We start from the raw sequence: 57,091 nt of genomic DNA, 5'->3' as shown, positions 1-57,091 counted from the left end.
TGGCGGACGAGGCAATCATGGTTCGCCAGCAGGCCACCATTTTTCTCGCCGGCCCGCCGCTGGTGAAGGCCGCCACCGGGGAAGTGGTCAGCGCCGAAGACCTGGGCGGTGCCGATGTGCACTGCAAGATCTCTGGCGTGGCCGACCATTACGCCGATAACGACGAACATGCCCTGGCCCTGGCCCGCCGCAGCGTGGCCAACCTGAACTGGCGCAAACTCGGCGACGTGCAGCAGCGCCAGCCCATTGCCCCGCTGTATGCGGCGCACGAGCTGTACGGCGTGGTGTCGGCAGACCCCAAGCAGCCTTTCGATGTCCGGGAAGTGATTGCGCGCCTGGTGGACGGTTCGGTGTTCGATGAGTTCAAGGCGCTGTTCGGCACCACGCTGGTCTGCGGGTTTTCTCACTTGCACGGCTATCCGGTGGCCATCCTGGCGAACAACGGGATCCTGTTCGCCGAGGCCGCGCAGAAAGGCGCGCACTTCATCGAACTGGCCTGCCAGCGCGGCATTCCCCTGTTGTTCCTGCAGAACATCACCGGTTTCATGGTCGGCCAGAAATACGAAGCCGGCGGCATTGCCAAGCACGGCGCGAAACTGGTCACGGCCGTCGCCTGCGCCCAGGTGCCGAAGTTTACCGTGATCATCGGCGGCAGCTTCGGCGCGGGCAACTACGGCATGTGCGGCCGCGCGTACGACCCGCGGTTCCTGTGGATGTGGCCGAATGCGCGGATCGGCGTGATGGGTGCCGAACAGGCGGCTGGCGTGCTGGTGCAGGTCAAGCGCGAACAGGCCGAGCGCAGTGGCCACCCGTTCAGCACCGCACAGGAAGCCGAGATCAAGCAACCGATCCTCGACCAGTACGAAGAGCAGGGCCATCCCTACTATTCCAGCGCACGGCTGTGGGATGACGGCGTCATCGACCCGGCCCAGACCCGCGATGTGCTGGGGCTGGCCTTGTCGGCCTCACTCAACGCGCCCATTGAATCGAGCCGCTTCGGCGTGTTCCGGATGTAACGGGGAATGCCCATGGATAACTTCAACACCCTCGAATTGCTCAGCGACCCACGTGGCTTCGCCACCTTGTGGCTCAGCCGTGAGTCGAAGAACAACGCGTTCAATGCCCAGATGATCCGTGAACTGATCCTCGCCCTGGATCAGGTCGGCAGCGATCCGAACCTGCGCTTCCTGCTGATCCGTGGCCGCGGCAAGCATTTCAGCGCCGGCGCCGACCTGGCCTGGATGCAGCAATCGGCCGAACTCGATTACCACACCAACCTCGACGACGCCCGGGAACTGGCGGAGCTGATGTACAACCTCGCCAAGCTGAAGATCCCCACGCTGGCCGTCGTGCAGGGCGCCGCCTTTGGCGGTGCGCTGGGCCTGATCAGCGCCTGCGACATGGCCATTGGTGCCGACGAGGCGCAGTTCTGCCTGTCGGAAGTGCGCATAGGCCTGGCACCGGCGGTCATCAGCCCGTTCGTCGTCCAGGCCATCGGCGAACGGGCCGCCCGGCGCTACGCGTTGACCGCGGAACGTTTCGGCGGACAGCGTGCGAGGGAGATCGGTTTGCTGTCGGAAAGTTACCCGGCCGAGGCGTTGGATCATCACCTCGAACAATGGATCGACAACCTGCTGCTCAACAGCCCGGCGGCCATGCGCGCCAGCAAGGACTTGCTGCGTGAGGTCGGCCACGGTGCCCTGACCCCGGCGCTGCGACGCTACACCGAAAACGCCATCGCCCGCATCCGTGTCAGCCCCGAGGGCCAGGAGGGCCTACGCGCCTTTCTGCAAAAGCGCGCGCCAAACTGGCAAGCCGAGTCGAATAACAAGGAGCCGCGTCGATGAGCGCCCCCGCCCTCACCACATTGTTGGTGGCCAACCGTGGCGAAATCGCCTGCCGCGTGATGCGCACCGCCAAGGCCATGGGCCTGACCACCGTGGCCGTGCACAGCGCCACCGATCGCGATGCCCGTCATAGCCGCGAAGCCGACATCCGTGTCGACCTGGGCGGCAGCAAGGCCGCCGACAGTTACTTGCAGATCGACAAACTGATCGCCGCGGCCCAGGCCAGTGGTGCCCAGGCGATCCACCCCGGCTATGGCTTCCTGTCCGAAAACGCCGGGTTCGCCCGGGCGATCGAAAACGCCGGGCTGATCTTCCTCGGCCCACCGGCCTCGGCCATCGATGCCATGGGCAGCAAGTCCGCGGCCAAAGCCCTGATGGAAACCGCCGGCGTGCCCTTGGTGCCGGGTTACCACGGCGAAGCCCAAGACCTGGAAACCTTCCGCGACGCCGCCGAACGCATCGGCTATCCGGTGCTGCTCAAGGCCACGGCCGGTGGTGGCGGCAAGGGCATGAAGGTCGTCGAGGATGTCAGCCAGTTGGCCGAAGCCCTGGCCTCGGCCCAGCGAGAGGCGCAATCTTCATTTGGCGACTCGCGCATGCTGGTGGAAAAGTACCTGCTCAAGCCACGCCATGTGGAAATCCAGGTCTTTGCCGACCGCCACGGCCATTGCCTGTACCTCAATGAACGCGACTGCTCGATCCAGCGTCGCCATCAGAAAGTGGTGGAAGAAGCCCCCGCCCCTGGCCTGACCCCGACCTTGCGCCGGGCGATGGGGGAAGCGGCCGTGCGCGCGGCCCAGGCGATCGGCTACGTCGGCGCCGGCACGGTGGAGTTCCTGCTGGATTCGCGGGGCGAGTTTTTCTTCATGGAAATGAACACCCGGTTGCAAGTCGAGCATCCGGTCACCGAAGCGATCACCGGGTTGGACCTGGTGGCCTGGCAGATCCGCGTCGCCCAAGGCGAGCCGTTGCCGATCACCCAGGACCAGGTGCCGTTGCTGGGCCACGCCATCGAAGTGCGCCTGTACGCCGAAGACCCGACCAACGATTTCCTCCCGGCCACCGGGCGCCTGGCGTTGTATCGCGAATCGGCCGACGGGCCGGGTCGGCGGGTCGACAGCGGCGTGGCGCAAGGCGATGAGATCTCGCCGTTCTACGACCCGATGCTCGGCAAGCTGATCGCCTGGGGCGAAGATCGCGAGCAGGCACGATTGCGGCTGTTGAGCATGCTCGATGAGTTTGCCATCGGCGGGCTGAAGACCAACATCGGCTTTCTGCGCCGCATCGTGGCCCACCCGGCCTTCGCGGCAGCCGAACTGGACACCGGATTTATCCCACGCCACCAGACGCAATTGCTGCCAGAACCCGGCGAGCTGGATGACGACTTCTGGTTCGCAGCGGCCCAGGCATTTGCCCTGGGCCTGACACCGCAGGTGCGTGGCGACGACGTGCATTCGCCTTGGGCCCACACCAGCGGTTTGCGCCTGGGATTGCCTGGGGAAACCAGCCTGCACTTGAGCTGCGAAGGACAAGACCGTGCGATCACGCTGGCCCCTGATGCCTCCGGCGTCGAGTTAGTCGACGAGCGATTGACCCTCGAGCACAACGGTCTGCGTCGCAGCCACCGTGCCATTCGCCAGGGCGACAGCGTGTATCTGCAATGGCAAGGCGACCTGCATCGGATCGACCGGTACGACCCGCTGGCCGCCGCCGAAGCCAGCCACAGCCATCAGGGGGGCCTGACGGCGCCCATGAACGGCAGCATCGTGCGGGTGTTGGTGAGCGTGGGCCAAGCGGTGGAGGCCGGGGCCCAGTTGGTGGTGCTCGAAGCGATGAAGATGGAGCACAGCATTCGTGCCCCCCAGGCCGGCGTGATCAAGGCGTTGTATTGCCAGGAAGGCGAAATGGTCAGCGAAGGCAGCGCCCTGGTGGCGTTCGAAGAGTAGTCATCGGCCCGCTTGCAGGGCCGATGCGCTCAGAAGCGGATGGTGGCCTGCACCACCACGCCGATCATGCGGCATTGCTCGGTGTACAGGCTTTTCGGGTAAGTCGGATTGAGCGGGACCAGGTAACGCTGGCCGCTCTCCTCGATCAGTTTGCGAAAGGTCGCGTCGCTGCTGCCAGGCAAATAGGCCACCACCAGCTTGCCGGGCACCGCTTCGATCGCCGGGTCCACCAGGATCGACATGCCCTCGGGAATGCTCAGGCCGCTTGGGGCGGTCATGGCATCGCCCACCACCACCAGCCAGAATGCTTCGCCCTGGGCGTGGTAATCCGTCAGCTCATAGCGGACCTCGCCCTCGCGCACATGGCCGACCTGGTGCCATTCACTGACCGGGTAACGGAAGTACGGGTTGTACTTCTGCGCCAGCGCCAGGCCCTCCTCCGTGGAGGTGTCCGGTTCGCGAATCACCATCGCCACTTCGAGGAATTCCAGCCCCAGCTCCTGCAGGACCCGATTCATGTCGTCGACACTGGGTTGCCGGCGCTTGGTCAACCAATGGCCGACGCCGCCCTGGGACATTCCCAACCGTTCTGCCAGCACCACTTGCGTGATGTGCAGCTCCTTCATCTTGGCCTTGACCAACTCTATCCATTTATCCATGTGCGGCACGATACGTGGCTGGCTCCGACCATCAAAACACAAAATGTAGTATTTAAATTATCGTCACAATTACGATGGGTACTATTCTGGATTCAGGATTTTCAGCCCCCACACGGAGAACCGCGAGACCATGGACACTTCCAACAAGGAACAGCCCAACACCCCGTACGACAGCTTATTCACGTCATTGCAGGACTGCCCGGCGGCGCAACGCGCGCTCGATTACTACTTGAAACCGGGTGTGTCGAATGCCCCGGCAGAACATCGCTTCTTCGACGTCAACCACAACATCGGCGCGGAGGAAGCCCTGGTCCACGCGTGCGACCTGCTGCGCTGCGCGGCGGCCACGGCCCACGAATCCGCCAACCGATTGGACGGATCCAGCCGCGACCTGGCCTTCTCGGTAGTGCACATGATTGATCTGGTCAAGGTGATGCTCGACCGATCCCTGGATGGCTACCCGACTCGTCAGGCGTAGCAAGGGAAGGTTGGCGCGGAGCGCGGACAACAGGAAAATTTTTCCAATCGATGCGATAAAACCATTTGACTTGCAAATGATAATGATTATTATTGCATCAACTGGTCGCGAGATCAGTCGATAGTCCAGAAGACCTTGGTCGGACTTCTGGAATATCTCCTCATCAGGCTAATCACGGTTTTTGACCCGGCTTTTTGCCGGGTCTTTTTTTTTGCCGATTTTCGGCTTATGGCTTCAGGCTAATGAAGTCTTTGGGTGTCGCTGAATCTGTTGGCGGCGATGATAGCAAATGAACATCTATTTTCAAGCATCCCCGTCCGCGCAAGCCGAAACGATCGATTGCCAGCACTTGAGAATCAATTGCGGACTCTCTAAGCTGACTCGGCGTCCAGGGAGGACGCCCCCGCTCTTTGCTTGATGTAAATCGTCCTGACTTTCCCTTCCCAGCGTGTAAAGTAACGGCCATAAAATCCTGTTCAGGAATCGTGACCGTGGCTAAATCTTCCTTCGATATCAGCGCCAACTTTGACAGCGGCAACATTGAAGTCGTCGACATCAGCAACCCGTTGCAGTCGCTGCTCAAGATCCGGCCCGATACCCGCAGCCCGCATTTGCAGTGGTTCCACTTCAAGGCCAGCGGCCTGCATGTCGGCCAGGAATATTCCTTCCGCCTGCTCAATGCCAGCCAATCGTCGTACAACAAGGCGTGGACCGGCTACCAGACCGTCGCGTCCTACGACCACGTCAATTGGTTCCGCATTCCGACCCAGTTCGAGGGTGACGCCCTGCGCTTTCACCTGGAAGCCGAACAGCCCCACGCTTGGTTCGCCTACTTCGAACCCTACAGCCGTGGTCGTCACGACTGGCTGATCGAACAGGCACTGCACAAGGCCGGCACCGAGCTGCTGGCCGTGGGCAAGAGCGTCGAAGGCCGTGACATCCAGCTGCTGCGCAAGGGCAATGGCAGCGACGGTCGGCGCAAGATCTGGATCATCGCCCAGCAGCACCCCGGAGAACACATGGCCGAGTGGTTCATGGAAGGCGTGATCGAGCGTCTCCAGCACACGGATGATGCGCAACTGAACCGGCTGCTGGACAAGGCCGACCTGTACCTGGTGCCCAACATGAACCCGGACGGCGCATTCCATGGGCACCTGCGCACCAACGCCAATGGCCAGGACCTCAACCGCGCTTGGCAGAACGCCAGCCCGGAAATCAGCCCCGAGGTGTTTTTCGTACAGCAGCAGATGGAAAAGTACGGCGTCGACCTGTTCCTGGACGTGCATGGCGACGAGGAAATCCCCCACGTCTTCACCGCCGCCTGCGAGGGCAACCCCGGCTATACCCCACGTATCGCCCACCTCGAAGAACGCTTTCGCAGCCACCTCAAACACCAGACCAAAGACTTCCAGACCACCCACGGCTACGTTCGCGACGAACCGGGCCAGGCCAACATGACACTGGCCTGCAACGCGGTCGGGCAGAAATACGACTGCCTGTCACTGACCCTGGAAATGCCGTTCAAGGACCACAACGATCACCCGAACCCGCTCACCGGCTGGTCCGGCAAACGCTCGATGCAGTTGGGCAAGGACGTATTGAGCACCCTGGGCGATTTGGTCGACGAGTTGCGCTGATCCTGCGACGGCCCCCATGATCGGTGGCGAGGGCAACGAAGCCCCTCGCCACCGGTGTATCAACCCTTGCCGCGCAACATACTGTCCAACACCTCGTCCCGACGCACCCAGGCGTGAAACAACGCCGCCGCCAGATGCAGCAGCACCGTCAGGAACAACAGGTAAGCCAGGTAGCCATGGGCCTTGCGCAACAGGGCGAAGGTCTGCGCATGCGCGGGCAGGATCGACGGCAGTTGCAGCCAATGGCCGAGCATCACCGGGTCACCCGCCGCTGAAATCATGCCCCAGCCCAACAGCGGCAGGACCAGTATCAAGGCGTACAACAGCACATGCGAAGCCTTGGCCGCCAGCACCTGCCAACCCGGCAGATCGGCCGGCAGCGGTGGTTGCCGAGTGCTGAAGCGCACCACCAGGCGCACGATCACCAGCAGCAGAATCGCGATGCCCAAGGGTTTGTGCAGTTGCAGTAACCATTCATGGCGTTCGGACACCGAGGCGACCATGCCGGCGCCGATGAACAACATGGCGATGATCATCAGCGCCATCAGCCAGTGCAGCAGTCGGGCCAGCGGAGCAAAGTGACGAGGGGCGCTCATGGGCGGGCCTCCTGGGTGGCGGGCAGTTGGCTCACTTCGCTGGTGCGCCGCAGGTAGGAAGTGGCATACGCAGCGGAGCGCGCCGCCAACAGTGGATCATCGGACCCTTCGATGCCGGCCGGCAGGATCAGCGGGTCATAGTTGATATCGCGGCACTCGCCCTGGTCCTGCGCCTGGGAGCGCTCCAGCACCAGCGTACCGGCATTGATCACCTTGCGCTCCGTCGGCCAGGGCTTGCTGGCATCGTTCACCGGGTCGCCCGGTTCGGCCAGGGTAATCCTCAACTGCCAACGCAGTGGCCCGGCCGCGAGCCGCTTCACCAGATCCTGCTCAAGGAAGTCGGCCCCCTGGGGCAGCGTCGCATCCGCGGCGTCCTGGCTCTGCGGTACCACGCCCCAGCGTACCGCCTGGCGCTGGCCGGCGGGGGTGACCAGGTAAAAGGCATTGATGCCGTTAAAGGTCTCGGTGGCATAACTGGCCGATGGTTTGGCGGTCTTGATCCATTGCAGGAACGGCGTGGCCTCCGGGTGCGCGGCAAAGAACGCCGGCGCCGCGGCAGGGTTCGGTTTTCCCGTGGCCGGATCCGGCGATTGAGCCTGCTGCAACTGGTAGAACGCATCGGGCGTGCCCACCGGGAACACCGGCATGCTGTTCATGCCGGTGCGCCATTGCTGGCCGTTTTCCTGGGTGAACCGCAGCGCCAGGCTACGAATCGGGACACTCGCGTCCGGTGCATACGGGTTGCCGCTGGGCAAGGCGAAACGCCCGACCACTGGCGTGCGCGCCTGCGTGAAGACCTGGGCGCTGGAATAGGCCGCGGCCTCGCCACTGCTTTCAAAATAGCCCGCCACGCAGACACCTTTCGAATGATTGCGGCGAAAGCCCGGATGCACGCCGTTGTTTTTTTCCAGCACGTTGACCAAGGCATTGGGCGTCAGGCGCTGTGGGTCGAGGGTGCCGTTGACGTAGGCAAAAGCCCCGGCCAGCGCCGCGACAATCACGCCAATGCCGGCCAGGCGCAGGGTCAGGCCGGCGGCACTCAGCGGCGGCCTGCTCGATGAGGAGGAAGGGTCAACCATGACGAAGCTCCAAGGCTCAAGGCCGTTTGAGGAAATGGACCCGTCAGACGAAGGGCCAGCAGGTTTATTCCCACGCCTCGTATTTATTTTTCCCGCGCTGGAATAATCTCGTTCGTCGGTCGTCTTTCCAGTCCCGGCGCAGTGACTGCCCCAGAAGCGACACTCCCATGAACGAACTCGATGAACAGTTGCGCGAACTCATCCCCAGGCTCCGGCGCTTTGCCGTGTCGCTGACGCGCAACCCGAGCAACGCCGACGACCTAGTGCAGGCATGCCTGGAACGGGCGTTGTCAAAATGGGGCGACAAGCGTCGGGAAGGCGACCTGCGGGCCTGGCTGTTTTCGATTCTTTACCGGCAGTTTCTCGATGCCCATCGCCGTTCCCGACGGTATGCACGCATGCTCGAATTTTTCACCGGCCGCGACGAGGCCCACCCTTCGGCCGAACGCAGCGTGATCGCGCAGGCGTCCCTGCAGGCCTTCGATCAACTGACGACCGAACAGCGTGCACTGTTGCTGTGGGTCTCGGTGGAAGGCCTGAGCTATCAGCAAGTCGCCGACATCCTCGGCGTGCCGACCGGCACGGTGATGTCCCGGCTGTCCCGCGCTCGCCAAGCCCTGCGCCAACTCAGCGATGGCGAAATCACCCGCCCTGCCCTGCGGATACTCAAATGATCAGCATGCCCCCCAACGACAACGACCTGAACGCCTTCGTCGATCGCCAACTGAGCGAAGCCGACCGACGCCTGGTGGAAACCTACCTTGCCCATCATCCCGACGTCGCCGCCCGGGTCCGGGCCTGGCAACAGGACGCGCAACACCTGCGCACGGCCCTCGGCGGCACGCTGCAACAACCGGCCAATCCAGCCCTCGACCCGGCGATGATTCGCCGGCGCCTCAATCACCGGTTCCGGCGTCACCTGGCCAGCGCGGCGGTATTGCTGTTGGCCGTCAGCGTCGGCGGATTCAGCGGCTGGCAGGCGCGAGAAATGACCCTGCTCAGAAGTGCCGCGCCCATGGCCGACGCCTTGCAGGCGTACCGCTTGTTTGCCCAGCAAGGCGTTTTACCGGCCGACTACCAGACGGGCGATGAGCACAGCATGCAAGCCTGGCTCGACCGCTACTTCACCCAGGCCAACCGCCTGCCGGACCTGTCGAACGCCGGCTTCAAGCCAGTCAGCGGCCGCCTGCTCAGCACCGAACAAGGCGCCGCGGCCATGGTGGTCTACCAGGACCCGACCGGGGAAAAGATCAGCTTCTATGTGCGGCCACCGGGTCCGAAGAATTTCCTGCTACCACGCGGCAGCCGTCGCGACGGCGAACTGCAGGCCGAGTACTGGTCCGGGCCAGGGTACAACTACGCGATGGTCATTCCCAGCGATACGCCGACAACGCAGCGCCTCAAACAGACCCTGAACTTCTGATCACGACGGGGAAGTCCTGAACCACTGATGCCATCGCCCTCCTCTGTGGAAGCGGGCCTGCTCGCGAAGGCAGTGTGTCAGGCAACCTCATTGTGTTGCGGCCATCGCCTTCGCGAGCAAGCTCGCTCCCACAAGGGCCCCGGGCGGCCTCAACCCTGTCCAAACACCTGCGAAGGCCGGCGCAGCAGCGGGTCGAACGGGTTGATCCGCGGCCCGATCGACGCCGCCTCGCGCTTGAGCATTTCCACCACCGTCGGCAGGCGATCAGGGCCCAGGCGGTCGCTGATCGTCGCCACACTCAAGGCCGCCACGGCCCGGCCATCGCGGTCCAGGATCGGCACCGCCACGCCGGCCATGCCCTGCAGCACGCCGGTGTTGCGCCCCGCGTAACCCTGGGCGCGCACGTTCTCCACTTCCGAACGCAGGAAGACTTCGTCGTACAGGTGGAAATCCTTGAGCCGCGGCAGGTTGTAATGAATCACCGTGTCGCGCTCTTCCTCCGGCAGGAACGCCAGGATCGCCAGGCTGCCCTGACCCACGCCGAGCGCCACCCGGCCGCCGATGTCGCCGGTAAACGTGCGGATCGGGAACGGCCCTTCACTGCGGTCCAGGCAGATGGCATCGAACCCGCAGCGGGCCAGCAGGAACAATGAATCGCCCAGGGACGCCGACAGCCGCAGCATGGCCGGCCGCACCAGTTCGCGCAGATTGCCGGTGTTGCCTGCGCGGGCGGCCAGGGCGAAGAAGTCCAGGCTCAGCCGGTAGCGCTTGGTGCGCGCGTCCTGCTCGACCATGCCCTCGTCCATCAGGCTGCGCAACAAGCGATGGGTCGTCGGCTGGGACAACCCGATGCGCTGGGCCAGTTGGGTCACCCGCTCTCCACCCTCGACGGTGTCGCCCAGGCTGCGCAACACGGCAAACAGCCGGGACACAGCGCCTACGCCTACTTCGCTCTTTTCATTATTCCGATCAGTGGAATTATTCATCCAATATCCGCACAAGAAATTTACTCAACGAATGAAACTGAAAATAGTCATCGTCTCAGTGAAATAGATCATTGAGCCCATCCTATTCTTCGTCCTACTCTGCGTCCATACAGGGGCGATTCGAACAACAGCGGCAGCCGACCCACGTCGAGCGCCAACGCACCCGCAGCACCTTTTCGTATCTGCCCATACAAAAAAGCGCGCCTTACGGCGACGCATAACAATTCCAGGTGGAGCGCAGCGATGGCTTTCGTGCAACTTGAAGGACTTGGCAAACGTTACGGCGACATCGACGCCGTGGTCGCCACCGACCTCTCGGTGGACAAAGGTGAATTCGTCTCCCTGCTCGGCCCCTCCGGCTGCGGCAAGACCACCACGTTGCAAATGATCGCCGGCTTCGTCGAAGTCAGCAGCGGGCGCATCCTGCTGGACGGCCGCGATATCACCCATGCCAAGCCCGCCAGTCGTGGCCTGGGGGTGGTGTTCCAGAGTTATGCGCTGTTCCCCCACATGACCGTCAGGGATAACGTCGCCTTCGGCCTGCGCATGCGCAAGGTGCCCCAGGCGGACCTGCAACAACGAGTCGCGCGAGTACTGAAACTGGTGCGCCTGGACCCACACGCCGACCGTTATCCCCGGGAATTGTCAGGCGGCCAGCGCCAACGCGTCGCCCTGGCCCGGGCGCTGGTGATCGAACCCCCGGTGCTGCTGCTCGACGAACCGCTGTCCAACCTCGACGCCAACCTGCGCGAGGAAATGCAATACGAGATCCGCCGCATCCAGCGCGAAGTCGGAATCACCACGTTGATGGTGACCCACGACCAATCCGAAGCCTTGTCCATCAGTGACCGCGTCGTGGTGATGCAGGCCGGGCGCATCACCCAGGTCGACGTGCCCTACACCCTCTACGAACACCCGCGCACCGAATTCATTTCAGGCTTCGTCGGCAAAGCCAACCTGCTGCCCGGCGAGCGCGACAGCAACGGCGTCGTCCAGGCCTCGCTCCACGGCCAGGGCGACCTGACGCTGAGCCTGCGCCCGGAAAAAATCGACCTCTGCCCCGCCGGCTCCGGCCGACTGCAAGGCACCCTGGCCAGTCGCTTTTTTCTTGGCAGCCAATGGCTGTACGGCGTCTCGACCAGCCTCGGCGAACTGTGCGTGGTGCGGCGCAACGACGGCGGCGCACCACTGGCCGAAGGCACGCCGGTGGGCCTGGACTGGGACCCGGCGTTGCTGCGGGTACTGAGCCACGACGAGGTGCCGGCGTGAAGTGGATCGCGGCCATGCGCCGCGCACGCAACGGCTACCTGATGTCTGCGCCCGCCCTGGCCTTGTACCTGGGCTTGCTGGTCGTCCCGCTGGGCCTGACGCTGGTGCTGTCGTTCAATATCTTCGACTACGGCTCGGGTATCGACAGCAACGCCTACACCGTCGACCACTATGCCAGCCTGCTCGGTGACCCGTACTTCTACGAGATCTTTTTGCGCACCTTGTGGATCAGTGCACTGACCACTCTCCTGTGCGTGCTCATCGGCGTGCCCGAAGCCTACGTGCTCAGTCGCATGGGCGCGCCGTGGCGCTCGATCTTCCTGATCCTGATCCTCACACCGTTGCTGATATCGGTGGTGGTCCGCGCCTTCGGCTGGAGCCTGCTGCTCGGTGCCGACGGCCTCGTCAATCAGACCCTGCAGGCCTTCGGTGGCTCACCGATGAAGCTGCTCTACACGCCGTTTGCCGTGGTCATCGCCCTGGTCCACGTGATGCTGCCGTTCATGATCATCCCGGTCTGGACCTCGCTGCAGAAACTCGATCCCGCCGCCGAACAGGCCGCGCTGTCGCTGGGGGCAAGCCAGTTCACGGTGATCCGCCAGGTGGTGCTGCCACAGATCATGCCCGGCGTGCTGTCGGGCACGCTGATCGTGTTCGGCCTCGCCGCCAGCTCGTTCGCCATCCCCGGACTGCTTGGCGGGCGGCGCCTGAAAATGGTCGCCACGCTGATCTACGACCAGTACCTGTCGGAACTCAATTGGCCCATGGGGGCCGCCATCGCCGTCGCGCTGCTGCTGCTCAACCTGCTGATCATGCTCTCGTGGAACCGCATGATCGAAGGCCGCTACAAGAAGTCATTGGGGTAACTCGTCATGTCCAGGAACGGTCCTTTCGCCCTGTTGTTCCATGCCTTGGTGGTGGTGTTCATGCTCGCGCCGCTGGTGGTGGTGTGCCTCGTGGCCTTCACCCCGGAAAACACCCTGAGCCTGCCGACCACGACGTTTTCGTTGCGCTGGTTCCGCGCCGTGTTCGAACGCGCAGACTTTGTCGATGCGTTCTACAACAGCCTGATCCTGGCGTTCTGCGCCGCCTCGCTGGCCACGGTGATCGCGGTGCCGGCGGCCCTGGCGATCACCCGGCTCGAATTCCCCGGCCGGGACTTCTTCAACGGCCTGTTCCTGTCGCCGATCATCATTCCGCACCTGGTGCTCGGGGTGGCGCTGCTGCGTCTGTTTGCCCTGATGGGCGTGAATGGCAATTTCACCTGGCTGATCTTTGCCCATGTGCTGGTGATCACGCCGTATGTGCTGCGCCTGGTGCTCGCCTCGGCCATCGGCCTGGACCGCAGTGCCGAGCAGGCCGCGCAATCGCTGGGGGCCGGGCGCTTTACGCTGTTTCGGCAAATCACCCTGCCCATGATCCTGCCAGGGGTGGCCGGGGGCTGGTTGCTGGCGTTCATCAACAGTTTCGATGAGGTCACGTTGTCGATCTTCGTCACCTCGCCGGCCACGCAGACCTTGCCGGTGCGCATGTACGTCTACGCCACTGAATCCATCGACCCGATGATGGCGGCGGTGTCGGCCCTGGTCATCGCGCTCACGGCACTGACGATGATTCTGCTCGATCGGGTCTATGGCCTGGATCGGGTCCTGGTAGGTAAACAATGAGGGCGCCATGGCTCTTTTGAAACGACTGGCCGAAGGCGACCGCCCGGCCCTGCACTTTACCCTCGACGGCGCACCGGCCACCGGCCTGTTGGGCGACACCCTGCTCACTGCCGTGTTGACCTGCAGCGACCATCTGCGCGGCAGCGACTTCAGCGCCGAACCCCGGGCCGGCTTCTGCCTGATGGGCGCCTGCCAGGACTGCTGGGTCCGCCTGGGCGACGGCCGCCGCGTCCGGGCCTGCTCGACCCTGCTCGAAGCAGGCCATCAGATCAGCCGTGAACCGGGGCGGCGTGTATGAGCGCCGCCTTCGTCGAATGGGCCGCCGTCTTCGCGGGCAAGCCCGCTCCCACAGGGGATGGGTGGCGAACACAACATCGAGAATCACCACAGGCTCATTGTGGGAGCGGGCTTGCCCGCGACTGCGTCTTGCCTGTCAATGCCTTCGCTGAATGTCCCGCCGTCTTCGCGGGCAAGCCCGCTCCCACAGGGGATGGGTGGCGAACACGACATCGAAAATCACCACAGGCCCATTGTGGGAGCGGGCTTGCCCGCGAAGGCGGCGTCACCCGCGCCGCAAATCCCCACCCCCAGCCGACGAGGTGGCCATGAAACCCATCGCCATCATCGGCGCGGGCCCGGCCGGTATTCGTGCCGCGCAAACCCTGGTCGCCCACGGTGTCTACCCCGTTCTGCTGGACGAGGCAGCCCGCGGCGGCGGACAGATCTATCGGCGCCAACCGGCCAATTTCAAGCGCTCGCCAGCCAAGCTCTATGGCTTCGAGGCGCAAAAGGCCAATGCCCTGCACCAGACCCTCGACGACCTGCGCGACCAGCTCGATTACCGTCCCGACACACTGGTATGGAACGCCGAGGGCGGTCTGCTGGACACCTTGCACGAAGGGCGCGCCGAGCGCCTCGAATACGCCAGCGTGATCGTCGCCACCGGCGCCACCGACCGCATCCTGCCCGTGCCGGGTTGGACCTTGCCGGGGGTGTACAGCCTCGGCGCGGCGCAGATCGCCCTGAAGTTCCAGGGCTGCGCCATCGGCGAGCGGGTGGTGTTCGCCGGCAGCGGACCGCTGTTGTACCTGGTGGCGTATCAGTACGCCCGCGCGGGCGCCCAGGTGGTCGCCGTGCTCGACAGTTCACCGTTCAGCGCCCAGGTTCGCGCCCTGCCCGGCTTGCTGGCCCAGCCCGCCACCCTGGCCAAGGGGCTGTATTACCGCGCCTGGCTGACAGCTCACGGCATCAAGGTGCTGCAAGGCGCCCGCCTCTCGCACATCGACGGCGCACACAGGGTGCAATCGCTGCGCTGGCGCAACGCCAAGGGCGAGCACAGCCTCGAATGCGACGCGGTGGCCTTCGCCCATGGCTTGCGCAGCGAAACCCAGCTGGCCGACCTGCTCGGCTGCGGGTTTTCCTGGAACCCCCTCAACCGCGCCTGGCTGCCGCAACGCGACGGTGCCGGGCGCAGCAGCGTTCCCGGGGTCTACCTGGCTGGCGACGGCGCCGCCATCATGGGCGCCGATGCGGCGGAAATGGCCGGAGAGCGCGCCGCCTTGGCCCTGCTCGAAGACCTCGGCTACCGGATCGATTCGCAGCGCTGCCACCAACTGGAGCAGGCCCTGGAGCGCATCGGCCAATTCCGGCAAGGCCTGGAGCGTGCATTTGCCTTCCCCGAAGGCTGGGCGGCCGACGCCGCCGACCAGCTGATGATCTGCCGCTGCGAAGAAGTCAGCGTCGGTGACATCCGCCGGGTGGTGGGCGAAGGCCATTGGGAGATCAACCGGGTCAAGGCCCATTGCCGGGTCGGCATGGGCCGCTGCCAGGGCCGTATGTGCGGCGCCGCGGTGGCGGAAATCATTGCCTGCGAGAGTGGCCGCCCGGTCTCCGACATCGGCCGCCTGCGGGCCCAGGCGCCCATCAAGCCCGTGCCGTTCGGCCTGGAGGTGGCGCCATGAACGACGTCGACGTGGTGATCATTGGCGGCGGCATCGTGGGCGCCTCGGCCGCATTGTTCCTGAGCCGGGCCGGACGCCGGGTGGCGCTGCTGGAGCGGGATTTCTGCGGGTCGCACTCAAGCGGCGTGAACTACGGCGGCGTCAGGCGCCAGGGTCGTCCCTTGTCGCAACTGCCGTTGTCGCAACGGGCCCATGAAATCTGGAGCCAACTCCCCCAGTTGATCGGCATCGACGGCGAGTACCACCGCAGCGGCCACCTGAAACTGGCCCGCAGCCTCGACGATCTTCGCGCCCTGCACGACTATGCCGCCAGCAGCCAGGGCTTCGGCCTTGACCTGCAACTGCTCGATCGCGACCAGTTGCGCGCCCGTTTCCCGTGGGTCGGCGCCGTGGCGGTCGGGGCATCGTTTTGCCCGGATGACGGCCACGCCAATCCGCGCCTGGTGTCGCCGGCCTTTGCCCAGGCCGCCCGCCGGCACGGCGCACAAGTGCACGAACAATGCGCCGTCGACAGCGTGGACCATGACGGCCATCGCTTCGCCGTACACACTCGCACAGGCCTGGTGTTCCACGCGCCCTGGTTACTGAACTGCGCTGGAGCCTGGGCGAGCCACTTCGCCGCGCAATTCGGCGAAGCGGTGCCGATGCACGCCGGGCATCCGGCAATGCTGGTCACTGAACCGCTGCCCGTGGTCATGGACGCCAGCACGGGCGTCGAAGGCGGCGGGATCTACGCGCGCCAGGTCGCACGGGGCAATTGCGTCCTGGGCGGCGGCCAGGGTTTTGCCCTGGACGAGGCGCGCGCCCGGCCAGGACAGAATGCCGTGATCGAAATCCTGCGCCAGGCCGTGGAACTCTATCCATTTTTGGAAGGCGCCCAGGCGATTCGTACCTGGAGCGGCACCGAAGGTTACCTGCCCGATCGCCAGCCGGTGATCGGCCCCAGCAGCACCCAACCCGGCCTGTTGCATGCGTTCGGCTTTGCCGGCGCCGGCTTCCAGATCGGCCCCGCGGTGGGCCAGGCGCTCACCGAGATCATCTGCAGCGGCGCGTCGAGCACGCCGCTGGATGCGTTTTCCATCACCCGGTTTCACTCCATCTCCGTTGCTTGATAGAGGAAGGTCGCGCCATGAATAACGTCAAACGCACTGCACTGCTGGGTTGTGCCTGCTTGAGCGCATCGCTCACCGCCGGCCAGGCATACGCCGAGCCAACGCTTTACCTGGGCATGAACGGCGGCACCATGGAACGGCTTTACGCCGACAAGGTCCTGCCGGCCTTCGAGAAAGCCAACAACGTCAAGGTGGTGATCGTGCCCGGCACGTCCGCCGACATCCTGGCCAAGGTCCAGGCCAGCAAAGGCAACCCGCAGATGCACGTGATGTTCCTCGATGACGGCATCATGTACCGCGCCATCTCCATGGGGCTGTGCGACAAACTCGAAGACAGCCCGACCCTGGCGCAGATCCCGGCCAAGGGCCGTATCAAGGACCAGGCCGTGGCCGTCAGCCTCGGGGTGACGGGGCTGGCCTACAACACGCGGTTGTTCAAGGAAAAAGGCTGGAATGCACCGACTTCCTGGATGGACCTGGCCGACCCGCGCTTCAAGGACAAAGTGGTGTTCCAATCGATGGCCTCGTCGACCTTCGGCCTGCACGGTTTCCTGATGTTCAACCGGATCCAGGGCGGCAGTGAAAATGACGTCGAACCGGGCTTCAAAGCCTGGCCGAACACCGTCGGGCGCAACGTGCTGGAATACATTCCCAGCTCGGCGAAGATCTCTGAAATGCTGCAGACCGACGAAGCGGCGCTGTTCCCGCTTACGCCGACCCAGGTGACCGCGCTGAAACTCAAGGGCATGCCGGTGGAATACGCGCAGCCGAAGGAAGGCGCGGTGGTCCTCAACGTCGCCGAATGCACCATCGCCCAGAACACCCAACCCGAACTGGCGCAGAAACTCGCCGCCTTCCTGCTGACGCCTGAAGCCCAGGCCATTGCCCTGGAAGAAGGCGACCAGATCCCGTCCAACCCCAACACCCCGACCACCGACAAGACCCGTGGCCAGGTACAAGCGATGAAGCAATACCTGGAAACCGCGATTGCCGTGGACTGGGACCAGGTCAACGAACAGCGCCCCGCCTGGAATGCGCGCTGGAACCGCAGCATCGAGCGCTAACCGGTATGGCGGATGTGGCGAGGGGATTTATCTCCCTCGCCACAGGGTTTTGTAACAGAATAGCCGGCATCAGACGCTTCTGGATCGACAGCGACCGCCCTCCATGGATACCCTCACACGACTTCGCGCCGGCCAGCTCTCGGGCGTCACCCGCCTGGACCTGGCCTGCGGCCTGACACAGTTTCCCGCGGAAATCTTCGACCTGGCCGACTCCCTCGAGATCCTCAATCTCAGCGGCAACCAGCTCGACACACTGCCCGACGACCTGCATCGGCTGACTCGCCTGCGGGTGTTGTTCTGCTCGGACAACCGCTTCACCGAACTGCCCGAATGCCTGGGTCGGTGCGACGCATTGACCATGGTCGGTTTCAAGGCCAACCGCATCGAGCACGTGACGGGCGCCGCCCTGCCGCCGAAATTGCGCTGGCTGATCCTGACGGACAACTGCATCAGCCGCTTACCTGATGAGCTGGGCCAACGCCCGGACCTGCAAAAACTGATGCTGGCCGGCAATCGCCTGCGCCAGCTACCGGCCAGCCTGGGCCAGTGCCAACGCCTCGAGCTGCTGCGCATCGCCGCCAATCAATTGGACGAACTGCCGCTCGACCTGCTGCAACTGCCGCGCCTCAGTTGGCTGGCCTACGCCGGTAACCCGCTGGAAACCCAGGCCGACCTCGCCGCGCTGAACACCACGACGCCCATCGACTGGTCGCAACTGACGCTGCAACACACCGTGGGCGAGGGTGCATCGGGCGTGATCCATCAAGCGCTGTGGCAGGCGCCGGGCCAGGCGCCTCGGACCGTCGCGGTGAAGCTGTACAAAGGCCAGATGACCAGCGACGGCTCGCCCCTGCATGAAATGCATGCCTGCATCACCGCGGGCCGGCATCCGCAGCTGATTGAGGTGTTGGGCCAGGTCGTCGGGCATCCCGAGCAACAGGCCGGGCTGGTGATGGCGCTGATCGAGCCCCGCTACCGAAACCTCGCCGGGCTGCCGAGCCTGGCCTCGTGCACCCGCGATGTGTACGCCGACGAATTGCGCCTCGACGCGCCCGCCGCCTTGCGCATCGCCCACGGCATCGCTGCGGTGGCAGCCCACCTGCACCGCCAGGGCATCACCCATGGCGATCTGTACGCTCACAACATTCTTTTCAATGACCAGGGCGACTGCCTGTTAGGGGATTTTGGCGCAGCGTCGTTCCACGCCACCACCGACACCGTGCAGACGCGTGCCCTGCAACGCATCGAGGTGCGGGCTTTCGGGATCTTGCTGGGGGAATTGCTGGCGCGCATCGAGCCGACGCCCGAGGGGGCGATGCAGGCAACGTTGCAAGGCTTGCAGTCACGTTGCTGCCAGCCGCAGGTGCTGGCGCGACCGGGTTTCGAGGAAATTGAAGCACTTTTGAGCGGGTTGAGACGCTGATCGTGGCGAGGAAGCGTGCTCCCTCGCCATCCAAAGGGCTGCTTACCCCGCCAGCCCGACAAACATGTCCTGCACGTCATCGTGGTTGTCGAGGCCTTCGAGGAAGGCTTCGACTTCAGCCATCTGCTCGTCGGTCAGGCCGCTGACCGGGTTTTTCGGCTGATAGCCCAGTTTGGCCGACAACACCGTGAAGCCCTGCTCCGGCAAAGCCTTCTGCACGGCGTCGAGGTCGGCGGGGTCGGTGATGAACAGGGTCGCGCCCTCTTCGCCCGGCTCGAAATCCTGGGCACCGGCCTCGATGGCGGCCAGTTCCGGATCGGCATCCGGGCTGTCCGACGCGGCTTCGATCATGCCCACATGGTTGAAGTCCCACGCCACCGAACCCGACGCCCCCAGTTGGCCCTTGCGGAACGCCACACGGATCTCGGCAACGGTGCGGTTGATGTTGTCGGTCACGCACTCGACGATCAACGGCACCTGGTGCGGCGCGAAACCTTCGTAGGTGACACGGTGGTACTGCACGGTTTCACCGAGCTGGCCAGAACCTTTCTTGATCGCACGTTCCAGGGTCTCGCGGGGCATCGAGGCCTTTTTCGCCTGCTCGACCACCAGGCGCAGGTGCGCGTTGGTCGCTGTGTCGGCGCCGTTGCGCGCGGCAATGGTGATTTCCTTCACCAGCTTGCCGAAGATCTTGCCCTTGGCGTTCGCAGCCGCTTCTTTGTGTTTAACCTTCCACTGTGCGCCCATCACTCACTCTCTTGTCTGACGCGCCGAGACATCTGCTGGCCGGCGCTGTGGCGCCAGTTTATACGGCCTAAACCGGCTGATCGACCAAAAAATTCGGCCCGCTGGATCGACATTTGCGCAGCATCTTGTAGGGCCTTTCTGAAATAGCGCCGCACAGGCCCCGTTCCCGTCCACGGTTTCGTACCCTCTGCGCTCCTCCCCGCCAGTAAGAGCCGCGATGCGCAACGACATGGAAAGTCCTTTCAGCCTGACCTTCACGCAAAGCGATTTGCAGCTGCAAGTGCTACGGTTCAACGGCCGCGAAGCCCTCAACCACCCCTACCGCTTCAACCTCGAACTGATCAGCCTCGCGCCGCCGATGAACCCCGACACGCTGCTGGGGCAACCGGCCTTCCTGCGCCTAGACGCCGAATCGGGCATCCACGGGGTCGTCCACAGCGTCCACCTGAGCGCGCGCGGCCCATCGCATCAGCTATCGGGTGACGCTGGTGCCTTACCTCCAGCGCCTGGAACAAGGCCCGCGGCGTCGGGTGTTCAACCGGCTCAGCGCCGTGCAGATGTTGCAGCGCCTGCTGGACGACCACGCCCTGCCCGCCGACAGCTACCGCTTCGAGCTGCCCCATGGGCAGTACCCGCGCCGTCCGTTCTGCATCCAATACGAGGAAAGCGACCTGGCTTTGCTGCAACGGCTGTGCGAGGAAGAAGGCATCCACTACCACTTTGAGCACAGCCCCCAGGGCCATGTCCTGGTGTTTGCCGAAGACCCGCAGAGCTTTCCCCCGGCGCCACTGGCATTGCCCCTGCGGCCGGACGCCAGCGCGGAGCCGGCGATCCAGCGGTTGTACCTGCGCCACCAGCCCATGACGCCCACCCCGCCCGGCGGGTTCAGAGACCGGGCCATGGGCGAGACCGAGGCCTTCGCCGCCAACCACGCCTTTGACAGCCCGGCTCACCAGGCCCTGCGGAGCGACCCGACCCTGGCTCACCGTCACCAGGCCGGTCGTCGCCACCTTGAACGGCTACGCTGCCGGCAACGGGAGATTCACGGCCAAAGCACCCAACCGACGCTGCGTGGCGGCCACCTCGTCCAGATCGACGAACACCCGGTGTCAGCCTTCAACGATCAATGGCTGATCGTTGACGTGCAACATCGCGGTCGACAGTTTTCCATCCTCGAACCGAACCTGCCCGCCACCCCGTCGACCCGGCAGTACCGCAACCGATTCACCGCCATCCCTTGGTCCACCGTGTTCAGGCCTGCCCTCAGGCATCCCAAGCCCCGCATTCCCGGCTATCACCTGGCCCACGTGCTAGGCCACGCCGGCCAACCGGCCAGGCCCGATGGACACGGCCTGGTCAGTGTCAGCCTGTGGGCGCCGGACCAGGAAGCCATCGCACTGCCGGTGTCGCGATTATCGCTGGGCACTCCTCCTGTACTGACGGCGGGCAGCCAGGTGCTGGTGAGTTTTCTCGACGGCGATCCCGACCGGCCGGTGCTCTGTCCCGGAGTTCTCGACACCGGCCGCGGCTCGACCGCCGCACCCCAATTACCACAGGACACACCGGATGCCGGGCTACTTTTGGACTGGCTTCTGAACCCGCCCGACCTTGCTCCCTGACAAAACGTGATCCAGCACAAGCAAACCCAGCAAAACGGGCTTACAGTAAACACAACGCCGCAAAAGACGGCGCTCTACCCTGATTGTTGGAGATACCTGCAATGCCCTGGAAAAACTCAGAAAGCCGCTACAGTACCGTCACGGTCACCTTGCATTGGTTGATGGTGGTCCTGCTGGCCGTGGTTTATGCCTGCATCGAGTTCCGTGGAATCTTCCCCAAGGGCAGCGGCGGTCGAACCCTGATCAAGGAAGCCCACTTCATGCTCGGCCTGACGGTGTTCCTGCTGGTCTGGCTGCGCCTGTTCGCCCGCAGCATGGGCAAGGCGCCGGCGATCTTCCCGGCATCGCCTGTCTGGCAGACCTTCCTCGCTCGCCTGATGCACTGGGCCCTGTACCTGTTCATGATCGCCATGCCGCTGCTGGGCTGGCTGATCACCAGCGCCGAAGGGCATCAGGTCATGTTCTACGGTTTCGACCTGCCGCTGATCACCCATCAGGACAAGGATTTCGCCAAACAGCTGGAGGGCTGGCACGTGCTGGGTGGTACCATCGGCTATTGGTTGATTGGCCTGCATGCACTGGCGGGGCTGTATCACCACTATGTGGTACGCGACAACACACTGCTGCGGATGATGCCCAAGCGCGGCTGAAGACGGTCTATTCGAGCCCCCGGCGGCCTTGCAAGCCGCCGGTGTGCACAAAGACCAGGCGCGTACCTCGGGCGAACCGCCCGGCTTCGACCTGAGCCTTGAGCAGCATCAGCGCCTTGCCGGTGTACAGCGGTTCCAACTCGATGGCGCCCGTGGTCGAGATGAAGTCGCTGAGCTGGGCATCGACCCGGGCAAAACCACCGCGGCTGCCGTCGAGCAGTTCATAACGTGCCCGGGTCAGCCCGGCCGCCGTCACGATGCGCTCGACCTGCGGCGCCACCCCGTGGTCCTCGGGCACGGCCAGCACCCCATACACCGGGCGCTCCCCCGCTTCGGCCAGCACCAGCCCCGCCAGCGACGTCCCCGTGCCGCACGCCAGCCACCAGCCGTGATAATCCGCCCAACCCAATCGCGCCAGTTGTTCGCGGACACTGGCCACCCACGTCATGCAACCTTGGGCACCGGCCAATCCTGAGCCGCCTTCGGGCACGGGATACAACTGTGGATAACGCGCCTGCCAGGGCCCCCAGAAATCCGCCGCGTGGCGCTCGCGGTAGCCGCCATACCCCAACCAATGCAATTGCATGCCGAACGCGTTCAGGTCCCGCACCGTGGGCGTGTCCATAGGGTGACCGCGCAGCAGTCCGAGCGTCGGAAAGCCGAAGCGCTTGCCGGCAGCCGCCAACGCATGCAGATGATTGGAATAGGCCCCGCCCAGGCTCATCACCCCCTCGGCTCCCGCCTCCTGCGCCGCGCGCAAATGATGCACCAGCTTGAACCATTTGTTGCCGCTGATCAGCGGGTCGATCTGGTCCAGGCGCAACACCGCCACTTCAACACCGGCAAGGGCGAGCCAGTCGAGGGGCAAGGGGTCGAGTCGAGGTTGGGGATGCCAGTCGAGGGCGGGAAGCAGCATGGCGGCAGGCCGAAGAGAAAGACGCCGGCATCTTAACAGCTTGGCCGCAACGGGCCGGACAATACACAAACCTGAGGAAACGAACCGGCTCGCGAAAACGCTTGGTCAGTCACGATTGCAGTGACTGACTGGACGCCTTCGCAAGCCGGCTCGCTTCCACACATGGAGTCAGGTGAGCCCGCCCCCCATGGACAGACCTTACAACTGCGCCGCCAACCGCGAACCCTGGTTGATCGCGCGCTTGGCATCCAGCTCCGCGGCCACATCGGCACCGCCGATGAGGTGAACGGTCTGCCCCGCCGCTTCCAGGCCTTGCTGCAATTCACGCAGCGGATCCTGGCCGGCGCAGATCACGATGTTGTCCACCGGCAGCACTTGAGGCTCGCCGGCTTCACCGATGCGAATATGCAGGCCCTGGTCGTCGATCTTCAGGTATTCGACGCTGTTGAGCATCTGCACCTGCTTGTTCTTCAAGCCCGTGCGGTGAATCCAGCCGGTGGTCTTGCCCAGGCCGTCGCCGACCTTGGAAGTCTTGCGCTGCAACAGGAACACCTGGCGCGCCGGGGCATGGGGTTCGGCCTGGATCCCGGCCACACCACCGCGGGCCTGAAGCCGTGTGTCGATCCCCCACTCCTTCCAGAATGCCTCGCGGTCCTGGCTCGTGGCGACGCCCTGATGCACCAGGAACTCCGACACGTCGAAGCCGATACCGCCAGCGCCGATCACTGCGACGCTGCGGCCCACTGGCTTGCGCTCCAGGATCACGTCCAGGTAGCTCAACACCTTGGCATGCTCCACACCGGGAATCGCCGGCACGCGCGGCGCAATGCCAGTGGCCAGGATGATCTCGTCATAACCGCCGTCCACCAGGGTCGCCACATCCACCCGAGTGTTGAGGCACAACTCGACATTCGTGGTCTGCAACTTGCGATTGAAGTAACGCAGGGTCTCGTAGAACTCTTCCTTGCCCGGTACACGCTTGGCGACGTTGAACTGGCCGCCGATTTCGCTGGCCGAATCGAACAGGGTCACCTGGTGGCCCCGCTCGGCCGCCACGGTAGCGGCGGACAACCCGGCCGGCCCGGCCCCCACCACGGCGATCTTCTTCACCTGGGTCACCGGCAGGTAGTTGAGCTCGGTCTCATGGCACGCCCGCGGGTTCACCAGGCAACTGGTGAGCTTGCCGCCAAAGGTGTGGTCGAGGCAGGCCTGGTTGCAGCCGATGCAGGTATTGATCTCATCCCCACGCCCCGCCGCTGCCTTGTTGACGAACTCCGGGTCTGCCAGGAACGGCCGCGCCATGGAGACCATGTCGGCATCGCCTTCGGCCAGGATCTGCTCGGCCACTTCCGGCGTGTTGATCCGGTTGGTGGTGATCAGCGGAATGCCGACCGAACCGCGCAACTTGGCCGTGACCTTGCTGAACGCGGCGCGCGGCACCTTGGTGGCGATGGTGGGAATCCGCGCCTCGTGCCAACCGATACCGGTGTTGATGATCGTCGCGCCAGCCTGCTCGATGGCCTTGGCCAGTTGGACGATCTCGTCCCAGGAACTGCCGCCCTCCACCAGGTCGAGCATCGACAGGCGAAAGATGATGATGAAATTCGGGCCCACCGCTTCGCGTACCCGGCGAACGATCTCCACCGGCAGGCGCATGCGGTTTTCATAGCTGCCACCCCAGCGGTCGGTCCGGTGGTTGGTGTGGGCGGCCAGGAACTGGTTAATGAAATACCCTTCCGAGCCCATGATCTCGACGCCGTCGTACTCGGCCTGCTGGGCCAGCACCGAACAGGTGACGAAATCGCGGATCTGCTTCTCGATGCCCTCCTCGTCCAGCTCCTTGGGCTTGAACGGGTTGATCGGCGCCTGGATCGCGCTGGGCGCCACTTGCTTGGGGCTGTAGGCATAGCGTCCGGCGTGGAGAATCTGCATGCAGATCTTGCCGCCGGCCTCGTGCACGGCGCGGGTCACGATCCGGTGCTTGAGGGCTTCTTCTTCGGTGGTCAGCTTGGCCGCCCCGGAGTAGACACCGCCTTCGTCATTCGGCCCGATCCCGCCGGTGACCATCAGGCCCACGCCGCCTCGGGCACGCTCGGCGAAATACGCCGCCATGCGTTCGAAACCACCCGGTTTTTCTTCAAGACCGGTGTGCATCGAGCCCATCAGGGTACGGTTGCGCAAGGTGGTAAAACCCAGGTCCAACGGAGCCAGCAGGTGCGGGTAATGGGCGGCGGTCATCGGTAACTCCACAACGGGCGATCACGGAAAAGGCGGAAGCTCTGCGGCTTCCCTCAGTCATGCCCCACAGCCTAAGAGGCGGACTGCGAGCGCTCAATGACCGTAACTGACAACTTCATGATCCAAATGTGCAGCGTATGGACCACTGGCGCCTGAGGCTCTGCTGCACTGCCCCTGGCGAGGACGCTTGGCCCCGGAGGGATGCGAAGCTGGCCCTGACTTGCCAGTGGCCGCCCCCTCTGCATACGCCTGCATGTACTTTGGAACATGTGCATCCTTTGGCGAATGACCGGTTTTACCGTACCCTGCGCCGTAATAACCGCACACGGCCGCTGACTGTTTACCCCATGCGCAAATTTCTGTACCTGCTGTTTTCCCTGGCCTTGGTCGCCGTCCTGATCACCTATGCACTGTGGACGGCGGATCGGCCGGCGGGTCATTACCTGTCGGACCTGCGCATCAACCTGGCAGTCGACCAGGGCACGCCCGCCGACCGCGGCAACCTGTTGGGCATCCAACCCGAACTGTTCCCCACCGACTACCAGACCCCCGAGCGCCTGCACCGCAAACTGGCGGCCTACCTGCAGGCCGCGCGCGAGCGGGGTTTGCTCAACGAAAAAACCATCGTGGTGTTGCCCGAGCACATCGGCACCTGGCTGATGGTCAGCGGTGAAAAGGACGAGCTGTACCAGGCTACGACCTTCAAGGAAGCCATGAATTGGCTGGCGGCGAGTAATCCATTGGCGTTCATCCGAGCGCTGCTCAGCACCCACGGCGAGAACCGCCTGGACGATGCCTACCTGCGCATGAAAGCCCAGCGCATGGCCCACGACTACCAGGCGCTGTTTGGCGGGTTGGCCAAGGAGTTCGGCGTCACCCTGGTGGCCGGCTCGATCATTCTCCCCGAGCCCAGCGTCAGCGAAGATACGCTGAAGGTGGGCGCAGGCGCGCTGTACAACAGCAGCCTGGTGTTCGGCAGCGATGGCCTTCCGATGGGCCAGCCACAACGCCAGCGACATCCGGTGTTCGAGCAGCGGGACGTGTTGGAAGCTGACCGCCCGGAAGCCATTCATGTCGTCGACACCCCCGCCGGGCGCCTTGGCGTGCTGATCGGCAGCGACAGCTGGTACCCGGTCCATTACCGACAGCTCAACGAGCTGGGCGCACAACTGATCGCGGTACCCGCCTTCGTCATCGGGCGCGATACCTGGGACAAACCCTGGAGTGGCTATAAAGGTCTGTCCACGCCCAGTGAAGTGAGCCTCAAGCCCGGTGAAACCAGCGAAGGCCAGGCCTGGCATCGCCTGACATTGACCAGCCAGTTGCCCATCAGCCAGGCCCGAGGCGGCGTCAGCGTGTTCCTGCGGGGCCAGTTCTGGGACAGTGGCAGCAGCGGCCAAAGCTTCATCAGCCACGACGGCCAGCATTTCCCCGATGGCCAGGCCCGTGGCGCACGCCTGCTGAACCTTTGGCTGTGACCATGAAGCCGCAACCGATGCGCCTGGGGGATTTGTCGGTGGGCTTCGTCCATAGCCTGGCAGAGGCGATCGCCAGCCATGGGCATGATCCCCAACCGTTGCTCGAACAGTACGGCCTCGATGCCACACGCCTGGCCGAACCCGGCGCACGCCTGTCGATCCCTCGTTATATGCGCCTGGGTCACGCCGCCATCCAGCAGACCGGCAACCCCGCCCTGGGCCTGCGCATGGGCCAGCTCAGCCGATTGAGCCAGGCCGGGCTGGCAGGTGTTACCGCCGCCCAGGCACCCACCGTGCGCGAAGCCGCCCGCTGCCTGATCCGCTTCGAGCCGCTGTACGGTTCCAACTACCGCGGCCAATCCAGCTTCCACGAGGATGCCCGGGGCGCCTGGCTGCGGTTCTATTCCATCAGCCCGTACAACGCCTACAACCGCTTCGTGGTGGATTCGATCATCGCCGGCTGGCTCACCCAACTGTCCAGCGTGAGTGGCATCACGCTGCGGCCGGAACGCATCGACATCGAATTCGAAGAGCCGGCGTACCTGGAGGCCTACCGCGTGCTAGGCGACGGCCCGATCCAGTTTGGCGCCGAGCAGAATCAACTGCGCCTGGGCCTCGACAGCCTGGCCCAGCGAAACCCGCAGCATTGCCCCAGTACCTGGCAACACCTGGTTCAGTTGTGTGAACGGGAATTGGAACAGCTGACCCGCACCCGCAGCCTGCGCGAGCGCATCATCCAACTGTTGGGACCCTTGCTTAACGGTGGCCGGGAGCCCGACCTGGAAGAAGTGGCGGCGCGCCTGAAGCTGCCCACCTGGACCCTGCGCCGCAAGCTGGCCGAAGAAGGTACGCAGTTTCGCGCGATCCTCAACGACACACGCCGCGACCTGGCCATGACTTATATTCGCGATACCGAACTGGCGTTCGGTGAGATCGCCTACCTGTTGGGGTTTGCCTCAGCCGAGGCATTCCAACGAGCCTTCAAGCGCTGGAACGCACAAACGCCGGGAGAGTTCCGGCGCAGTCACAGGGCACATTGAGTCCAAGCGCCCGTGTAGGGTTCATGCTGTGCCGAGGGCTTACAGCTCCGTTGCATCTTCGGCAGGTTCCAGCGGGTCCAGTTCGTACGCCTGGTATTCCAGCAGCTCTTCCTGATAATCGTCCATTGCGTGTCCTTCCCCTTTCATTGAAACCAATGCCTGATGGCCTTGGAGTCAGAATAAAGCTGCTTTATGAATAAAACATGAAGCCTAGGCTTCATGTTTTAAACGTAGCACAGCGCCGGGAAATTAGCGCAAGCAGGTGTGGCAGCACGTGCTCTCTGGCTGGCCACCGCCTCGATATCAAGGAAGCGGCTGGATGGCCTCGGTCGGCGGTGGCAGGTCGCTGGCCGGTGGCGGCGTGATGACCTCCATCGTCGACTCCGGTGCTACCGAGGGCGCATATTCGGCAGGCGCAATCGGCGCGGGTTCGCTTGGCGGGGCCACCGGTTCGGCGGCGGTCGGAGCGGTGTCCGCCGGCGCGGCGTTATCCGTCGGTGTGGTCGGTGCGGGCGCGGGCGCTGGTTGCGACTCGGCGGCCGGCGCAGGGGCCAGCGCAGCCGGTTCCGCCTTGGGTTCCGGCATCCCCAGTTCAGCTTTCGGCTTGTCGGCATTCTCGACGTTCTTCTTCGCCTCGGGCGGCAGGAACACCTCCACCAAGGCAAAGAAGCGCTCATAGAACTTGGCCGCCGAGACGGTTTCGCTGGCGACCTTGACCATCGCATCATCGGACGAACCGATCGGCATCGACACCGAACCCAACACGCCGACGCCCAGGCTCGCAGAGTTGTTGGTCTTCTTCAGGGCATAGCGGTCTTGCAAGGCGTTGGCGAACATGGTCGCCCGATGCCCCGGTCCACCGTCTTCGGCACAGACCAGGTTGAAACTGATCTCCAGGTGGGTTTCACCGGTCTGCTGGAAGCTCTTGTGGCCACTGACCAGTTTCGGATCGCTGCTGGTGATGATGTAGCCCTGGCTGAGCAACGCCCGACGCCCGGCCTCGCAGGTCGCCGTATCGCTGACGGGATAGGTGCGCGAGAACGTACCGGAATCATCGAAGCTCTCGTGCTCGTAAATCGCGGTTTTCTTGGACGAGCAACCGGCTGCGGCGACCAGCGCCAGTGCAAGCCCGAGTGTGCGCATTTGAAATGATGTGAACATTGAACATCCTGAGGAAAACGATCCGGGGCGTATTGTGCAACAGAACGCGACCTGACAGCGTGAGTAATCTTGTTTCAAGGGGGTTACAAGTCTACTGAGGGTTGTTTGCAGGAAAAAGACGCAATCCGATGGATCGACGAACGCCCCTCTGAAGGCAACAAGCAGATACAAAAAGACCCCGGCGTTTCGGCCGGGGTCTTTCGGTAGGCAACCGTCAAGGCATCAGAAACGCTTGATGTCCGCCTGGCTTTCCAACTGCTTGCGATAGGCCGCAAAGTCCTGCTGGCCGATACGCGACGCGAGGTAGCGACGGTACTCGGCTTTCTCTGCATCGGTCGGGGCCGCTGCTTCGTTGACGCCGTTCAGGCGTACAACCGCCAGGCTACCGTCGGGCAACGTCACGCTGGTGAACGTCGGCTTATCCTTCGATTCCGGCTTGGGCATGCGGAACAGCGCCTGCAATACCGCAGGGTCGATGCCCTCCTGGTTGCGGTTCGCCGCTTCGGTAACTTTCCAGGCCTGGCCGTCGACAGGCTTGTCCAGGGCAGCCCTGCCATCGCGCAGGTTGGCGATCAGCTCATCCGCCTTGGCCTTGGCAGCCGCGCTGGCGTGTTCCTTGGCCAGTTGGGCACGAATCGGGCCGGCCACGCTTTCGAGCGGCAACTGCTCGGGCTTGCGGTGCTCCTTGGCACGCAGGACCACGACCGTCTCAGGATCCAGCTCGATGGCGGTACTGTTCGCACCCTCCTCCAGCACTTCCGGGCTGAACGCGGCAGTGACGACGGCACGGTTGGCCGCAATCCCTTCCCCGCCTTCACGGCCGAACGGAGCCGAGGTGTGAACCGTGAGCTTCAGGTCCTGGGCTGGTTGGGCCAGATCGGACGCTTCGAACGAGGCATCTTCCAGTTGCTTGGTCGCCTCGACAAAACGCTGCTCGACCTGTTGGGTCTTCAGCTCGCGCGTCAGCTTGTCCTTGAGGCTGGCAAAGGTCGGCACTTCAGGCGCTTCGACCCCCAACAGCTTGATCAGGTGAAAACCGAAATCAGTGCGCACCGGTGCCGAAACCTGGTCCTTGTTCAAGGCATACAGCGCCTTCTCGAACTCAGGATCGTAGACACCCGGACCTGCATAACCGAGGTCACCGCCATTGTTCGCCGAACCCGGGTCCTGGGAGAACTCCTTCGCCAGGGCTTCAAACGACTCACCCTTGGCCAGGCGTGCCTGGACCTCTTCGATCTTCGCCTTGGCCTGGGCTTCGCTGACCTTGTCGTTCACTTCGATCAGGATGTGAGCGGCACGGCGCTGTTCGGACAGGTTGGCGATTTCCTTCTGGTAGGCCGCCTGCAGGTCTTCGTCCTTGACGCTGACCTGGTCGAAAAATGCGGCCTTTTTCAACTCGATGTAATCGATGACCACCTGGTCAGGCGTCATGAATTCCTTGGCGTGCTTGTCGTAGTAGGCCTTGACCTCGTCGTCGGTCAGCTTTACGGACGATGGATCAGCCTTGACGGTCAGGGTGGCGAAATCGCGGGTCTGCTTTTCCAGGCGGGCGAAGGCCAGTACCTGGGCGTCCGTGACGAAACCACTGCCTGCCAGGCCTGCGCGCAACTGGCCGATCAGCATTTCCTGGGCCAGCATCTGGCGGAACTGCATCCGGTTGTAACCCAGTTGACGGATCACCTGGTCGAAACGTTCGGCGCTGAACTTGCCATCGACCTGGAACTCAGGCGTTTGCAGGATCACTTGATCCAGCGCGGCTTCGGAGAAGGCGAATTTCGCATCATGTGCGCCTTGCAGCAGCAGCTTGCGATCGATCAGGCCCTTGAGCGCCGAATCCCGCAGCATCTTTTCGTCCAGCAGGGAGGCGTCGAAATCCTTGCCCAGCTGTTGCATGAGCTGGCGGCGCTGCATGTCGACAGCCTGACTCAGCTCGTTCTGGCTGATGTTCTCGCCGTTGACCTTGGCCGCTTCATTGCGGTTGGAAGAGGCTTGGAAAATGGCATCGAAACCGGTCAACGCCATCAACGCGACGATGACCCCGATGATGGTTTTGGCAATCCAGCCTTGTGAATTGTCCCTGATATTCTGCAGCATGCGTCCCCCAGAAACGGTTGAACTTCAAATTTAGGCAACCGTGGAGCGTGGGTAGAATCCGGATAGAAGAAAGGCGCATCCGAGGATGCGCCTTCTCGTAACTGGCGGAGCGGACCAGACTCGAACCTGCAAGCCCTGGCGTGCCAGACCGGTCACAACCGGCCGTATTACCGCTCCGCTGCCAAGCCAGGCATGACCCCGACCCGGATAAACTCAACGAAACCTTAGTTAACGGCTTCTTTCAGCGCTTTACCGGCTTTGAAGCCTGGCTTCTTGGCAGCGGCGATTTCCAGTGTCTTGCCGGTCTGCGGGTTGCGACCGATACGAGCTGGACGATCAGTCACGGAGAAAGTACCGAAACCTACCAGAACAACGGAGTCGCCAGCCTTCAGAGCGCCAGTGACGGATTCGATTACAGCGTCCAGCGCACGGCCAGCAGCAGCTTTCGGGATATCAGCGGATGCAGCGATAGCATCAATCAGTTCCGACTTGTTCACTCTAAGTCCCCTTATATCTATTTGAGATGATTCTAAGTTTTTTTGGTGAAAGCAAAAACGAGTGCTGAATGGCCTGCAGACACTTAAGAGCCGCTTTATAACAAGGGCTCTAAAAAACTGTCAAGGAAGCCCCCCAGGCAAATGCGTATTAATGCGTGCTAATTCTTTCCTTAGAGTCAGACTCGCGCTTTTCGTCCTTCGCGACTATCTCCGGAGCCACATCCGGCAAGGGCTCCGGCGCGTATTGCAGCGCAATTTGCAGGACCTCGTCAATCCATTTAACCGGTTTGATCTGAAGATCTTGCTTAATGTTGTCAGGAATTTCCTTCAGATCACGGACATTCTCTTCCGGAATGATCACGATCTTGATCCCACCACGGTGTGCCGCCAGCAGTTTTTCTTTCAAACCACCGATCGCCAGTACCTGGCCACGCAACGTGATTTCACCCGTCATGGCCACGTCGGCGCGCACCGGAATTCCGGTCAACGCCGACACCAGCGCCGTGCACATGCCCACGCCGGCGCTCGGGCCGTCCTTGGGGGTTGCCCCTTCAGGCATGTGGATATGGGTGTCGCGCTTCTCGTGGAAATCCAGGGGAATGCCCAGGCTGCGGGCACGGCTGCGCACCACCGTCAGCGCCGCCGTGATCGACTCGACCATCACGTCACCCAAGGAACCGGTCTTGATCAGTTGACCCTTGCCCGGTACCACGGCTGCCTCGATGGTCAGCAATTCGCCACCGACCTGAGTCCAGGCCAGGCCGGTCACCTGGCCGATCTGGTCCTGCTGCTCGGCCAGGCCGTACTTGAATTTGCGCACACCCAGGAAGTGCTCCAGCAGGTCGGAAGTGACCTTGACCGCGAAGCGTTTTTCCAGCGCATGTTCCTTGACCGCCTTGCGGCAGACCTTGGCAATCTGGCGCTCCAGGCCCCGCACACCGGCTTCGCGGGTGTAGTAGCGAATGATGTCGCGGATCGCCTCTTCGTCGAACTCCAGCTCGCCTTTCTTCAGGCCGTTGGCCTGGATCTGCTTGGGCGAAAGGTACTTCACGGCGATGTTGATCTTCTCGTCCTCGGTGTAGCCCGGCAGACGAATCACCTCCATCCGGTCCAGCAAGGCTGGCGGGATATTCATGGAGTTGGAGGTGCAGAGGAACATCACGTCCGACAGGTCGTAGTCGACCTCCAGGTAGTGATCGTTGAAGTTATGGTTCTGCTCCGGATCGAGCACTTCGAGCAACGCAGAGGCCGGATCGCCGCGCATGTCGCTGCCCATCTTGTCGATTTCATCCAAAAGGAACAGCGGGTTGCGTACACCCACTTTCGTCATCTTTTGAATCAATCTTCCTGGCATCGAACCGATGTAAGTACGGCGATGACCGCGGATTTCCGCTTCATCGCGCACGCCGCCGAGGGCCATGCGGACGAATTTACGGTTGGTGGCGTGGGCAATCGATTCCGCAAGGGACGTCTTACCCACCCCGGGAGGACCAACCAGGCACAACACCGGACCACGAATCTTTTTCACGCGTTTTTGCACGGCGAGGTATTCGAGGATACGTTCCTTGACCTCTTCGAGGCCGTAATGGTCGGCGTCGAGGATGTCCTCGGCACGCGCCAGGTCCAGCCGCACCTTGCTCTGGGCCTTCCACGGCACCTGGACCAGCCAATCGATGTAGGAACGCACCACGGTGGCTTCGGCGGACATCGGCGACATCTGCTTGAGCTTGTTCAGCTCGGCCTGGGCCTTGGCCAGTGCATCTTTCGGCAGCCCCGCGGCATCGATGCGCTTTTTCAGCTCTTCGATTTCGTTGTGGCCTTCGTCGCCATCGCCCAGCTCCTTCTGAATGGCCTTCATCTGCTCATTCAGGTAGTACTCGCGCTGGCTGCGCTCCATTTGCTTCTTGACGCGCCCACGGATGCGTTTCTCGACCTGCAACAGGTCGATTTCGCCATCTAGCAGCGCCAGCACGTGCTCGACACGGGCCGACAGGTCGATGATCTCGAGAATTTCCTGCTTCTGCTCGATCTTGAGGGCCATGTGGGCCGCCATCGTATCAACCAGGCGTCCAGGTTCGTCGATGCTGTTCAACGACGACAGGACCTCTGCAGGCACCTTCTTGCCCAATTGCACATACTGTTCGAACTGGGACAGCAGGCTACGGACGAACACCTCCGATTCACGCTCGGGCGCATCGACCTCTTCGATCAGCGACACTTCGGCACGGCAGTGACCGTCCACTTCGCTGAAGCGCTCGACCGTACCGCGTTGCTCGCCCTCGACCAGGACCTTGACGGTGCCATCAGGCAGCTTGAGCAGTTGCAGAACCGTGGCAATCGTACCTACGCGATAGAGTGCGTCTTCACCGGGATCATCGTCGGCAGGGTTTCTCTGAGCCAGCAGGAGAATCTGCTTGTCACCCGTCATCGCAGCCTCGAGGGCTTCGATAGACTTCTCGCGCCCCACGAACAGCGGGATAACCATGTGCGGATACACCACGACATCGCGCAATGGCAGGAGAGGCAATTCGATGGTTGTCTTCATGATTTCGCCTCTACGGCGGCCCTAGGGCCGGAAACAGATGGAAGTAAGCTTGAAACCAAGATGGGGGCAGCCTTGAAAAAAAACAAGCGCTAAGGCTGATGTCAGCCCTGCTAAAAAGAAATAAAAACCGTACGCAAGTCGGTGACGCAGGGATTTGTCTACGTCAGGCGGCGAAGCGGCCTTGAACCCTGACACCTGGATGTTCCAGACAGATCGCGTGAACTGTCTACGATGCTCTGCCCAGCGGGGCGGTGCAACGTTTCGCCAAATCCCGTCGCCACTCAAAAGCAAAGGGGCCCGAAGGCCCCTTCTTTGTTCCGGCAGCGGGACGCTTAGGCGTCCGGCGCGGCCTTGGCAGCCGGCTCACTGTTTTCGTAGATATACAGTGGCTTGGACTTACCTTCTATGACGCTTTCGTCGATCACGACTTTACTCACCTCAGACTGCGAGGGGATTTCATACATCGTGTCGAGCAGGACGCCCTCGAGGATCGAACGCAACCCACGGGCACCGGTCTTGCGTTCCAGGGCACGTCGGGCGACCGATTTCAGCGCGTCGGAACGGAACTCCAGGTCTACACCTTCCATTTCGAACAGCTTGGCGTACTGCTTGGTCAACGCATTCTTCGGCTCGGTCAGAATCTGCATCAACGCCGCTTCATCCAACTCGTCCAGCGTCGCCAGGACCGGCAGACGACCGACGAATTCCGGGATCAGGCCGAACTTGACCAAATCGTCAGGCTCGACTTCACGCAGGGACTCACCGACCTTCTTGCCCTCTTCCTTGCTGCGCACTTCGGCGTTGAAACCGATACCGCCGCGGGTGGAACGGTTCTGGATGACCTTTTCCAGGCCGGAGAACGCGCCACCGCAGATGAACAGGATGTTGCGGGTGTCGACCTGCAGGAATTCCTGCTGCGGATGCTTGCGACCACCTTGGGGCGGTACGGAAGCGACCGTGCCTTCGATCAACTTGAGCAAGGCCTGCTGCACGCCCTCGCCGGAAACATCCCGGGTGATGGACGGGTTGTCGGACTTGCGGGAAATCTTGTCGATTTCGTCGATGTAGACGATGCCCATCTGGGCCTTTTCCACATCGTAGTCACACTTTTGCAGCAACTTCTGAATGATGTTCTCGACATCCTCGCCAACATAACCCGCTTCGGTCAGCGTGGTTGCGTCAGCGATGGTGAACGGAACGTTCAGCAAGCGGGCCAGGGTTTCGGCAAGCAGGGTCTTACCCGAGCCTGTCGGGCCGATCAGCAGGATGTTGCTCTTGCCGAGTTCGACCTCGTCATTCTTCTTGTCACGCTGGTTCAGGCGCTTGTAGTGGTTGTACACCGCTACGGCCAGTACCTTTTTGGCACGTTCCTGACCAATCACATACTGATCAAGGATGCCGCTGATTTCTTTAGGCGAAGGCAATTTATGCGCGCTGCTTTCGGCCTGGGCTTCCTGCACCTCCTCGCGGATGATGTCATTGCACAGGTCGACGCACTCGTCGCAAATGAAGACCGAGGGGCCGGCAATCAATTTGCGTACTTCATGCTGGCTTTTGCCACAGAAGGAGCAATAAAGCAGTTTGCCGTTGTCCTCGCCGTTGCGGGTGTCAGTCATTCGATCGATCCAAATCCGATAGGCTTGCAACACAAGATGAAGGCAATTGCGGGCTTTTTCAAGCCCGCAGGCGGCCGGTCATCCCAACCACCTGCATTTTGAGCGGCTTAGGCAGGCATTTGACGCTTGTTGATCACCGAGTCGATCAGGCCGTATTCGGCGGCACGCTCGGCGCTCATGAAGTTGTCACGCTCGGTGTCACGCTCAATGGTTTCGAGGCTTTGGCCGGTGTGATGGGCCAGCAGCGAATTCAGGCGCGAACGGATGTGGAGGATTTCCTTGGCATGGATGTCGATGTCCGACGCCTGGCCCTGGAAACCGCCCAATGGCTGGTGAATCATCATGCGCGAGTTCGGCAGGCAGTGACGCTTGCCCGCTGCGCCACCGGCGAGCAGGAACGCGCCCATGCTGCAGGCCTGGCCGATGCAGATGGTGGAAACGTCCGGCTTGATGAACTGCATGGTGTCGTAGATCGACATACCCGCCGTCACCGACCCGCCAGGCGAGTTGATATAGAGATGGATGTCCTTGTCCGGGTTTTCCGCTTCAAGGAACAGCAGTTGCGCCGCGACCAGGTTGGCCATGTAGTCTTCAACGGGGCCGATCAGGAAAATGACGCGTTCCTTGAGCAGGCGCGAGTAGATGTCATAGGCACGTTCGCCACGGGCGGACTGCTCGATAACCATCGGGACCAGGCCGCCTGCGGCTTGGATGTCAGAGCTCTGCTGATAAAAAGAATTGCGGGACATGTCTCGCAGTCACTCCCAAATAGTTATGTCTTGAATACGCATAAGCCAGCACGAAGGCTGGCTTATGGTGTGTATTTCCTACCGCAAAACAATCAATCGGCTTGTGGAGCTTCCACCGGCTTGACCGCTTCTTCGTAAGAGACCGCTTTATCGGTCACGCTAGCTTTCTGCAGAACAGTATCCACAACTTGTTCTTCCAGCACAACCGAACGAACTTCGTTCAGTTGCTGCTCGTTCTTGTAGTACCAGGACACGACTTGCTCAGGCTCCTGGTAAGCCGAGGCCATTTCCTGGATCAGCTCGCGAACGCGGGTTTCGTCAGGCTTGAGTTCGAACTGCTTGACCACTTCGGCAACGATCAGGCCCAGCACGACGCGGCGCTTGGCTTGCTCTTCGAACAGCTCGGCCGGCAGTTGGTCCGGCTTGATGTTGCCACCGAACTGCTGGACGGCCTGCACGCGCAGACGGTTCACTTCGTTGTCCAGCAGGGCCTTTGGCACTTCGATCGGGTTGGAGGCCAGCAGACCGTCCATGACCTGGTTCTTGACCTTGGACTTGATGGCCTGACGCAGCTCACGCTCCATGTTCTTGCGAACTTCGGCGCGGAAACCGTCAAGACCGGTTTCCTTGATACCGAACTGGGCGAAGAACTCTTCGTTCAGCTCAGGCAGCTTCGGCTCGGAAACGCTGTTGACGGTCACGGTGAACTCGGCGGCCTTGCCGGCCAGGTCCAGGTTCTGGTAATCCTCTGGGAAGGTCACGTTCAGCACGCGCTCTTCACCAGCCTTCGCACCGACCAGGCCATCTTCGAAGCCTGGGATCATGCGACCGGAGCCCAGCACCAGCTGGGTGGCCTTGGCGGAGCCGCCGGCGAAGACTTCACCGTCAACCTTGCCAACGAAATCGATGTTCAGTTGATCTTCGTTCTGGGCAGCGCGATCGGCCACTTCGAAACGGGTGTTCTGCTTGCGCAGGATGTCCAGCATCTTGTCCAGGTCGGCATCCGACACATCGGCGCTCAGGCGCTCGACGGCGATGGAGTCGAAACCGGCAACGGTGAACTCCGGGAACACTTCGAACGTTGCAACGAACTCCAGGTCCTTGCCCTTTTCCAGCACTTTAGGCTCGACGGACGGCGCGCCGGCCGGGTTCAGCTTCTGCTCGACCACCGCTTCGTAGAAAGAAGACTGGATCACGTCGCCCACGGCTTCCTGGCGCGCATCAGCTTCGTAACGCTGACGGATCACGCTCATTGGCACTTTGCCTGGGCGGAAACCTGGGATTTTGGCCTTTTGGGCAGTCTGCTGCAGACGCTTGTTGACCTGAGTCTCGATGCGCTCAGCCGGCACGGTGATGCTCATGCGGCGCTCAAGAGCAGAAGTATTTTCAACAGAAACTTGCATGGATATTCCTCGTTGCACAGACGTTGGCCGGGCGTTTCCGACCCCAGAATCAAGGGCATGCATTCTAGTAGGTCAAACTCAAGAAGTCACCCTACTGAAAACGGGTAGGAAACAGGCGCCGAATTTAGGAGCGGGGCAAATGGTGATGCCTCGCACGAATTACAAATACAGCCGATCAGCCAGAGGCTCTGCACCAACGCTTCCTTTATATAGAAGCGCAGGCTCGACACACGCGACACCCAGCCCCACGAGGAGACCAACGGGCATCCTGCGCATCATCACGAAACACAATCGTGACCCACCTCCCCTGCACACCACCCGAAAACGGCACCAGCGACAGGCACAGAAGCCCCGAAAACAAAAACGGCGCAGCCCCTTTCAGGTACTGCGCCGTTTTCTGCTATCAAATAGCGACTTGTATGGTGCGGACGGAGAGACTCGAACTCTCACACCTTGCGGCGCTGGAACCTAAATCCAGTGTGTCTACCAATTCCACCACATCCGCGTATCAAGCTTTTAAAGCAAAGGCGCCAGATGATTACATCTGGCGCCTTTCTAGAATATGGGGTGGACGATGGGGATCGAACCCACGACAACGGGAGTCACAATCCCGTGCTCTACCAACTGAGCTACGCCCACCATATTGCCTTGTTGCGTTACTTGTGCCAAAGCTGCCTAAATGGCGCACCCGGCAGGACTCGAACCTGCGACCATCCGCTTAGAAGGCGGATGCTCTATCCAGCTGAGCTACGGGCGCCTTTTTAATCTGTATTCTTGGACGATTACAAACTAAGTGCTTTCAGCTTTACCGAGTTGAAACAACTAACTCTGCGCCGCCTTCTTAACCAGTGCTAGGCTGTGCCCGACAAGTGCGACGAATGTTATAGACGGCCTGATAGGTCGTCAACTCTTTTTTAAAAAAAATTCATTTAATTAAAGGGGTTAGGGGAATTTGCAGACCAAGCGCCTTTGCCCTCACGCCCCGGCATGCGAGAATGCGCTCTCTTTTTTTCCCCTCTCGATGGTTAACCACGCGCAATGACTGCACAACTTATCGACGGCAAATCGATCGCCGCCAGCCTGCGCCAGCAGATCGCCCAACGAGTCACCGAGCGCCGCCAGCAAGGCCTGCGCACGCCCGGCCTTGCGGTGATCCTGGTCGGCAGCGATCCTGCCTCTCAGGTTTATGTCTCGCACAAGCGTAAAGACTGTGAGGAGGTCGGCTTCCTTTCCCAGGCCTACGACCTGCCTTCCGAAACCACTCAGCAAGCGTTGGCCGATCTGATCGACCGCTTGAACGAAGACCCGAACATCGACGGCGTGCTGCTCCAGTTGCCACTGCCTGAACACCTCGACGCCTCCCGACTGCTGGAACGCATCCGTCCGGACAAGGACGTCGACGGCTTCCATCCTTATAACGTCGGCCGCCTGGCCCAACGCATCCCACTGCTGCGCCCCTGCACCCCCAAGGGCATCATGACGTTGCTGGAAAGCACCGGCGTGGACCTCTACGGCCTCGACGCCGTGGTAGTGGGCGCTTCCAACATCGTTGGCCGGCCGATGGCCATGGAACTGCTGCTGGCCGGCTGCACCGTCACCGTGACCCATCGCTTCACCAAGGACCTGGCCGGCCACGTCGGCCGTGCCGACCTGGTGGTGGTCGCCGCCGGCAAGCCTGGCCTGGTGAAGGGTGAGTGGATCAAGGAAGGGGCCATCGTCATCGACGTGGGCATCAACCGCCAGGAAGACGGCAAGCTGGTAGGCGACGTGGTCTACGAGACCGCCCTGCCCCGCGCTGGCTGGATCACACCAGTGCCCGGCGGTGTTGGCCCGATGACTCGCGCCTGCCTGCTGGAAAACACGTTGTACGCGGCAGAAACGCTGCACAGCTGATACACGTCAAAAAAACCTGTGGGAGCGAGCTTGCTCGCGATAGCGATGGACCAGCCAACATCCAGTTGACTGACACACCGTTATCGCGAGCAAGCTCGCTCCCACAGACGTTTCTGTCGACGGATTTCAGCCGCCAAATTACATATTTTTCAGATTCGTTTCGCCAAAATCCCCCTCCATGAAACTTTATTTATTCACAAGCCTCGGCGATACAGGCATGTAGCGCTGCTGTCGCCCATACTCCTAAAATGCGACGTTTTTTTTAAAGCCGTTACTCAACGGCACCTTCAACTCCATCGAGTCTACTCGCGTGAAAATCCGTCTTTCGATCCTCAGCCTGTTCTTCGCTTTCACAGGCACCTTTATCACGCACACTGCCAGCGCACAGGAAACGATCGCGGCCCCACGGGATACCACCAAGCTGCAAGTCGCCTCGGGCAGCGCGCTGCTGCTGGACCTGCAGACGGACAAGGTGGTCTATTCGAATAACCCGGACGTGGTGGTCCCCATCGCATCGGTGACCAAGTTGATGACCGGCCTGATCGTGCTGGACGCCAAACAGAACCTCGACGAATACATTTCCATCACCATCGCCAACACCCCGGAAATGAAAGGGGTGTTTTCCCGGGTCAAGCTCAACAGCGAACTGTCGCGCCGGGACGTCCTGCTGATCGCCCTGATGTCATCGGAAAACCGCGCCGCCGCCAGCCTCGCCCACCATTACCCGGGCGGCTACGCCGCGTTCATCGCCGCCATGAACGCCAAGGCGAAGGTCCTGGGCATGACCAGCACCCACTACGTGGAACCCACGGGCCTGTCGATCCACAACGTTTCCACCGCACGCGACCTGACCAAGTTGCTGATCGCCGCGCGCAAGTACCCGCTGCTGAGCGAACTGAGCACCACCAAGGAAAAGACCGTTACCTTCCGCAAGCCCGTCTATAGCCTCGGTTTTCGCAACACCGACCATTTGGTCCACAAGGCCAACTGGGATATTCAACTGACCAAGACAGGCTTCACCAACGAAGCCGGCCATTGCCTGGTACTGGTAACGAAAATGGGTAATCGGCCAATGGCGCTGGTGATCCTCGATGCGTTTGGCAAGTACACGCACTTCGCCGACGCCAGTCGGATTCGCAGTTGGGTGGAAACCGGCAAAAGTGCGAGCGTGCCGGCGGTGGCGCTTCAATACAAGGCCGCCAAGAACCTAAAGAGCCGCCAGACCGGCGTGGTAGAAGCGTCCAAGTAATCTGTCCACGCCAGCCTGGACCCGTGGCGAGGGAGGCTTCAAACAGCCCGGCGCAAGCCAACCCTTGCCACGACCTGCCGGTTCAGGGTTTCAGATCGCCCAATGGGTCGTAGGCCCGGGATTGCGCCTTATCCTGCTTTTCCTTGTCCAGCGGCGCCTTGGCCGGGCCGACCGGATCGACCTGAGGATCATCGAGGTCTGGCGAATCCGGGTCGAAACCCAGGTCATCACCGGACGAATGATCTGACGAATGTGGGCCCGTAGGTGTTTTCGACTGTGCCATCGCTGCCTCCTCAAATCATGGCCGGGAACGTCCCGACCCTGACGGTAAGAGCCTCAGGCGTGCCGGGTCGTGCCCGGCAAGTGACGAACGGGGCCATCAATGTGCGGCATTCAGCGTCTGGGTGGCCCGCGCGGCGGCTTGTTCCTGCCCCGCCCCGGCCAACTCCTGCGCGGCCTTCAACCAACGCTGGGCGTCGACATCGGCCGGAAGCTGGGTCGGCCGCTGCACCAGCACCGCCCAGCCACCTGCGTTCTGGTAGTCCGATTCGAAAGCGCCGAAGCTCATCGTTTCACGACGATTCATGCCGGATCGCAACAGGACTGTCTGCTTCTGACGGTTGTAGCCGGCCAGGATCCCGTACCGTGGCTCAGGCCAGAACGGTGTACCCGCGTTATAGCGCACCAGGACCGGGTAGCCGGCGGCGACCTGTTCCAGCAACGCAGGCAACTGGGCACGCAGTGGATACACCACGAACCCGTACTCGCGCGCCAGGTTTTGCATGTTCTGCTGCAAATCAGCCTCGCCGCCCGGCAGGTGCAAGGGCTTCTCCAACAACCCCGGTGTGATCACCGTACCTTGGAACGTCAGCAGCGCCGCCAGGGATTGCGGAGCACCCTGATACATCTCGCCTCGGTAAAACGGCACGCTGTTGAGCTCCACCCGCTCAGGCAGGCTCCGGATCCGGGGCGACACATCGCTCGCGCAACCCGCCAGGGTAGCCAGGCAAACCGTCGCCAGGACCAGTGATCGAAAAGAGGGAATGAGCGGCAACATGAAGACTCTCTTGTTCAGGCACCCGACGTTAGAGCCGGGCTGGGGCTGTCGATCATAAAGCGCCCATGGGCCAGGGTATAGCCTTAAACAGCAGTCCCCATGGCTGGATAGAACGAACCGGTCCGTTCTGGCCGCCACCGATCGACTGCCTGAAACACTGCATGGACTAGACTGTCCATTGAACTGAGTGCGTTGTCCCGGAACGGGATAAAAGGAGGCACAGATGAGCCTGACGACGACAATTCTGATGCTGATATTTGGCTGGCTGAGTGTGGCGACCGCCATGTTGTGGGGTGTGCTTCGCATCGCTCGACGCCACCATCACGCGCCGTCCGTCCAACCGAAAAAAACCGCAGGACCCGCCCGGCGCCACGCTGCGGCACACTGACGTTTCTTTCCCATACATCGCGATCACGCCCACGCAGAGGTGGAAACGAGCCGCCCGGACCTGAGTCCGGGCGGTTTGCATGCGCCTGGAATCAGGCGTTGTCGGTCAAGGTCTTATGCGCCCTCTGCTTGGCGCGGCGGGACATCATGTTCAACACTTCGATGGCAGCCGAGAAAGCCATGGCGGCGTAGATGTAGCCTTTAGGCACATGGGCACCAAACCCTTCGGCGATCAGCGTCATGCCGATCATGATCAGGAAGCCCAGGGCCAACATGACCACCGTCGGGTTGTCATTGATGAACTTGGCGAGCGGTTCAGCCGCCAGCAGCATCACCAGCACCGAAACCACGACGGCGATGATCATGATCGGCAGATGCTCGGTCATGCCCACGGCAGTGATGATGCTGTCGATGGAGAACACCAGGTCCAGCATCAGGATCTGACCGATCGCGGCAGCAAAACCCAGAGTCACACCGGACGACGCGGTCTTGGGATCATGGGGCGCCGGGTCCATGCTGTGATGGATTTCGGTGGTGGCTTTCCACAACAGGAACAGGCCACCGGCGATCAGGATCATGTCTTTCCAGGAGAACGCCTGGCCCAGGATCTCAATGACAGGTTCAGTCAATTGCACAATGAAGGCGATGGTGCTCAACAGGCCCAGGCGCAGGATCAGCGCCATGCCGATACCGATTCGCCGTGCCTTGGTACGGTGCTGCACAGGCAGCTTGTTGGTCAGGATCGAAATGAAGATCAGGTTATCGATGCCGAGCACGATCTCCATCACGACCAATGTTGCCAAGGCGATCCACGCGGTGGGGCTGGCGGCGAGCTGTAGAAGATAATCCATGAGTCAGTCCTGGCTGATGTGCGGGTTAAAGGGTCTTGGTCGAGGTTTCGGGTTCTTCGGCGTCGTCCGCCGGCTTTTTGCCGGGGTTGATCAACCCTCCGCTGGCTTCGCTGAGGGCCTGTTCGGCGGCCTTGTGGGTATCGTCGATGGCCTGCTTGGCCGTTTCTGCGGCCTGCCCCATCAGTTGCTGGGCGCTTTTTTCGGCTTGCTCGCAACCTGCCAGCGCCATGGAAGCTGTAACGAGCATCGCGGCAAGACCCAAGGATTTATAGCTCATGAATGAATGCCTCTTTAGAAATACCAAGCGCACGAAAGGTGGCCCTCCAATGGCACGGCATTCTAGAGACGACCATACTTCAGGAAAATTCGTATTTTTAGCGGTTATACTTCGTTTTTTACGAACTGTGTGACCCCCATGCTCAATTACCGACAATTGCATTACTTCTGGGTCGTGGCAAAAACCGGCAGCATCGTGCGCGCCTGTGAACAGTTGAACCTGACACCGCAAACCATCAGCGGCCAGATCGCCCTGTTCGAACAGACCTATAACCTCAAGTTGTTTCGTCGTGTCGGGCGGCAGTTGGAACTGACCGAAGCCGGCCGCCAGACGCTCCCCTATGCCGAACACATGTTCCAGATTGGCGGGGAATTGGAGTTGATGCTGCGGGCCCAGCCCAACGAACAGCAGACGCTGTTTCGGGTGGGCGTGGCGGACGTGGTGCCCAAGTCCATCGTCTATCGCCTGCTGGCACCGACCATGGAGCTTGCCGAAGCGCTGCGTATCACCTGCCGCGAAGACAAACTCGAACGCTTGCTGGCTGACCTGGCGATCCAGCGCTTGGACCTGGTGATTTCCGACAGCCCGATGCCAACCCACCTGGACATCAAGGGCTACAGCCAGAAGCTGGGCGAGTGCGGCATCAGTTTCTTCGCCACCGCCGCGCTGACCGAACGCTACGGGCAGGATTTCCCCCACAGCCTGCATGACGCACCGCTGCTGATTCCCGGGCCGGAAACCGTGGTGCGCAGCCGCCTGCAACGTTGGTTCGCCGAACAACAGATCCAGCCGCGCATCGTCGGCGAGTTCGACGACAGCGCCCTGATGCAGGCCTTCGGTCAATCAGGCAGCGGGATTTTCATCGGCCCGAGTGTGATCGCCGAAGAGGTCAAGCGCCAGTACGGCGTCGAGGTGATCGGCCAGACCGATGCGGTCAGCGAATCCTTCTACGCCATTTCGGTGGAGCGCAAAGTCAGCCACCCGGGCATCGTCGCGATCGCAGAAGGCGCGCGGCGCGAACTGTTCAGCGCCTAGCCGTTGGAACACACGGCGCGGGGCTTGAAGGTCATCAGCAGCATGGCTAGCAGAATCGAGACCAGGATAAACCCGGCCGCGGCAAAACCCACCTTGCCCAGGCCGAGGGTATCGATGACCCGGCCACCGACCATTGCCCCCAGGCCAATCCCCAGGTTGGCCCCGGCGATGTTCAACGATGCTGCAAAGGCCGGGGCTTGCGGCGCGGCCTTCATCAACCGGACATGGCTGACCAAGAACAGCGCCGCCTGGGTCACGCCCCAGATGCCCATCGCCGCCGCCAGGCCGAGGGTCGAGTGGATGCTCGGCACCAGCGCCACCATGCCGCCGATCATGAACAGGCAGAACACCATCGAGGCGATCAACGGGTGCCGGTCTACCGCCCGTCCGCCCAGGGAGTTGCCCACCAGGCCCACCGCGCCGAAGCCCATCAGGCACCAGCCCACCAGCGTGCCATCGAAGCCGGCGAGGCGTTCGAGGATGTCCGCCAGGTAGGTGTAGGCGGTGAACATGCCGCTGAAGACCAGGATCGACAGCAGCACATGCCCTTGCATCAATGGGCTGCGCAGGATCTTGAATTGCGAGCGAAAGCTCACCTGATGCTGGTGCAGGTTGGTTTTCGGCAGATAGATGAACAGCAGCAAGGCCTTGGCGAAGGCAATCACCGACAGGATCGCGAAGGCGCTGCGCCAACCGAACGCATCGGAAATCAGCGTACCCACCGGAATGCCGAACACCGTGGCGCAGACGATGCCGAAACCGATCCGGGCGATGGCACGCCCGGCGTGCTCCGGCCCGACGATGTCCACCGCCGTTTCACTGGCCAGCGCCCAGAACACTGGCAGACCCAGGGCCGGCAGCAACCGGGCAACGGCCATCACCCAGATGTTGGGGGCAAACGTCGCCAACAGGTTGGCCAGGCCGAACATTATCAGCACGCTGATAAACAGCTTGCGCCGCTCGAAACGAGCGAACCAGGCGGTCAGGAACGGCCCGAACGCCGCCACGGTAAACGCGAACAACGTCACCAGCAGCCCGGCCTGGGGAATGCTCACCTCCAGATCACGGGCAATGGATGGCAACAGGCCAACGATGACGAACTCCGTGGTCAGCACGGTGAACCCGGCGGCCGACAACAGGAAAATCGGTAACAACATGCAAACTCCAGCAAAACGACGACACCAGCGGTAGCCCAAGGGCTCGCTGGCGGAGATAGAAAGTGAGAGGGGCACAGCCTAACAGAATGCGTCCGAGAGAAAAACGCAGTTGAACCGCGCAGTGACGGATCGTCACAGGTCCGTCAGACTTTTCGGCGGGCTGTGATAAAGTCCGCGGCCTGCAAACGCCGTCGTTCCCCCGGTCCGCTCATGTGGCCTGCCCGCTTGTTGCCCTGACGCGTCGACCGTCGCACACAATAAAACCAGAGATGCCGCTATGACTGCTTCGTCCCCGTCCGTTTTCCAACGCCTCACGCGCACCAGCCTGGTGACGCAAATCATCATCGGCCTGATCGCCGGTATCGTCCTGGCATGGCTGGCGCCCGAGCTGGCGAAATCCACCGCCTTCATTGGCAAGGTCTTCGTCTCCGCGCTCAAGGCCGTGGCGCCGATCCTGGTGTTCGTGCTGGTCATGGCGTCGATCGCCAACCACAAGCACGGCCAGGAAACCCACATCCGGCCGATCCTGTTCCTCTACCTGCTGGGCACGTTCGCCGCGGCCGTGGTCGCCGTGGTGGCCAGCACGCTGTTTCCGTCCAGCCTCGTGCTGTCGACCCAGGACGTCGCCGTCACGGCCCCCGGCGGCATCGCCGAAGTGCTGCAAAGTCTGCTGCTGAGCGTGGTGGACAACCCGGTCCGGGCGCTGATGGACGGTAACTTCATCGGCATCCTCGCCTGGGCCATCGGCATGGGCATTGCCATCCGCCATGCCGGCGAAACCACGCGCACCGTGCTCGACGACCTGTCCAATGGTGTAACAGTGATCGTGCGCCTGGTGATTCGCTTCGCCCCGCTGGGGATTTTCGGCCTGGTGGCCTCGACCCTGGCCACGTCCGGCTTCGGCGCCCTGCTCGGCTACCTGCACCTGTTGACCGTGCTGATCGGCTGCATGCTGTTCGTGGCCCTGGTGGTGAACCCGCTCATCGTCTACTGGAAGCTGCGCCGCAATCCGTTCCCGCTGGTGTTCACCTGCCTGCGCGAGAGCGGCATCACGGCGTTCTTCACCCGCAGTTCGGCGGCGAACATCCCGGTGAACCTGGAGTTGAGCAAGCGCCTGGGCCTGCACGAGGACACCTATTCGGTGTCGATCCCGCTGGGTGCGACCATCAACATGGCCGGTGCCGCCATCACCATCACCGTACTGACCCTCGCCGCCGTGCACACCCTGGGCATTGCGGTGGATGTGCCGACCGCCGTGCTGTTGAGCGTCGTCGCGGCCATTTGCGCCTGCGGTGCTTCCGGCGTGGCGGGCGGTTCGCTGCTGCTGATTCCCCTGGCGTGCAGCCTGTTCGGCATTCCCAGCGAAGTCGCCATGCAAGTGGTTGCGGTGGGGTTCATCATCGGCGTGCTGCAGGATTCGGCCGAGACGGCGTTGAATTCGTCCACCGATGTGCTGTTCACCGCAGCGGCCTGCCTGGGTCAGGAAGAGAAGCTCGCGCGCGCTTAGGTAGGGATGGGGCCTCCCCGACATAACAAACCAGCACAAAAAAGCCCGGAACGGCTCACACCGTTCCGGGCTTTTTCATGGCCGCGGGTTTAGAACGCGCCCATGTAGTCGCGCTTGCCCACTTCCACGCCGTTATGGCGCAACAAGGCGTAGGCGGTGGTGACGTGGAAGAAGAACTGCGGCAGGCCGTAGGTCAGCAAGTAGTTCTGGCCGCTGAAGCGCTTTTCCTTCGGGGTGCCTGGGCGAGTGACAATCTCGATACCTTCCTTGCCATCGATCTGCGCGGGGCTGATGCCGTCGACAAAGGCCAGGACCTTGGCGATCAGGGCTTGCAGCTCGGCGAAGGTGGTTTCGCTGTCGTCATACTTCGGCACTTCGATCTCGGCCAGGCGCGCGGAAACGCCCTTGGCGAAGTCCACTGCGATCTGAACCTGGCGCACCAGGGGAAACATGTCCGGGTACAGGCGCGCCTGCAGGAAGGCTTGAGGGTCGATGTTCTTTGCGGTGGCGTGGGCTTCAGCCTTGTTCAGGACGTCGCTCAAGGCGTTGAGCATCTGCTTGAAAACCGGGATGGAAGCGGCGTACAGGGAAATGGTCATGGCGATCTCTTGCAGGTGGCTGGAATGGAGCGAATCAAACGGAGGCGATTATAGCCACGGCTTGTTGCATCGCTTGTCTTTTATTGCGCAAGGATTAGGCTAGGCGGCTTCCACAGCATAGGGAGCGCGCGATGAGCATCGAAGAACAAAACCAGGCCGAAGAACCACGGCTCAACAGCACGGAAATCCGCATCCTCGGCGCGCTGGTCGAGAAACAGGCGACCAACCCCGAGACCTACCCGCTGACCCTCAATGCCCTGGTCCTGGCCTGCAACCAGAAGACCAGCCGCGAACCGGTGATGAACCTCAACCCGGGCCAGGTCGGCCAGAGCCTGCGGGCGCTGGAAGGTCGAGGCTTTACCCGGCTGGTCATGGGTAGCCGCGCCGACCGCTGGGAGCACCGGATCGACAAGGCCCTGGAGCTGGTCCCGGCCCAGGTGATCCTGATGGGCCTGCTGTTTCTGCGCGGCCCGCAAACGGTCAACGAACTGCTGACCCGCAGCGCTCGCATGCACGACTTCGAAGATACCGAGCAAGTGGTGCATCAACTGGAGCGCCTGATTGCCCGTGGCCTGGCGCTGCTGGTGCCACGCCAGGCCGGCCAGCGCGAAGACCGCTATGTGCACGCCATGGGCGATCCGGCGGACATCGAAGCGATTCTCGCCGCCCGCCACCAGCCCGCCGAGCGTCATGCGGCGGGCGGGGTGTCGCTGGAACGCATCGAAGAGCTCGAGGCTCGGATCGCGGCACTGGAAGAGCGCCTGGCAAGGCTGGAGTGATCAGGACCGCGCGAAGGCCACGGCTTTTTCAAACTGCTCAAGGTTGGGCCGCACCCCGGTATACAGCACGAATTGCTCCAGGGCCTGGAGCGCAATCACTTCCAGCCCGGTGATGATCCGCTTGCCTTCGGCCCGGGCGCGCACGATCAGCGGCGTTTCCGAGGGGATCGCCACCACATCGAACACGGTCTCGGCGGCGGCGATGGCCTCGGGGTCGAACGCCAACTGGTCGGCCTCAGGGCCGCCAGTCATGCCGATCGGCGTGACGTTGACCAGCATCTGCGGCCGCAGGCCACCCAGCTCGGCCTGCCATTCGTAGCCCAGGGATTCGGCCAGCGCCCTGCCGGCGGTTTCATTACGGGCCACGATCAACCCCTTCTTGTAGCCGCCGTCGCGCAAGGCACTGGCCACAGCCTTGGCCATGCCGCCGCTGCCGCGCAGGGCGAAGGTCGAGTCCTTGGGTACGGCGTGGGTTTGAAGCAATTGCTCAACGGCAATGTAGTCGGTGTTGTAGGCCTTCAAATGGCCATTGGTGTTGACGATGGTGTTGATGGACTGGATCGCCGCGGCGGAAGGATCCAACTCATCGACCAAGGCGATGCAGGCTTCCTTGAACGGCATCGACACCCCGCAGCCCCGGATACCCAACGCGCGAATCCCGCCCACCGCGCCAGGCAGGTCCTGGCTGCTGAACGCCTTGTAATAGAAGTTCAGGCCCAGTTGCTCATAGAGATGGTTGTGGAAGCGCAGGCCGAAGTTGCCGGGCCGCCCCGACAGGGACATGCACAGCTGGGTGTCTTTGTTGGGATTGATCTGCATGCGGTTCTCCTTGCATTCACTTTCAGACAGACGGGATTACCGCCCCGGCCGACCTTACACAATATTTACCCAACGGCGTTGTGAATCCTGAGAAAATCGCTGTCATAGCCAGTAACCCCGCGACCCTCATCGGGTCTGCTACAGACCACAGGCGACGGGGCCGGAACGAGGAACAGCCATGAAACGTAAACTTCCCATCATCGCCCTGCTCGTGGGGGCACTCGCGGTCACCGGCCAGGCTAGCGCACATGGTCGTGGTTGGGAGGGTCCCGCAGTGTTCGGCGCAATCGTCGGTTCGGCCATCGTTGGCTCGGCCATCATCAACCGTGACCGGCCGGTGTATGTGCAGCAACCGGTCTATGTCCAACCGCAGCCGGTCTACGTGCAGCAGCCACCCCCCGTCTACTACCAACCCCAGCCGGTGTATGTAGAGCAACCCATCTACTATCGCCCAGCGCCGGTGTATTACGGGCCACCACGTGGCTATTACTACGGCCCACCTCGCGGTCATTACGGCCGCTGGTAACGCCCGTTGTTGTGACAAAAAACCAGCCTGTGACCGCGCGTCACAGGCTGGTTTTTCAGTTATGGCGTAAAAAAGCAGCGCGATGTGGGAGCGAGCTTGCTCGCGAATGCGGTGGGCCTGTCACATCTTCATCACCAGACAAGCCGCCTTCGCGAGCAAGCTCGCTCCCACAGGTCAGTGCCGTTTATAGGTCAGACGTGCTCGCTGCTTTTCTGGCGCACCGGGGCCTGTTCGACTGGGTGGGACGGTTCGGCCACCACCGGGATTTCGTTGCCATCGCAGTCGTGCAGCTTGCCATCGCTGAAGTAATCACCTTCGCGCAGCGCCGCCAGGTCCTGGTAACGCAACACCCGCTCGGTACCCGCGGCGAAGACCGACTGCTGGTCGGAGTTGCCCGTGGTGAAGTGGTTGAACGCCAGGTTCAGCACGATCGCCATGATGGCCGAGGAACTGATGCCCGAATGGAAGATGGTCGCGAACCAGCTCGGGAAATGATCGTAGAAGTTCGGGGCCGCGATGGGAATCATGCCGAAGCCAATGGAGGTGGCAACGATGATCAGGTTGACGTTGTTGCGATAGTCGACTTTCGACAGCGTACGAATGCCACTGGCCGCCACGGTGCCGAACAGCACGATACCGGCACCGCCGAGGACCGAGGTCGGCACCGCTGCGATGACCCGCCCCATGAACGGCAGCAGGCCAAGCACCACCAGGAACACCCCGCCGGTCGCGACGACGAAGCGGCTCTTGATCCCGGTCACCGCCACCAGCCCGACGTTCTGGGCGAAGGCGCTCTGGGTGAAAGAGCCGAAAATCGGCGCGATCATGCTCGATAGCATGTCTGCCCGCAAGCCGTTACCCAGGCGTCGGGAGTCGACCTTGGTGTCGATGATCTCACCCACCGCCAGGATGTCGGCGGAGGTTTCCACCAGGGTCACCATGATCACGATGCACATCGACAGGATCGCAGCGATGTGGAAGGTCGGCATGCCAAAGTGGAACGGAGTCGGGAAGCCGAACATCGGGCCTTGGCTGACCGCGGAAAAGTCCGCCATGCCGAGGAACACCGCAATCACGGTGCCGATGACCATCGCCAACAGAATCGACAGGCGCGAGATGGTGGCGCTGCCCATTTTGCTCAGCAGCAACACCAGCACCAGGGTCACCGCCGCCAGGCCGATGTTGGCCAGGCTGCCAAAGTCGGCGGCGTGGCTGTTGCCCCCCATCGCCCAACGCGCCGCCACCGGCATCAGGGTCAGGCCGATGGTGGTGATCACGATGCCGGTGACCAGCGGCGGAAAGAACCGGGTGATGCGCGAAAACACCGGCGTAATCAGTAAACCGATCAGCGAGGCGGCGATCACCGCGCCGAGAATGGCTTGAAAGCCGCCCTCACCGCCGCTGCCGACAATCGCCACCATGGTCGCGACCCCCGAGAACGACACGCCTTGCACCAGCGGCAACTGGCAACCGAAGAACGGCAGGCCGAGGGTCTGCAACAGCGTCGCCAAGCCCCCCGCGAACAACGACGCGGCAATCAGCAGGCCGATGTCCGCCGGCGACAGCCCGGCCGCCTGGCCGATGATCAACGGCACGGCGACGATGCCGCCGTACATGGTCAACACATGTTGCAGGCCGTAGGCCATATTCGCGCCGACGCCAAGGTTCTCGTCCTCGGGCCGTGGAAGTGAAACATGGGGCGTTTTCATGGTTCGGGGGTTCCCTGTTTTTTGTTATGCGCACACTGTATTCAAAACTCAGGACAAATGTCCATAGAGTTGTATACAACTTACCAGTCGCATCATGGACAGAGAGTCACCGCCAGGATCAGGCGCCCCCACTGCCATGCTCAGAGCAACCCCATCACAGCCGGACGCAAGAGGTCCCGGGACGGCAGTCGCAGGTCGAATTCGTTTTCCAGTAGCGCCATCAATTCATCGGCATCGGCGATCACGCGTCGCTCGCTCTCCTGCCCCATCCGGTGCACGGCATAGCTGTTGTCGTTCAGGGTCTTGCGCAAACCGTCACCGGTGCGGGCCACCATCAGGCGCCCCATGAACGGCGAGTCGGGGTGACTGCACACGTACCAGTTGCCGACGGTGTAGTCGATGTCTTCCTGGCGTTGCAGGTCGAACAGGTACATCGGTCGCCATTCGTCACCGACCTTGGCACGCAACAGGTAGCCGTCCTCGTGCACGTCGATGCGATACGGCTCATGGGGGGTGGATTGACTGTCCCGGCTGTCCAGCAGCAGCGGCGCGGTGGGCACCATGCCGCCAAAGCCGACGTCGGTGATGTAGCGCACACCGTCGAACGTCACCAGGCTCAGGCGATGGGTGCGCGCAGGCCAGGCGCCCTCCGGGGCGTTCATCACTACGCGCCCGGTGATGCTCCGAGCTTCAAAGCCCAGAGCCTGCAACAAGGCCATGAACAGTTGGTTGAGCTCGTAGCAATAGCCACCACGGCCTTGCTCGAAGACCTTTCGCTCAACCGATTCGAGGTCAATGGCCACCGGCTGATGCAGCAATGTCGAGATCGTTTCGAAAGGAATTTGGGCGGTGTGGCGTCTTTGAAGTTGCCCCAGCGTCTTGAGCGTTGGGGCGGGCGGCGTGTCGAAACCCAGGCGCCGCAGATAGCGGGCCGTATCGCTCAGTTGTGCACGACTCATGACGGTGTCCTTTACCGGTCTGGCGCAGCGCTACCGGACAGCGCGCTGCGGATGGCGCCAGGTATAAGCCATTACCCGTCGGGTGACAACGCATCGCTGCTCAGCGCCGCTTGCGCGAAGCCAGGCGGATCCAGGTGGGCGCATGGTCGCTGGGATGTTCCTGGTTCCGAACCCAGGCGTCCACGCCCGCCTCGCTCAGGTATGGGCTGGCCACCGGGTTGAGCAGCAAGTGGTCGATGCGCAGTCCGGAGTTTTTCTGCCAGTGCTGGCGGAAATAATCCCAGAAGGTGTAGATCCGCTCGTCCGGGTACAGGTGGCGCAACGAATCGGTCCACCCCTGATCCAGCAGACGCTGGTAGCACTCGCGGCTCTGCGGTTGCAGCAACGCGTCCTTGAGCCAAGAGCGCGGGTTGTAGATGTCCAGGTCGGTAGGCACCACATTGTAGTCGCCGGCCAGCACCACCGGGTGATCGCTGGCCTGAAGCCCTTGGGCGTACTCGATCAGCCGCTCGAACCAGGCCAGCTTGTACTCGAACTTCGGCCCTGGCTGCGGGTTGCCGTTGGGCAGGTAGAGACACCCCACCAGCACGCCGTGCACCGCAGCCTCCAGGTAGCGGCTGTGGCTGTCGCCTTCGCCACCGGGCAGGCCACGACGGCTCTCCAGCGGCTGCGCATCACGGGCGAGAATCGCCACGCCGTTCCACGACGCCTGACCGTGCCAGATCGATCCATAGCCCACCGACTCGATCTCCGCCGCCGGGAAGTCCTTGTCGAGCGCCTTGAGTTCCTGCAGGCAGACGACATCCGGCTTCTCTCGCTCCAGCCATTGCAACAGGTTCGGCAGCCGGGCCCGGATGCCGTTGATATTGAAGGTCGCGATACGCAGGTTTTTCATGGGCCAACACTCGAAAGACCGGGACACTGGCTGTGACCGGCGACAGCGCCCGGTGGTTGCAACGCGTTCTCAGGAACCGGTTTTCGACAACGCCTGACGGTCTTGCAGCAGGTGCGCGAAGGCCTGTTTGTCGATCGGGCGGCTGAGGAAGTAACCCTGCACTTCATGGCACTGGTCCGAGCCCAACGAACCCAGTTGGGCCAGGGTCTCGACGCCTTCGGCCGTCACCGTCAGGCCCATGGCCTTGCCGAGGTTGATGATCGCCTGCACCACCGCCCGGTCATTGCTGCTGTTGCTCATGGAGGCGATGAAGCGTTTATCGATCTTGATGCCGTCGAACGGGTACGTGCGCAGGTAGCCGAGGGACGAATAACCGGTGCCGAAATCGTCCATGTTCAAGCGCACACCCAGTTCCTTCAGGGCGTTCATGGTGTGCAGCGCGCCGTCCACGTCGTTGAGCATCACGTTCTCGGTGATTTCCAGTTCCAGGCGGCTGGCCGGGAACCGCGTCTCGATCAACACCCGGCGCACGTCTTCCACCACGTCGCTGCGCTCGAACTGCGCTGGCGACAGGTTGACCGACACCATCAGTTCGCCGGGCCAGCTCAGCGCGGTCTCACAGGCTTCGCGTAATACCCAGTGGGACAGCGGCACAATCAGGTCAGTCTGTTCGGCCAGCGGAATGAACGCATCGGGCCCCAGTAGCCCCTGGGTCGGGTGCTGCCAGCGCACCAGCGCCTCGACGGCGACGATGTCACGCCCATCGACGGTGTAGCGCGGCTGGAAATGCAAGACGAATTCGTGTTGGCGCACGGCTTGGCGCAGGTCGCTTTCCAATTGCCGACGATGCTGGATCTGGTCGTTCATCTGCGAGGCGAAATAGCACCAGGTTCGCTTGCCTTCGGACTTGGCCTGATACAAGGCAATGTCGGCGCAACGGATCAGCTCACCGGGCACGTGGCCCTGGCGACGACTCACGGCGATGCCGATGCTGGCACCGATGTGCAGCGAATGGGTTTCGTAATGAATCGGTTGCTGCAGGCTCCCGATCAAGCGCTCGCAGAATCGGTCGATCTCGGTGGTGTGCTCCATGCCGCTGAGCACCACCACGAATTCATCGCCGCCCAGCCGCGCCACCAGGTCCTGCTCGCGGGTACAGTCGCGCAGGCGCTGGGCCACTTCCAGCAACACCGCGTCACCGGCCGGGTGACCGAGGGAGTCGTTGATCGGCTTGAAGTTGTCCAGGTCCACCACGAGCAACGTCAAGGGTGGGGCATGCTCCTTGGCCAGCAGCGCGTCGTCCAGGTAGCGTGCCAGCTTGTTACGGTTCGGCAGGCCCGTCAGCGCATCGTGCAGCGACAGATGCTGGACCTGGGCGTGGGCCGCCACCTCGTCGGTGATGTCACTGGCCGTGCCGCGGTAGCCCACCACCGCGGCCTTGTCGATAATCGGCCGCGCCGACACCCGGCAGAAGCGCAATTGCCCGGAATGATCGCGGTAGGAGCAACGCAGGTTGCTGGCGCTCTGCTCCTGGGTGAGCGTGCCCAACCAGAGGGCGATCGGCGTCGTGTCGCAGTACAGCAGTTGTTCGATGTCCTGCCCCAGCCATTGTCGATCGGAGAACCCGGTGACGGTGCCGAAGCGTCCGGACAAGTAGGTGATATGCCCTTCGCCGTCGATTTCCCAGATCCAGTCGGAGGCCGCTTCCGCCACGGCGCGAAAGCGTTCCTCGCTGGCTTCCAGGGCCTGCGTCGAGCGCTCCAGGCTGTCGTAGCTGGCATCCACCTGGCGCGCCGTGCGCAGGGCATAGCGGAAGAAATAAGCCGTCAGCAGCGCCAGGATCAGCAGCGCACCGCCCAACGGCGGCAACAGCGACCACAGCAGATGCTGGCCCGGACGCTCCAGGCGCGAGACCAGGCTGTAACCGGTGCTGTCCAGCGGCACGGCGGGCTGGCCGGGCGCCAACTCGGAATCCTTGACCAGGTGCAGGTCGGTCAGCCCGTAGTTCTGGCCCAGCGCGCGCAGCTTGACATGGGTCAGTTGGTCAACGAACACCAGCACCGATGTACCTTGGGGCGCGACCCGAGGGCGCTCGTCATTGGGCAGGATCACCGAGGCCGTGACAATGGCCGGCCAGCCCTCGAACAGGGTGTAGCGGACCGCCGGGGCGGTCAGGTCGGCCTGCGCCTGCAACTGATCCACCAGCGGCTCCAACGGCATGTCCATGTGGGCGCGCGCGTCAGTCTGCTGGTGCTGCCCGCGTACCACGGCGTACTTGGTGCGCTCACGGTCGATGACGAACACGCCTTCATAGCCGTCGTTGGTGAACAGGGTCTTGCCCATGTTCTGGTCGGCATAGGCCCATTGCACGTCGACCTCGCCGTTGAGGTGCTCGTAGGCCGTGGTCCAGTAGGTGTAGCTGGTGATGTAGTTCTTCGACGCCGTGATCCGGTTTTCCACCGCGCGTTCGGTGTAGAAAAAGTTCTTGCGCACATCTTGCGCGTCGAGTTGCCGGGCAATGTTGAACAGCGCGACGACGGCCACCAACACACCCAGGACAAACAGCCCACCGACGGCCGCCACCAGGCGACGGGTGATCGGGGTGTGACGAGGGGTGTTCGAACGCGTAGTCGTGGCTGCAAAATCCATTGGCCTGCTCCTGTCCTGTCGACACCGGCTTCGATGTCAAGAAGCGCCGTGTCTGAACAATGGACCCTGGCCAGGCCTCGATGATTCCAACCCATCTCAGCGGTCCGAGCGCTCCAGCGCGTCGAGGCCGCCTTCCATGGACAAGGCCGCCACGCGATTGCGCCCATTGTGTTTGGCTTGATAAAGCGCCGCATCGGCCCGCTGGATGAACACCTCGATGCTGTCCAGGCTGCTGGGGACGAAGGCGTAGCAGCCCAGGCTCACGGTCAGGTAGCCGGTGGGGGAACCGGAATGGGTGATGTGCTTGTCGATCACCCGGCAACGGATCTGCTCGGCCAACGCCAGGGCGCCTTGCAGGTTGGTGTCGGGCAGCAGCACCCCGAACTCCTCGCCGCCATAGCGCACCGCGAGGTCAGCCTTGCGATGGCAGCAGTCCTTGAGCACCTTGGCCACTTCCGCCAGGCAATGGTCCCCGGCAACGTGCCCGTAGGTATCGTTGTAGCGCTTGAAGAAGTCGATATCGAGCATGATCAGGCTCAGCGGGCTGCGCTGGCGGGCACCGCGGCCGAACTCGACATCCAGCGCCCGCTCGAACAGCCGACGGTTCGCCAGCCCGGTCAGGCTGTCGTGGGTGGCGATCATTTCCAGGGCTTCCTGGGCCTTGCGCAAGTCCGCCTCGATCCGCTCGCTGTTGCGCACCTGGCGCACGAAGACCCAGCCGAACAGGCAGATCCCCACGACCACCAGGGCCACGATCAGGCTGGACTGAAATGCCCTGTCGTGCCAACCGGCCAGGATCGCGTCTTCGGACATTGCGGCGGTGACCACCAGCGGGTAGCTGCG

General features: G+C 62.5%; 50 protein-coding genes, 3 tRNA genes and 1 pseudogene (2 of these 54 only partly in view). 25 read left to right on the top strand and 29 right to left on the bottom strand.

What is annotated here, in order from left to right; translation table 11 throughout:
- The 3 genes in view from AD664_RS22190 to AD664_RS22180 are tightly spaced (at most 12 nt apart) and all read left to right on the top strand, a layout consistent with a single transcriptional unit that may run on beyond the window.
- Positions 1-1,016, top strand: partial view of a carboxyl transferase domain-containing protein gene (locus AD664_RS22190; RefSeq protein ID WP_053149764.1) — the 3' portion only. It extends 589 nt beyond the left edge of the window; the window shows 1,016 of its 1,605 coding nt (coding positions 590-1,605); its start codon lies off the left edge, out of view; it ends in the stop codon at positions 1,014-1,016.
- Between the two features lie 12 nt (positions 1,017-1,028).
- Entirely contained in the window at positions 1,029-1,847 is an 819-nt protein-coding gene (locus AD664_RS22185) for a gamma-carboxygeranoyl-CoA hydratase (RefSeq protein ID WP_053150077.1), read from the top strand.
- Positions 1,844-3,793, top strand: coding sequence for an acetyl/propionyl/methylcrotonyl-CoA carboxylase subunit alpha (locus AD664_RS22180; protein WP_053149761.1), 1,950 nt, complete (start codon positions 1,844-1,846; stop codon positions 3,791-3,793). The genes AD664_RS22185 and AD664_RS22180 overlap by 4 nt, the downstream gene beginning before the upstream one ends.
- A gap of 29 nt (positions 3,794-3,822) precedes the next feature.
- Here AD664_RS22180 and AD664_RS22175 read toward each other — a convergent pair whose 3' ends face one another.
- On the bottom strand, positions 3,823-4,452 hold the full coding sequence (locus AD664_RS22175; RefSeq protein WP_053149758.1) for a LexA family transcriptional regulator: 630 nt from the start codon (positions 4,450-4,452) through the stop codon (positions 3,823-3,825).
- Between the two features lie 130 nt (positions 4,453-4,582).
- Between AD664_RS22175 and AD664_RS22170 the strand changes: the two genes are divergently transcribed.
- Together AD664_RS22170 and AD664_RS22165 are read left to right on the top strand one after the other, a co-directional pair.
- A complete protein-coding gene (locus AD664_RS22170) occupies positions 4,583-4,930 on the top strand; it encodes a DUF6124 family protein (RefSeq protein ID WP_053149755.1) in 348 nt (115 codons plus the stop codon).
- A 485-nt stretch (positions 4,931-5,415) separates the two neighbouring features.
- The gene (locus tag AD664_RS22165; protein ID WP_042729070.1) at positions 5,416-6,567 is read left to right on the top strand and encodes a M14-type cytosolic carboxypeptidase; all 1,152 of its coding nucleotides are present in this window, start codon (positions 5,416-5,418) and stop codon (positions 6,565-6,567) included.
- A gap of 59 nt (positions 6,568-6,626) precedes the next feature.
- Here the strand turns inward: AD664_RS22165 and AD664_RS22160 are convergent, their stop codons facing one another.
- Together AD664_RS22160 and AD664_RS22155 are read right to left on the bottom strand one after the other, a co-directional pair.
- A complete protein-coding gene (locus AD664_RS22160; RefSeq protein ID WP_053149752.1) occupies positions 6,627-7,163 on the bottom strand; it encodes a cytochrome b in 537 nt (178 codons plus the stop codon).
- Positions 7,160-8,242, bottom strand: coding sequence for a catalase family peroxidase (locus AD664_RS22155; protein WP_053149749.1), 1,083 nt, complete (start codon positions 8,240-8,242; stop codon positions 7,160-7,162). The genes AD664_RS22160 and AD664_RS22155 overlap by 4 nt, the downstream gene beginning before the upstream one ends.
- A gap of 167 nt (positions 8,243-8,409) precedes the next feature.
- Here AD664_RS22155 and AD664_RS22150 point away from each other — a divergent pair, with 167 nt between their 5' ends.
- Both AD664_RS22150 and AD664_RS22145 read left to right on the top strand, forming a co-directional pair.
- Entirely contained in the window at positions 8,410-8,916 is a 507-nt protein-coding gene (locus AD664_RS22150) for a sigma-70 family RNA polymerase sigma factor (RefSeq protein ID WP_047739181.1), read from the top strand.
- A complete protein-coding gene (locus AD664_RS22145) occupies positions 8,913-9,665 on the top strand; it encodes an anti-sigma factor (protein WP_053149739.1) in 753 nt (250 codons plus the stop codon). Before AD664_RS22150 ends, AD664_RS22145 begins: the two co-directional genes overlap by 4 nt.
- A gap of 149 nt (positions 9,666-9,814) precedes the next feature.
- Here AD664_RS22145 and AD664_RS22140 read toward each other — a convergent pair whose 3' ends face one another.
- Positions 9,815-10,651, bottom strand: a complete 837-nt coding sequence (locus tag AD664_RS22140) for an IclR family transcriptional regulator (RefSeq protein ID WP_053149731.1) — start codon at positions 10,649-10,651, stop codon at positions 9,815-9,817.
- A 243-nt stretch (positions 10,652-10,894) separates the two neighbouring features.
- On the opposite strand from AD664_RS22140, the gene AD664_RS22135 reads away from it, so the two are divergent.
- The 8 genes from AD664_RS22135 (at position 10,895) to AD664_RS22100 (ending at position 19,147) form a co-directional block, all read left to right on the top strand.
- Entirely contained in the window at positions 10,895-11,920 is a 1,026-nt protein-coding gene (locus AD664_RS22135) for an ABC transporter ATP-binding protein (RefSeq protein ID WP_053149729.1), read from the top strand.
- 14 nt (positions 11,921-11,934) lie between these two features.
- Positions 11,935-12,786 (top strand): ABC transporter permease, encoded by an 852-nt coding sequence (locus AD664_RS22130; RefSeq protein WP_053150074.1) that lies wholly within the window; start codon positions 11,935-11,937, stop codon positions 12,784-12,786.
- Between the two features lie 6 nt (positions 12,787-12,792).
- A complete protein-coding gene (locus AD664_RS22125; RefSeq protein WP_042729078.1) occupies positions 12,793-13,587 on the top strand; it encodes an ABC transporter permease in 795 nt (264 codons plus the stop codon).
- 7 nt (positions 13,588-13,594) lie between these two features.
- Positions 13,595-13,885: a (2Fe-2S)-binding protein gene (locus AD664_RS22120; RefSeq protein WP_042729079.1), complete on the top strand. Its 291-nt coding sequence runs from the start codon at positions 13,595-13,597 to the stop codon at positions 13,883-13,885.
- 307 nt (positions 13,886-14,192) lie between these two features.
- Positions 14,193-15,548 (top strand): NAD(P)/FAD-dependent oxidoreductase, encoded by a 1,356-nt coding sequence (locus AD664_RS22115; RefSeq protein WP_053149727.1) that lies wholly within the window; start codon positions 14,193-14,195, stop codon positions 15,546-15,548.
- Complete coding sequence (locus AD664_RS22110; protein WP_053149724.1) at positions 15,545-16,660, top strand: FAD-binding oxidoreductase; 1,116 nt, start codon at positions 15,545-15,547, stop codon at positions 16,658-16,660. Before AD664_RS22115 ends, AD664_RS22110 begins: the two co-directional genes overlap by 4 nt.
- A gap of 17 nt (positions 16,661-16,677) precedes the next feature.
- Positions 16,678-17,724 (top strand): ABC transporter substrate-binding protein, encoded by a 1,047-nt coding sequence (locus AD664_RS22105; RefSeq protein ID WP_053149721.1) that lies wholly within the window; start codon positions 16,678-16,680, stop codon positions 17,722-17,724.
- A 103-nt stretch (positions 17,725-17,827) separates the two neighbouring features.
- Complete coding sequence (locus AD664_RS22100; RefSeq protein WP_053149719.1) at positions 17,828-19,147, top strand: leucine-rich repeat-containing protein kinase family protein; 1,320 nt, start codon at positions 17,828-17,830, stop codon at positions 19,145-19,147.
- A gap of 42 nt (positions 19,148-19,189) precedes the next feature.
- Here the strand turns inward: AD664_RS22100 and AD664_RS22095 are convergent, their stop codons facing one another.
- A complete protein-coding gene (locus tag AD664_RS22095; protein ID WP_053149715.1) occupies positions 19,190-19,894 on the bottom strand; it encodes a YebC/PmpR family DNA-binding transcriptional regulator in 705 nt (234 codons plus the stop codon).
- Positions 19,895-20,111: 217 nt separating this feature from the next.
- Between AD664_RS22095 and AD664_RS22090 the strand changes: the two are divergent.
- A pseudogene (locus tag AD664_RS22090) lies at positions 20,112-21,513 on the top strand (type VI secretion system Vgr family protein).
- 101 nt (positions 21,514-21,614) lie between these two features.
- On the top strand, positions 21,615-22,163 hold the full coding sequence (locus tag AD664_RS22085) for a cytochrome b (RefSeq protein WP_042731920.1): 549 nt from the start codon (positions 21,615-21,617) through the stop codon (positions 22,161-22,163).
- Between the two features lie 7 nt (positions 22,164-22,170).
- Here AD664_RS22085 and AD664_RS22080 read toward each other — a convergent pair whose 3' ends face one another.
- The gene (locus tag AD664_RS22080; protein ID WP_053149712.1) at positions 22,171-23,079 is read right to left on the bottom strand and encodes a 1-aminocyclopropane-1-carboxylate deaminase/D-cysteine desulfhydrase; all 909 of its coding nucleotides are present in this window, start codon (positions 23,077-23,079) and stop codon (positions 22,171-22,173) included.
- A 198-nt stretch (positions 23,080-23,277) separates the two neighbouring features.
- On the bottom strand, positions 23,278-25,317 hold the full coding sequence (locus AD664_RS22075) for an FAD-dependent oxidoreductase (RefSeq protein WP_047739189.1): 2,040 nt from the start codon (positions 25,315-25,317) through the stop codon (positions 23,278-23,280).
- A 347-nt stretch (positions 25,318-25,664) separates the two neighbouring features.
- Between AD664_RS22075 and AD664_RS22070 the strand changes: the two genes are divergently transcribed.
- Both AD664_RS22070 and AD664_RS22065 read left to right on the top strand, forming a co-directional pair.
- A complete protein-coding gene (locus AD664_RS22070) occupies positions 25,665-26,795 on the top strand; it encodes a carbon-nitrogen hydrolase family protein (RefSeq protein WP_053149708.1) in 1,131 nt (376 codons plus the stop codon).
- Between the two features lie 2 nt (positions 26,796-26,797).
- A complete protein-coding gene (locus tag AD664_RS22065) occupies positions 26,798-27,835 on the top strand; it encodes an AraC family transcriptional regulator (protein ID WP_053149701.1) in 1,038 nt (345 codons plus the stop codon).
- 303 nt (positions 27,836-28,138) lie between these two features.
- On the opposite strand, the gene AD664_RS22060 is transcribed toward AD664_RS22065, so the two are convergent.
- The 10 genes from AD664_RS22060 to AD664_RS22015 form a co-directional block, all read right to left on the bottom strand.
- On the bottom strand, positions 28,139-28,996 hold the full coding sequence (locus tag AD664_RS22060) for a DUF2242 domain-containing protein (RefSeq protein WP_053149694.1): 858 nt from the start codon (positions 28,994-28,996) through the stop codon (positions 28,139-28,141).
- A 222-nt stretch (positions 28,997-29,218) separates the two neighbouring features.
- Positions 29,219-31,090 (bottom strand): SurA N-terminal domain-containing protein, encoded by a 1,872-nt coding sequence (locus AD664_RS22055; protein ID WP_053149692.1) that lies wholly within the window; start codon positions 31,088-31,090, stop codon positions 29,219-29,221.
- Between the two features lie 224 nt (positions 31,091-31,314).
- On the bottom strand, positions 31,315-31,587 hold the full coding sequence (locus AD664_RS22050) for an HU family DNA-binding protein (RefSeq protein WP_002552737.1): 273 nt from the start codon (positions 31,585-31,587) through the stop codon (positions 31,315-31,317).
- Positions 31,588-31,735: 148 nt separating this feature from the next.
- Positions 31,736-34,132 (bottom strand): endopeptidase La, encoded by a 2,397-nt coding sequence (gene lon, locus AD664_RS22045; protein ID WP_042727837.1) that lies wholly within the window; start codon positions 34,130-34,132, stop codon positions 31,736-31,738.
- 332 nt (positions 34,133-34,464) lie between these two features.
- Positions 34,465-35,748, bottom strand: a complete 1,284-nt coding sequence (clpX, locus tag AD664_RS22040; RefSeq protein ID WP_042727838.1) for an ATP-dependent Clp protease ATP-binding subunit ClpX — start codon at positions 35,746-35,748, stop codon at positions 34,465-34,467.
- 107 nt (positions 35,749-35,855) lie between these two features.
- Complete coding sequence (gene clpP / locus AD664_RS22035; protein ID WP_003183177.1) at positions 35,856-36,497, bottom strand: ATP-dependent Clp endopeptidase proteolytic subunit ClpP; 642 nt, start codon at positions 36,495-36,497, stop codon at positions 35,856-35,858.
- Positions 36,498-36,589: 92 nt separating this feature from the next.
- A complete protein-coding gene (tig, locus tag AD664_RS22030) occupies positions 36,590-37,900 on the bottom strand; it encodes a trigger factor (protein WP_042727839.1) in 1,311 nt (436 codons plus the stop codon).
- A gap of 420 nt (positions 37,901-38,320) precedes the next feature.
- Positions 38,321-38,405 (bottom strand) — tRNA-Leu (locus AD664_RS22025).
- A 58-nt stretch (positions 38,406-38,463) separates the two neighbouring features.
- Positions 38,464-38,539, bottom strand: a tRNA-His gene (locus AD664_RS22020).
- A gap of 41 nt (positions 38,540-38,580) precedes the next feature.
- Positions 38,581-38,657, bottom strand: a tRNA-Arg gene (locus AD664_RS22015).
- A gap of 281 nt (positions 38,658-38,938) precedes the next feature.
- On the opposite strand from AD664_RS22015, the gene folD reads away from it, so the two are divergent.
- Both folD and pbpG read left to right on the top strand, forming a co-directional pair.
- Positions 38,939-39,793 carry a bifunctional methylenetetrahydrofolate dehydrogenase/methenyltetrahydrofolate cyclohydrolase FolD gene (gene folD, locus AD664_RS22010; protein ID WP_042727840.1) on the top strand — a complete coding sequence of 285 codons (855 nt, stop codon included), beginning with the start codon at positions 38,939-38,941 and terminating at the stop codon, positions 39,791-39,793.
- Positions 39,794-40,103: 310 nt separating this feature from the next.
- Complete coding sequence (gene pbpG, locus AD664_RS22005) at positions 40,104-41,042, top strand: D-alanyl-D-alanine endopeptidase (protein WP_053149690.1); 939 nt, start codon at positions 40,104-40,106, stop codon at positions 41,040-41,042.
- 82 nt (positions 41,043-41,124) lie between these two features.
- Here pbpG and AD664_RS22000 read toward each other — a convergent pair whose 3' ends face one another.
- The 4 genes from AD664_RS22000 to AD664_RS21985 all read right to left on the bottom strand — a co-directional run bounded on the left by AD664_RS22000 (position 41,125) and on the right by AD664_RS21985 (position 43,614).
- A complete protein-coding gene (locus AD664_RS22000) occupies positions 41,125-41,325 on the bottom strand; it encodes a DUF6021 family protein (protein WP_047739195.1) in 201 nt (66 codons plus the stop codon).
- A 96-nt stretch (positions 41,326-41,421) separates the two neighbouring features.
- Positions 41,422-42,099 carry a PA2778 family cysteine peptidase gene (locus tag AD664_RS21995; protein WP_053149688.1) on the bottom strand — a complete coding sequence of 226 codons (678 nt, stop codon included), beginning with the start codon at positions 42,097-42,099 and terminating at the stop codon, positions 41,422-41,424.
- A 479-nt stretch (positions 42,100-42,578) separates the two neighbouring features.
- Complete coding sequence (locus tag AD664_RS21990; RefSeq protein WP_042727844.1) at positions 42,579-43,337, bottom strand: TerC family protein; 759 nt, start codon at positions 43,335-43,337, stop codon at positions 42,579-42,581.
- 25 nt (positions 43,338-43,362) lie between these two features.
- Entirely contained in the window at positions 43,363-43,614 is a 252-nt protein-coding gene (locus tag AD664_RS21985) for a hypothetical protein (protein ID WP_042727845.1), read from the bottom strand.
- A 138-nt stretch (positions 43,615-43,752) separates the two neighbouring features.
- Here AD664_RS21985 and nhaR point away from each other — a divergent pair, with 138 nt between their 5' ends.
- Positions 43,753-44,649 (top strand): transcriptional activator NhaR, encoded by an 897-nt coding sequence (gene nhaR / locus AD664_RS21980; RefSeq protein ID WP_053149686.1) that lies wholly within the window; start codon positions 43,753-43,755, stop codon positions 44,647-44,649.
- Here nhaR and AD664_RS21975 read toward each other — a convergent pair.
- Positions 44,646-45,806 carry an MFS transporter gene (locus AD664_RS21975; RefSeq protein ID WP_042727847.1) on the bottom strand — a complete coding sequence of 387 codons (1,161 nt, stop codon included), beginning with the start codon at positions 45,804-45,806 and terminating at the stop codon, positions 44,646-44,648. The two genes, nhaR and AD664_RS21975, sit on opposite strands and share 4 nt — an antisense overlap.
- A 277-nt stretch (positions 45,807-46,083) precedes the next feature.
- Between AD664_RS21975 and sstT the strand changes: the two genes are divergently transcribed.
- A complete protein-coding gene (gene sstT / locus AD664_RS21970) occupies positions 46,084-47,313 on the top strand; it encodes a serine/threonine transporter SstT (protein WP_053149683.1) in 1,230 nt (409 codons plus the stop codon).
- 89 nt (positions 47,314-47,402) lie between these two features.
- Here the strand turns inward: sstT and AD664_RS21965 are convergent, their stop codons facing one another.
- Positions 47,403-47,912 (bottom strand): DUF1993 family protein, encoded by a 510-nt coding sequence (locus tag AD664_RS21965; RefSeq protein ID WP_042727849.1) that lies wholly within the window; start codon positions 47,910-47,912, stop codon positions 47,403-47,405.
- 131 nt (positions 47,913-48,043) lie between these two features.
- Between AD664_RS21965 and AD664_RS21960 the strand changes: the two genes are divergently transcribed.
- The gene (locus AD664_RS21960) at positions 48,044-48,691 is read left to right on the top strand and encodes a YceH family protein (protein WP_053149680.1); all 648 of its coding nucleotides are present in this window, start codon (positions 48,044-48,046) and stop codon (positions 48,689-48,691) included.
- Here the strand turns inward: AD664_RS21960 and AD664_RS21955 are convergent, their stop codons facing one another.
- Positions 48,692-49,510 (bottom strand): shikimate 5-dehydrogenase, encoded by an 819-nt coding sequence (locus tag AD664_RS21955; RefSeq protein ID WP_053149678.1) that lies wholly within the window; start codon positions 49,508-49,510, stop codon positions 48,692-48,694.
- 178 nt (positions 49,511-49,688) lie between these two features.
- Between AD664_RS21955 and AD664_RS21950 the strand changes: the two genes are divergently transcribed.
- The gene (locus AD664_RS21950; protein ID WP_053149675.1) at positions 49,689-50,036 is read left to right on the top strand and encodes a hypothetical protein; all 348 of its coding nucleotides are present in this window, start codon (positions 49,689-49,691) and stop codon (positions 50,034-50,036) included.
- Between the two features lie 191 nt (positions 50,037-50,227).
- On the opposite strand, the gene AD664_RS21945 is transcribed toward AD664_RS21950, so the two are convergent.
- From AD664_RS21945 to AD664_RS21925, 5 genes are all read right to left on the bottom strand, one after another.
- Positions 50,228-51,745, bottom strand: a complete 1,518-nt coding sequence (locus AD664_RS21945) for a nucleobase:cation symporter-2 family protein (RefSeq protein ID WP_053149672.1) — start codon at positions 51,743-51,745, stop codon at positions 50,228-50,230.
- Between the two features lie 140 nt (positions 51,746-51,885).
- On the bottom strand, positions 51,886-52,704 hold the full coding sequence (locus AD664_RS21940) for an arylamine N-acetyltransferase (protein WP_053149669.1): 819 nt from the start codon (positions 52,702-52,704) through the stop codon (positions 51,886-51,888).
- A 100-nt stretch (positions 52,705-52,804) separates the two neighbouring features.
- Complete coding sequence (gene xth, locus AD664_RS21935) at positions 52,805-53,599, bottom strand: exodeoxyribonuclease III (protein WP_053149667.1); 795 nt, start codon at positions 53,597-53,599, stop codon at positions 52,805-52,807.
- 69 nt (positions 53,600-53,668) lie between these two features.
- A complete protein-coding gene (locus AD664_RS21930) occupies positions 53,669-56,248 on the bottom strand; it encodes an EAL domain-containing protein (protein ID WP_053149664.1) in 2,580 nt (859 codons plus the stop codon).
- 96 nt (positions 56,249-56,344) lie between these two features.
- Positions 56,345-57,091, bottom strand: the final stretch of a protein-coding gene (locus tag AD664_RS21925; protein WP_053149661.1) for a GGDEF domain-containing protein. Its footprint extends 825 nt past the window's final position; only the last 747 of its 1,572 coding nucleotides appear in the window; its start codon lies off the right edge, out of view; it ends in the stop codon at positions 56,345-56,347.

Source organism: Pseudomonas sp. P97.38, assembly GCF_001269745.1.
Taxonomy (GTDB): Bacteria; Pseudomonadota; Gammaproteobacteria; order Pseudomonadales; family Pseudomonadaceae; genus Aquipseudomonas; species Aquipseudomonas chlororaphis_E.
The sequence above is the reverse complement of the archived record's forward strand: the minus strand, read 5'-3'. Positions and strand labels throughout refer to the sequence as shown.

What these genes read in the sequence shown, in the direction of transcription:
- AD664_RS22185 (WP_053150077.1), top strand. Translation starts at nt 1,029, where the DNA reads ATGGATAACTTCAACACCCTCGAATTGCTCAGCGACCCACGTGGCTTC.
- AD664_RS22180 (WP_053149761.1), top strand. Translation starts at nt 1,844, where the DNA reads ATGAGCGCCCCCGCCCTCACCACATTGTTGGTGGCCAACCGTGGCGAA.
- AD664_RS22175 (WP_053149758.1), bottom strand. Translation starts at nt 4,452, where the DNA reads ATGGATAAATGGATAGAGTTGGTCAAGGCCAAGATGAAGGAGCTGCAC.
- AD664_RS22170 (WP_053149755.1), top strand. Translation starts at nt 4,583, where the DNA reads ATGGACACTTCCAACAAGGAACAGCCCAACACCCCGTACGACAGCTTA.
- AD664_RS22160 (WP_053149752.1), bottom strand. Translation starts at nt 7,163, where the DNA reads ATGAGCGCCCCTCGTCACTTTGCTCCGCTGGCCCGACTGCTGCACTGG.
- AD664_RS22155 (WP_053149749.1), bottom strand. Translation starts at nt 8,242, where the DNA reads ATGGTTGACCCTTCCTCCTCATCGAGCAGGCCGCCGCTGAGTGCCGCC.
- AD664_RS22150 (WP_047739181.1), top strand. Translation starts at nt 8,410, where the DNA reads ATGAACGAACTCGATGAACAGTTGCGCGAACTCATCCCCAGGCTCCGG.
- AD664_RS22145 (WP_053149739.1), top strand. Translation starts at nt 8,913, where the DNA reads ATGATCAGCATGCCCCCCAACGACAACGACCTGAACGCCTTCGTCGAT.
- AD664_RS22140 (WP_053149731.1), bottom strand. Translation starts at nt 10,651, where the DNA reads ATGAATAATTCCACTGATCGGAATAATGAAAAGAGCGAAGTAGGCGTA.
- AD664_RS22135 (WP_053149729.1), top strand. Translation starts at nt 10,895, where the DNA reads ATGGCTTTCGTGCAACTTGAAGGACTTGGCAAACGTTACGGCGACATC.
- AD664_RS22130 (WP_053150074.1), top strand. Translation starts at nt 11,935, where the DNA reads ATGCGCCGCGCACGCAACGGCTACCTGATGTCTGCGCCCGCCCTGGCC.
- AD664_RS22125 (WP_042729078.1), top strand. Translation starts at nt 12,793, where the DNA reads ATGTCCAGGAACGGTCCTTTCGCCCTGTTGTTCCATGCCTTGGTGGTG.
- AD664_RS22120 (WP_042729079.1), top strand. Translation starts at nt 13,595, where the DNA reads ATGGCTCTTTTGAAACGACTGGCCGAAGGCGACCGCCCGGCCCTGCAC.
- AD664_RS22115 (WP_053149727.1), top strand. Translation starts at nt 14,193, where the DNA reads ATGAAACCCATCGCCATCATCGGCGCGGGCCCGGCCGGTATTCGTGCC.
- AD664_RS22110 (WP_053149724.1), top strand. Translation starts at nt 15,545, where the DNA reads ATGAACGACGTCGACGTGGTGATCATTGGCGGCGGCATCGTGGGCGCC.
- AD664_RS22105 (WP_053149721.1), top strand. Translation starts at nt 16,678, where the DNA reads ATGAATAACGTCAAACGCACTGCACTGCTGGGTTGTGCCTGCTTGAGC.
- AD664_RS22100 (WP_053149719.1), top strand. Translation starts at nt 17,828, where the DNA reads ATGGATACCCTCACACGACTTCGCGCCGGCCAGCTCTCGGGCGTCACC.
- AD664_RS22095 (WP_053149715.1), bottom strand. Translation starts at nt 19,894, where the DNA reads ATGGGCGCACAGTGGAAGGTTAAACACAAAGAAGCGGCTGCGAACGCC.
- AD664_RS22085 (WP_042731920.1), top strand. Translation starts at nt 21,615, where the DNA reads ATGCCCTGGAAAAACTCAGAAAGCCGCTACAGTACCGTCACGGTCACC.
- AD664_RS22080 (WP_053149712.1), bottom strand. Translation starts at nt 23,079, where the DNA reads ATGCTGCTTCCCGCCCTCGACTGGCATCCCCAACCTCGACTCGACCCC.
- AD664_RS22075 (WP_047739189.1), bottom strand. Translation starts at nt 25,317, where the DNA reads ATGACCGCCGCCCATTACCCGCACCTGCTGGCTCCGTTGGACCTGGGT.
- AD664_RS22070 (WP_053149708.1), top strand. Translation starts at nt 25,665, where the DNA reads ATGCGCAAATTTCTGTACCTGCTGTTTTCCCTGGCCTTGGTCGCCGTC.
- AD664_RS22065 (WP_053149701.1), top strand. Translation starts at nt 26,798, where the DNA reads ATGAAGCCGCAACCGATGCGCCTGGGGGATTTGTCGGTGGGCTTCGTC.
- AD664_RS22060 (WP_053149694.1), bottom strand. Translation starts at nt 28,996, where the DNA reads ATGTTCACATCATTTCAAATGCGCACACTCGGGCTTGCACTGGCGCTG.
- AD664_RS22055 (WP_053149692.1), bottom strand. Translation starts at nt 31,090, where the DNA reads ATGCTGCAGAATATCAGGGACAATTCACAAGGCTGGATTGCCAAAACC.
- lon (WP_042727837.1), bottom strand. Translation starts at nt 34,132, where the DNA reads ATGAAGACAACCATCGAATTGCCTCTCCTGCCATTGCGCGATGTCGTG.
- clpX (WP_042727838.1), bottom strand. Translation starts at nt 35,748, where the DNA reads ATGACTGACACCCGCAACGGCGAGGACAACGGCAAACTGCTTTATTGC.
- clpP (WP_003183177.1), bottom strand. Translation starts at nt 36,497, where the DNA reads ATGTCCCGCAATTCTTTTTATCAGCAGAGCTCTGACATCCAAGCCGCA.
- tig (WP_042727839.1), bottom strand. Translation starts at nt 37,900, where the DNA reads ATGCAAGTTTCTGTTGAAAATACTTCTGCTCTTGAGCGCCGCATGAGC.
- folD (WP_042727840.1), top strand. Translation starts at nt 38,939, where the DNA reads ATGACTGCACAACTTATCGACGGCAAATCGATCGCCGCCAGCCTGCGC.
- AD664_RS22000 (WP_047739195.1), bottom strand. Translation starts at nt 41,325, where the DNA reads ATGGCACAGTCGAAAACACCTACGGGCCCACATTCGTCAGATCATTCG.
- AD664_RS21995 (WP_053149688.1), bottom strand. Translation starts at nt 42,099, where the DNA reads ATGTTGCCGCTCATTCCCTCTTTTCGATCACTGGTCCTGGCGACGGTT.
- AD664_RS21990 (WP_042727844.1), bottom strand. Translation starts at nt 43,337, where the DNA reads ATGGATTATCTTCTACAGCTCGCCGCCAGCCCCACCGCGTGGATCGCC.
- AD664_RS21985 (WP_042727845.1), bottom strand. Translation starts at nt 43,614, where the DNA reads ATGAGCTATAAATCCTTGGGTCTTGCCGCGATGCTCGTTACAGCTTCC.
- nhaR (WP_053149686.1), top strand. Translation starts at nt 43,753, where the DNA reads ATGCTCAATTACCGACAATTGCATTACTTCTGGGTCGTGGCAAAAACC.
- AD664_RS21975 (WP_042727847.1), bottom strand. Translation starts at nt 45,806, where the DNA reads ATGTTGTTACCGATTTTCCTGTTGTCGGCCGCCGGGTTCACCGTGCTG.
- sstT (WP_053149683.1), top strand. Translation starts at nt 46,084, where the DNA reads ATGACTGCTTCGTCCCCGTCCGTTTTCCAACGCCTCACGCGCACCAGC.
- AD664_RS21965 (WP_042727849.1), bottom strand. Translation starts at nt 47,912, where the DNA reads ATGACCATTTCCCTGTACGCCGCTTCCATCCCGGTTTTCAAGCAGATG.
- AD664_RS21960 (WP_053149680.1), top strand. Translation starts at nt 48,044, where the DNA reads ATGAGCATCGAAGAACAAAACCAGGCCGAAGAACCACGGCTCAACAGC.
- AD664_RS21955 (WP_053149678.1), bottom strand. Translation starts at nt 49,510, where the DNA reads ATGCAGATCAATCCCAACAAAGACACCCAGCTGTGCATGTCCCTGTCG.
- AD664_RS21950 (WP_053149675.1), top strand. Translation starts at nt 49,689, where the DNA reads ATGAAACGTAAACTTCCCATCATCGCCCTGCTCGTGGGGGCACTCGCG.
- AD664_RS21945 (WP_053149672.1), bottom strand. Translation starts at nt 51,745, where the DNA reads ATGAAAACGCCCCATGTTTCACTTCCACGGCCCGAGGACGAGAACCTT.
- AD664_RS21940 (WP_053149669.1), bottom strand. Translation starts at nt 52,704, where the DNA reads ATGAGTCGTGCACAACTGAGCGATACGGCCCGCTATCTGCGGCGCCTG.
- xth (WP_053149667.1), bottom strand. Translation starts at nt 53,599, where the DNA reads ATGAAAAACCTGCGTATCGCGACCTTCAATATCAACGGCATCCGGGCC.
- AD664_RS21930 (WP_053149664.1), bottom strand. Translation starts at nt 56,248, where the DNA reads ATGGATTTTGCAGCCACGACTACGCGTTCGAACACCCCTCGTCACACC.